The sequence below is a fragment of the Methylobacter sp. genome (genome assembly GCF_004322395.1).
In the GTDB taxonomy this organism is placed as follows: domain Bacteria; phylum Pseudomonadota; class Gammaproteobacteria; order Methylococcales; family Methylomonadaceae; genus Methylobacter_A.
The window spans coordinates 1-57,671 of sequence record NZ_SCTW01000078.1 but is presented as its reverse complement, the minus strand read 5'-3'; the positions used below and the strand labels follow the sequence as shown (position 1 = coordinate 57,671).

Annotated in this window: 41 protein-coding genes (1 of these 41 running past the window's edge); 29 read left to right on the top strand and 12 right to left on the bottom strand. The window is 48.6% G+C overall.

Annotation, left to right across the window (positions count from 1 at the left end; all coding sequences use genetic code 11):
* Both EPO18_RS11460 and EPO18_RS11455 read right to left on the bottom strand, forming a co-directional pair.
* Positions 1-340, bottom strand: partial view of a response regulator transcription factor gene (locus EPO18_RS11460; protein WP_292433504.1) — the 5' portion only. 44 nt of this gene lie to the left of the window's left edge; 340 of the gene's 384 nt are visible here — the first part of the coding sequence; the start codon lies at positions 338-340; the stop codon falls past the left edge of the window.
* A 197-nt stretch (positions 341-537) separates the two neighbouring features.
* On the bottom strand, positions 538-1,818 hold the full coding sequence (locus EPO18_RS11455) for an alginate export family protein (RefSeq protein ID WP_292433503.1): 1,281 nt from the start codon (positions 1,816-1,818) through the stop codon (positions 538-540).
* 179 nt (positions 1,819-1,997) lie between these two features.
* Between EPO18_RS11455 and EPO18_RS11450 the strand changes: the two genes are divergently transcribed.
* From EPO18_RS11450 to EPO18_RS11415, 8 genes are all read left to right on the top strand, one after another.
* Complete coding sequence (locus tag EPO18_RS11450) at positions 1,998-4,673, top strand: nitrate/nitrite transporter (protein WP_292433502.1); 2,676 nt, start codon at positions 1,998-2,000, stop codon at positions 4,671-4,673.
* A gap of 100 nt (positions 4,674-4,773) precedes the next feature.
* Complete coding sequence (locus tag EPO18_RS11445) at positions 4,774-8,568, top strand: nitrate reductase subunit alpha (protein ID WP_292433501.1); 3,795 nt, start codon at positions 4,774-4,776, stop codon at positions 8,566-8,568.
* A complete protein-coding gene (narH, locus tag EPO18_RS11440) occupies positions 8,565-10,127 on the top strand; it encodes a nitrate reductase subunit beta (RefSeq protein ID WP_292433500.1) in 1,563 nt (520 codons plus the stop codon). The genes EPO18_RS11445 and narH overlap by 4 nt, the downstream gene beginning before the upstream one ends.
* Positions 10,128-10,246: 119 nt before the next feature.
* Positions 10,247-10,951, top strand: coding sequence for a nitrate reductase molybdenum cofactor assembly chaperone (gene narJ / locus EPO18_RS11435; RefSeq protein ID WP_292433499.1), 705 nt, complete (start codon positions 10,247-10,249; stop codon positions 10,949-10,951).
* 12 nt (positions 10,952-10,963) lie between these two features.
* On the top strand, positions 10,964-11,641 hold the full coding sequence (gene narI / locus EPO18_RS11430; protein WP_292433498.1) for a respiratory nitrate reductase subunit gamma: 678 nt from the start codon (positions 10,964-10,966) through the stop codon (positions 11,639-11,641).
* Between the two features lie 99 nt (positions 11,642-11,740).
* Entirely contained in the window at positions 11,741-12,940 is a 1,200-nt protein-coding gene (nirK, locus tag EPO18_RS11425) for a copper-containing nitrite reductase (RefSeq protein WP_292433497.1), read from the top strand.
* A 148-nt stretch (positions 12,941-13,088) separates the two neighbouring features.
* Positions 13,089-13,289 carry a DUF1289 domain-containing protein gene (locus tag EPO18_RS11420; RefSeq protein ID WP_292433496.1) on the top strand — a complete coding sequence of 67 codons (201 nt, stop codon included), beginning with the start codon at positions 13,089-13,091 and terminating at the stop codon, positions 13,287-13,289.
* 210 nt (positions 13,290-13,499) lie between these two features.
* Positions 13,500-13,949, top strand: a complete 450-nt coding sequence (locus tag EPO18_RS11415; RefSeq protein ID WP_292433495.1) for a GDP-mannose mannosyl hydrolase — start codon at positions 13,500-13,502, stop codon at positions 13,947-13,949.
* A gap of 178 nt (positions 13,950-14,127) precedes the next feature.
* On the opposite strand, the gene EPO18_RS11410 is transcribed toward EPO18_RS11415, so the two are convergent.
* Together EPO18_RS11410 and EPO18_RS11405 are read right to left on the bottom strand one after the other, a co-directional pair.
* Entirely contained in the window at positions 14,128-14,682 is a 555-nt protein-coding gene (locus EPO18_RS11410) for a cytochrome b/b6 domain-containing protein (RefSeq protein WP_292433494.1), read from the bottom strand.
* A gap of 105 nt (positions 14,683-14,787) precedes the next feature.
* Positions 14,788-15,228: a hypothetical protein gene (locus EPO18_RS11405; RefSeq protein ID WP_292433493.1), complete on the bottom strand. Its 441-nt coding sequence runs from the start codon at positions 15,226-15,228 to the stop codon at positions 14,788-14,790.
* 174 nt (positions 15,229-15,402) lie between these two features.
* Here EPO18_RS11405 and EPO18_RS11400 point away from each other — a divergent pair, with 174 nt between their 5' ends.
* Positions 15,403-16,413: a helix-turn-helix domain-containing protein gene (locus tag EPO18_RS11400; RefSeq protein ID WP_292433492.1), complete on the top strand. Its 1,011-nt coding sequence runs from the start codon at positions 15,403-15,405 to the stop codon at positions 16,411-16,413.
* 368 nt (positions 16,414-16,781) lie between these two features.
* Here EPO18_RS11400 and EPO18_RS11395 read toward each other — a convergent pair whose 3' ends face one another.
* Entirely contained in the window at positions 16,782-19,178 is a 2,397-nt protein-coding gene (locus EPO18_RS11395) for an Rne/Rng family ribonuclease (RefSeq protein ID WP_292433491.1), read from the bottom strand.
* 488 nt (positions 19,179-19,666) lie between these two features.
* Between EPO18_RS11395 and rluC the strand changes: the two genes are divergently transcribed.
* The 6 genes from rluC to EPO18_RS11365 all read left to right on the top strand — a co-directional run bounded on the left by rluC (position 19,667) and on the right by EPO18_RS11365 (position 24,778).
* Positions 19,667-20,626 (top strand): 23S rRNA pseudouridine(955/2504/2580) synthase RluC, encoded by a 960-nt coding sequence (gene rluC / locus EPO18_RS11390; protein WP_292433490.1) that lies wholly within the window; start codon positions 19,667-19,669, stop codon positions 20,624-20,626.
* Positions 20,610-21,263, top strand: coding sequence for an HAD family hydrolase (locus EPO18_RS11385; RefSeq protein ID WP_292433489.1), 654 nt, complete (start codon positions 20,610-20,612; stop codon positions 21,261-21,263). The genes rluC and EPO18_RS11385 overlap by 17 nt, the downstream gene beginning before the upstream one ends.
* 6 nt (positions 21,264-21,269) lie before the next feature.
* Positions 21,270-22,235, top strand: coding sequence for a signal peptide peptidase SppA (gene sppA, locus EPO18_RS11380; protein WP_292433488.1), 966 nt, complete (start codon positions 21,270-21,272; stop codon positions 22,233-22,235).
* A gap of 230 nt (positions 22,236-22,465) precedes the next feature.
* Positions 22,466-22,720 carry a PepSY domain-containing protein gene (locus EPO18_RS11375; protein WP_292433487.1) on the top strand — a complete coding sequence of 85 codons (255 nt, stop codon included), beginning with the start codon at positions 22,466-22,468 and terminating at the stop codon, positions 22,718-22,720.
* A gap of 18 nt (positions 22,721-22,738) precedes the next feature.
* Positions 22,739-23,416, top strand: a complete 678-nt coding sequence (locus EPO18_RS11370; RefSeq protein WP_292433486.1) for a response regulator transcription factor — start codon at positions 22,739-22,741, stop codon at positions 23,414-23,416.
* A gap of 18 nt (positions 23,417-23,434) precedes the next feature.
* Positions 23,435-24,778, top strand: a complete 1,344-nt coding sequence (locus EPO18_RS11365; protein ID WP_292433485.1) for an ATP-binding protein — start codon at positions 23,435-23,437, stop codon at positions 24,776-24,778.
* 19 nt (positions 24,779-24,797) lie between these two features.
* Here the strand turns inward: EPO18_RS11365 and EPO18_RS11360 are convergent, their stop codons facing one another.
* Positions 24,798-25,046 carry a DUF1640 domain-containing protein gene (locus EPO18_RS11360; protein WP_292433484.1) on the bottom strand — a complete coding sequence of 83 codons (249 nt, stop codon included), beginning with the start codon at positions 25,044-25,046 and terminating at the stop codon, positions 24,798-24,800.
* Between the two features lie 321 nt (positions 25,047-25,367).
* Between EPO18_RS11360 and EPO18_RS11355 the strand changes: the two genes are divergently transcribed.
* Complete coding sequence (locus EPO18_RS11355; protein WP_292433483.1) at positions 25,368-26,012, top strand: hypothetical protein; 645 nt, start codon at positions 25,368-25,370, stop codon at positions 26,010-26,012.
* 91 nt (positions 26,013-26,103) lie between these two features.
* Here the strand turns inward: EPO18_RS11355 and EPO18_RS11350 are convergent, their stop codons facing one another.
* Positions 26,104-29,550 carry an AAA family ATPase gene (locus EPO18_RS11350; RefSeq protein ID WP_292433482.1) on the bottom strand — a complete coding sequence of 1,149 codons (3,447 nt, stop codon included), beginning with the start codon at positions 29,548-29,550 and terminating at the stop codon, positions 26,104-26,106.
* 208 nt (positions 29,551-29,758) lie between these two features.
* Positions 29,759-30,697, bottom strand: a complete 939-nt coding sequence (locus EPO18_RS11345) for a DMT family transporter (RefSeq protein WP_292433481.1) — start codon at positions 30,695-30,697, stop codon at positions 29,759-29,761.
* A gap of 275 nt (positions 30,698-30,972) precedes the next feature.
* Between EPO18_RS11345 and EPO18_RS11340 the strand changes: the two genes are divergently transcribed.
* The 5 genes from EPO18_RS11340 to EPO18_RS11320 all read left to right on the top strand — a co-directional run bounded on the left by EPO18_RS11340 (position 30,973) and on the right by EPO18_RS11320 (position 37,269).
* Complete coding sequence (locus EPO18_RS11340) at positions 30,973-32,133, top strand: ABC transporter permease (RefSeq protein ID WP_292433480.1); 1,161 nt, start codon at positions 30,973-30,975, stop codon at positions 32,131-32,133.
* A 3-nt stretch (positions 32,134-32,136) separates the two neighbouring features.
* Positions 32,137-32,835: an ABC transporter ATP-binding protein gene (locus EPO18_RS11335; protein WP_292433479.1), complete on the top strand. Its 699-nt coding sequence runs from the start codon at positions 32,137-32,139 to the stop codon at positions 32,833-32,835.
* A 233-nt stretch (positions 32,836-33,068) separates the two neighbouring features.
* Positions 33,069-34,028 carry an efflux RND transporter periplasmic adaptor subunit gene (locus tag EPO18_RS11330; protein ID WP_292433478.1) on the top strand — a complete coding sequence of 320 codons (960 nt, stop codon included), beginning with the start codon at positions 33,069-33,071 and terminating at the stop codon, positions 34,026-34,028.
* A complete protein-coding gene (locus EPO18_RS11325) occupies positions 34,025-35,485 on the top strand; it encodes an efflux transporter outer membrane subunit (protein WP_292433477.1) in 1,461 nt (486 codons plus the stop codon). The genes EPO18_RS11330 and EPO18_RS11325 overlap by 4 nt, the downstream gene beginning before the upstream one ends.
* A gap of 455 nt (positions 35,486-35,940) precedes the next feature.
* Entirely contained in the window at positions 35,941-37,269 is a 1,329-nt protein-coding gene (locus tag EPO18_RS11320; protein WP_292433476.1) for an alkaline phosphatase PhoX, read from the top strand.
* Positions 37,270-37,386: 117 nt separating this feature from the next.
* Here EPO18_RS11320 and EPO18_RS11315 read toward each other — a convergent pair whose 3' ends face one another.
* Both EPO18_RS11315 and dnaE read right to left on the bottom strand, forming a co-directional pair.
* Complete coding sequence (locus EPO18_RS11315; protein ID WP_292433475.1) at positions 37,387-41,772, bottom strand: EAL domain-containing protein; 4,386 nt, start codon at positions 41,770-41,772, stop codon at positions 37,387-37,389.
* A gap of 344 nt (positions 41,773-42,116) precedes the next feature.
* On the bottom strand, positions 42,117-45,611 hold the full coding sequence (gene dnaE / locus EPO18_RS11310) for a DNA polymerase III subunit alpha (RefSeq protein ID WP_292433474.1): 3,495 nt from the start codon (positions 45,609-45,611) through the stop codon (positions 42,117-42,119).
* Positions 45,612-45,904: 293 nt separating this feature from the next.
* Here dnaE and EPO18_RS11305 point away from each other — a divergent pair, with 293 nt between their 5' ends.
* From EPO18_RS11305 to EPO18_RS11270, 8 genes are all read left to right on the top strand, one after another.
* The gene (locus EPO18_RS11305) at positions 45,905-46,348 is read left to right on the top strand and encodes a host attachment protein (RefSeq protein WP_292433473.1); all 444 of its coding nucleotides are present in this window, start codon (positions 45,905-45,907) and stop codon (positions 46,346-46,348) included.
* Positions 46,349-46,438: 90 nt separating this feature from the next.
* Positions 46,439-49,120 carry a PAS domain S-box protein gene (locus EPO18_RS11300; protein ID WP_292433472.1) on the top strand — a complete coding sequence of 894 codons (2,682 nt, stop codon included), beginning with the start codon at positions 46,439-46,441 and terminating at the stop codon, positions 49,118-49,120.
* A gap of 561 nt (positions 49,121-49,681) precedes the next feature.
* Positions 49,682-51,349 (top strand): energy-dependent translational throttle protein EttA, encoded by a 1,668-nt coding sequence (ettA, locus tag EPO18_RS11295; RefSeq protein WP_292433471.1) that lies wholly within the window; start codon positions 49,682-49,684, stop codon positions 51,347-51,349.
* A 394-nt stretch (positions 51,350-51,743) separates the two neighbouring features.
* Positions 51,744-52,658: a glycine--tRNA ligase subunit alpha gene (gene glyQ, locus EPO18_RS11290; RefSeq protein ID WP_292433470.1), complete on the top strand. Its 915-nt coding sequence runs from the start codon at positions 51,744-51,746 to the stop codon at positions 52,656-52,658.
* Between the two features lies 1 nt (position 52,659).
* Complete coding sequence (gene glyS, locus EPO18_RS11285) at positions 52,660-54,744, top strand: glycine--tRNA ligase subunit beta (RefSeq protein ID WP_292433469.1); 2,085 nt, start codon at positions 52,660-52,662, stop codon at positions 54,742-54,744.
* Between the two features lie 90 nt (positions 54,745-54,834).
* On the top strand, positions 54,835-55,380 hold the full coding sequence (gmhB, locus tag EPO18_RS11280; protein WP_292433468.1) for a D-glycero-beta-D-manno-heptose 1,7-bisphosphate 7-phosphatase: 546 nt from the start codon (positions 54,835-54,837) through the stop codon (positions 55,378-55,380).
* Positions 55,346-56,134: a lysophospholipid acyltransferase family protein gene (locus EPO18_RS11275; RefSeq protein WP_292433467.1), complete on the top strand. Its 789-nt coding sequence runs from the start codon at positions 55,346-55,348 to the stop codon at positions 56,132-56,134. The genes gmhB and EPO18_RS11275 overlap by 35 nt, the downstream gene beginning before the upstream one ends.
* Positions 56,135-56,201: 67 nt before the next feature.
* Complete coding sequence (locus tag EPO18_RS11270; RefSeq protein ID WP_292433466.1) at positions 56,202-56,609, top strand: hypothetical protein; 408 nt, start codon at positions 56,202-56,204, stop codon at positions 56,607-56,609.
* Positions 56,610-56,691: 82 nt separating this feature from the next.
* Here EPO18_RS11270 and EPO18_RS11265 read toward each other — a convergent pair whose 3' ends face one another.
* Both EPO18_RS11265 and EPO18_RS11260 read right to left on the bottom strand, forming a co-directional pair.
* The gene (locus EPO18_RS11265; protein ID WP_292433465.1) at positions 56,692-57,177 is read right to left on the bottom strand and encodes a YchJ family protein; all 486 of its coding nucleotides are present in this window, start codon (positions 57,175-57,177) and stop codon (positions 56,692-56,694) included.
* A 214-nt stretch (positions 57,178-57,391) separates the two neighbouring features.
* The coding region (locus EPO18_RS11260; RefSeq protein WP_292433464.1) for a methyltransferase family protein at positions 57,392-57,671 on the bottom strand (280 nt) is incomplete at its 5' end.

Genomic DNA, 57,671 nt, shown 5'->3' with positions numbered 1-57,671 from the left:
TTTCCGTGACCGGTTTTGCAACTAATATAGTTCCCAGCGAATGGGCGCGGACTTGGTGTGTTTCTTGGATGTTTGCCGTGAAAATAACGATTTTTACTGACGGGTGTTGGGACAGTATCTGTTCCGCTGCATCGGTTCCTGAAATACCCGGCATGTTAATGTCCATGGTGCAGTAGTCGGGGAGCTCACTATCGACAAGGGCAATAGCCTCTTCGCCGCAGGCTGCTTCAGAAATTATCCATTCGGGATGTCGGGCAAGAATATGTGTGCGGATTAACATTCTCGATACTTTGCTATCATCGACGATCAAAAGCTTTTTTATTGAACTGTCTGCAAACATGATGGATTTCGACCTAGTTTAAACTCGCAATATTTTACATGAAAAGATAAAAGCCGCGAAGCTATCCGATCCTTTAGGCTATAGGATATAAGCTTTTCTATTAATTGGGCTGCTTGGTTTTGTAGAAGGTTGCAACGGACTGAAGTAACATGAATAGTTAGTTACTTCAGTCCAAGTTGTTGCCAATGCGGATTTCGTTAGAAGTTAAGATTTCCTTGTACCCATATTTTTTGAGTATCGGTGGAATATCTATCTGCATCGTAATTAGCATATTTAGCTAACAATGAGTAATGTTTGCCGAATTTTTTGACGGCCTGAAAATCCCATTCTTTGCCGTAATGCACGCGCCCGGTATCATCGGTAAAGTCATGATAAATACCTGATAATACAAGGCTGTCATTGTCCATGAATTTTGCTGTTACGGTGCCGAACACATCGCGGATACCGTCATTAGGCGTGACCAGGAATAAATCCGCCCAGCCTTGGAACGCATGGTTGGTGCCCAGCGGCGTATTAAAAGTCTTATTTAGGCCGGAGCCGTCAAGCTGCTCCATAGCGCCTTGGAAGCTGAAGTTATAGGCAGTAAAGCCGCCCATCACATTATAGCGGTTGGCTTCGTATTGAACCGGGCTATGCTGGTAGTCTTTTTGAATGCTCCATTCGGCCGTGTAAAGCAGGCTGTAGTGATCATAGAATTTTTTTGGTTTGTCGCTATTAATAAAGCGTAAGCCGTAAGTCTGGCTCGATTTTTGGTAGTTTTCCAGTTCGGTATAATCGAGCCAATAGCCGTAACCGATCAAGTTGCCGTAGCCGCCGAGATTATAGTTGGCGTTGAGTATCGGCGCATTGATGTTCTCGGTTGTGGAGGTGAAGGTTTGTACATTACCGATATAACCGACATTAACAACCAGATTTTTAAGTGATTGATTAGTGATTAACACTGAATCAAATGTTGTTTCCAACTGTCTCCAGCCCACGTTGCCGATAAAACGGTCATCGTCAAACTTGATGCGTTGCCGCCCGCCTTTAATAACCGTATCGGGAACGCCCGCATAACTGATCCACATCTGGTTGAGTTCATTGTAACCGGGGTCCGCGACAATTGAATATCCGGGTTTATTGCCTCGGCCATTATTGTAATCCGATTGCAATACATGGGTGCCTTCGTATTCCACATAGCCTTGCAAGCCGTGAAATACAGGTGAAAGCAAGCCTAAGCGGGTGCGTATGGTGTTGGCATTAGCAGTTTTTGGTTGTAATGCGGCAGGCACACCATTAAGCGTTGGAGTAGGAACGACATCCTGATTAACATTTTCATAGCGATAATTAGTGTCGATCTTGACTGCTCCGTCATTACCGAACTTAAGCGCATCTTCAATTGATTTGGTTGCATCGGCGGATACATGGCTACTGGCAGCAGCTAGTGAAAGCAGTGCTACAGATAAAGCACCTAGTGAGTTTTTTTGTTGCTGCGGCATGACGCCCCCTTTATTTTTATAATTGAAACAGCAATTCAGTATAGCACTATTTGTTATTTTTCATGCATATATGAGTATTTTAAATAAATAAGTTGAGGTTGTATTTTATGGTGTTGCCTGTCATGTGTTTTATGTTAGTGTATGGGCTTATAACAATAAAAACAAAAGGATGAAATACCGTGTCTGACATTAATTCCTCCCAACAAAAACGTGCGCTTACCTTGAGCACGGTGGCATTCACCGTTTGCTTTGCGGTATGGACTATTTTTTCTATCATCGGTCTGCAAATCCAGAAAGACTTACAGTTAAGCGAGACCGAATTCGGCCTGCTGGTCGGCACACCGATACTTTCAGGTTCATTAATCCGCTTGATGCTGGGCATTTGGAGCGACCAGTACGGCGGACGCATCGTTTATGCGTCGGTAATGGTGACGGCCGCTATTGCCACTTTGCTGCTAACCCTTGCTGAGACCTATACCATGTTCTTAGTGGCTGCGCTCGGTATCGGCGTTGCCGGCGGTTCGTTTGCTGTGGGCATTGCTTATGTCTCGCGTTGGTACCCTAAAGAGAAGCAAGGCACGGCGTTAGGTATTTTCGGACTCGGCAACGTCGGCGCTGCGGTGACCAAATTCATTGCGCCTTTTGTGATGGTCGCGTTCGGGTGGCATGCCGTAGCGCAAATATGGGCGGCGGGTTTGTTGTTGATGGCGGCAATATTCTGGTTTCTTACCGCCGATGAGCCGATGCTTAAACAGCGCCGCGAAGCAGGCGTTAAACCCGAGTCGTTTTTAAAACAACTGGAACCGCTAAAGGATATGCGGGTTTGGCGGTTTTCATTGTATTACTTCTGTGTGTTCGGAGCCTTTGTTGCCTTGGCGTTGTGGTTGCCGCGTTATCTGGTCGGAGCTTACGGTTTCGATATTAAATCGGCCGGTATGTTGGCTGCGGCGTATTCGATTTTCGCCAGCCTGTTTCGTGCACTGGGCGGCTGGTTGTCCGACCGCTACGGTGCGCGTTTATTGATGTATTGGACATTTATTGTCGCCACTATTTGTACATTCTTCCTGTCCTATCCTCCTACCGATTACATTGTGCACGGTATTAAGGGCGATATTACGTTCAGTTTAGCGATTCAACCGACAGGTTTCATCTTCTTGGTCGCCGTGCTGGGCCTGTTTATGTCATTCGGCAAGGCGGCGGTTTATAAACATATTCCGGTTTATTATCCCGATAATGTCGGTGCTGTCGGCGGCGCGGTGGGCATGATCGGCGGCTTAGGCGGCTTTTTATTGCCGTTGACCTTCGGTATGTTGAACGATTTAACCGGGATCTGGAGCAGCTGCTTTATGCTGCTGTTTGTATTGATGACAACTGCGCTGACCTGGATGCATTTTTCTATTGTGCGGATGGAACGTCGCGTGGTGCCTGAATTGGCCAAAATATCGAAAGATCTGCACGAACTGAGCCATCCGGCACCGCTGGTGCTCACAGATTGGAATCCCGAAGATAAAAGTTTTTGGGAAAAGACCGGCAAGCGTATTGCGACCCGTAACCTGTGGATCAGTATCCCCGCATTGTTGCTGGCTTTTGCGGTCTGGATGGTGTGGAGCGTCGTGGTGATTAACCTGCCCAGCATCGGCTTTAAATACACTACTAACCAATTATTCTGGCTGGCGGCATTGCCAGGCTTATCGGGGGCTACTTTACGGATTTTCTATTCTTTTATGGTGCCTATTTTCGGCGGCCGCCGCTGGACGACGATCAGTACCGCCTCGTTGTTGTTGCCATCGTTATGGATAGGTTTCGCGGTGCAAAATCCTGAAACGCCCTATGTATTAATGGTAGTATTGGCTTTATTATGTGGTTTTGGAGGTGGCAATTTTGCTTCCAGTATGGCGAATATCAGCTTTTTTTATCCTCAAGCTCAAAAAGGTACAGCTCTGGGTTTGAATGCCGGTTTAGGCAATTTGGGCGTCAGTACCGTACAGTTCGTAGTACCTTTGGTTATTGCAGCGGGCGTATTCGGTGCATTGGGCGGCGATCCGCAAGTGTGGGTTAAAGACGGGATTACCAAGTCCATTTGGTTGCAGAACGCCGGTTTTATCTGGGTGCCGTTTATCATCGCAACCAGCATCGCAGCGTGGTTCGGCATGAATGATATAGCCTCCGCCAAAGCATCGTTCAAAGAACAATCGATCATTTTCAAGCGTAGACATAACTGGCTGATGTGCTGGCTTTATACCGGAACATTCGGCTCGTTTATCGGCTACGCGGCTGGTTTCCCGATGTTGATCAAAATCCTGTTTCCCGACATCAACCCGACTGAGTACGCCTTTTTGGGGCCGCTGGTTGGCGCGTTAATCAGACCGGTCGGCGGTTGGCTGGCTGACAAGCTGGGCGGAGCGCAGGTGACGTTATGGAATTTCGTTATCATGGTTTGCGCGGTGTTCGGCGTATTGCATTTCATGCCTTCGGCGGGTAATGCCGGCGATTTCTGGGGCTTTTTTGCGATGTTCATGCTGTTGTTTATCACCACCGGCATAGGTAACGGTTCTACGTTCCGCATGATTCCGGTTATCTTTATGACCGAACGCTTATGTGCGGCAAAAGGGCAGGGCGAAGAAGCGATTGCCAAAGCAAAAAAAGATGCGGCAAAAGAAGCGGCAGCGGTGCTGGGATTTAGCTCAGCGATTGCCGCTTACGGCGCGTTTTTTATTCCCAAAAGTTACGGTACGGCGATCAGCATGACCGGTGCTCCCGATGCGGCGCTGTATTGTTTTATTGCGTTTTATCTGGCGTGTATCGGCATCACTTGGTGGTTTTATGCGCGTAAAACGGCGGCTATGCCTTGTTAAAATGACGTAGGGGCAAATCCCTTGTGGTTGCCCCAACAAAACAAACGCCAAACACTAAGGGCAACCACAAGGGATTGCCCTACATATATAGGTAAATCTTATGAGCCATTTCCTGGACCGCTTACTGTTTTTCAAGAAAAAAGTAGATACCTTCTCCGGTAATCACGGTGTGGTGACCAATGAAGATCGAAGCTGGGAGAACAGCTACCGATCGCGCTGGCAACACGACAAAATCGTGCGATCCACGCACGGCGTCAATTGCACGGGTTCTTGCAGTTGGAAAATCTACGTTAAAAACGGACTGGTGACCTGGGAAACCCAGCAAACCGATTACCCGCGCACCCGTCCCGATCTGCCCAATCATGAACCACGCGGCTGTCCTCGCGGCGCAAGTTATTCCTGGTATTTATACAGCGCCAACCGCCTTAAATATCCGCTGATACGCGGCCGCTTGGTCAGATTATGGCGAGAGGCCAGACTGACTTTAGACCCGGTTGATGCCTGGGCGTCGATAGTCGAAGATCCGGCCAAAACCGCAGAATACAAATCAGTACGCGGCTTGGGCGGTTTGGTTCGGGCCAATTGGGAGGAAGTCAACGAAATCATCGCAGCCGCCAATATTTACACGGCCAAAACCTTCGGCCCCGACCGGATTATCGGCTTTTCTCCAATCCCGGCAATGTCGATGGTGTCTTATGCGGCCGGTAGCCGTTATCTGTCGCTGATCGGCGGAGTCAGCATGAGTTTTTACGACTGGTATTGCGATTTGCCGCCTTCATCGCCGCAAACCTGGGGCGAGCAAACCGACGTGCCCGAATCGGCGGACTGGTATAACGCAGGATTCTTGATGCTGTGGGGATCGAATGTGCCGCAAACCCGCACTCCCGACGCCCATTTCATGACCGAAGCCCGCTATAAAGGCGCGAAAATCGTAGTCGTAAGCTCCGATTATTCGGAAGCGAGCAAGTTTGCCGACCTGTGGCTGCATCCGAAGCAAGGCACCGATGCCGCGTTGGCGATGGCGATAGGCCATGTGATTCTCAAGGAATTCCATGTCGAGCGGCAAAGCCCATATTTTAATCAATATGTGCGTGAAAATACCGATTTGCCGTTTCTGGTTATGCTGAAGGAACAAGACGGCTGCTATGTGCAAGACCGGTTTTTCAGGGCCTCGGACTTTTTAGGCCAGTTGGGGCAAGACAACAACCCCGACTGGAAAACCGTCGCCTATGATGAAATCAACGGCCACATAGTTCCGCCATGCGGTTCTATCGGTTTCCGCTGGGGCGAAAGCGGGCATTGGAACATCGAACAAAAAACCGTAGACAATCAGGAAGTGCGTTTGCGCTTGAGCTTGATCGATATTAAAGACGATGTCGCCAGCGTCGGCTTTCCGTATTTCGGCGGTTCCGAGCATCCACACTTCACCCATTCCGCCCATGATGCGATTCAAAAGCGAAATGTGCCGGTTAAAAAAATCACCTTGGCCGACGGTACCGAGGTATGGGCGACTACGGTATTCGATCTGCTGGTCGCCAATTACGGCATAGATCGCGGCTTGGGTGGCGGTAGTGTCGCTGCGTCTTATGATGAAGATGTGCCGTATACACCCGCGTGGCAGGAAAAAATCACCGGCGTTAAACGGCAAAATGTGATTGCAGTAGCGCGGGAATTTGCGAGAAACGCCGAAAAAACCCAAGGCCGCTCAATGGTTATTCTGGGTGCGGGCATCAATCACTGGTATCACATGGACATGAACTACCGCGGCATCATGAACATGCTGATGCTGTGCGGTTGCGTCGGGCAGTCCGGCGGCGGTTGGGCGCATTATGTCGGACAGGAAAAACTGCGCCCGCAAACCGGCTGGCTGCCGCTGGCGTTCGGCCTGGATTGGAAGCGTCCGCCACGCCAAATGAACAGCACCTCGTTTTTTTATAATCACACCAGCCAATGGCGTTACGAAAAACTCAAAGTTAACGAAATTTTATCGCCGCTGGCAAAGCCGAAAGACTGGCAGGGCAGCCTGATCGATTTTAACGTACGTTCCGAGCGCATGGGCTGGTTGCCGTCCGCGCCGCAATTGCAAACCAACCCGTTGCAGGTGGTCAGGGATGCGGAAAAAGCTAAAAAAGACCCGATTGAATATGTCGTAAAATCGCTCAAAAGCGGCAAACTGAAGATGTCCTGCGAAGATCCTGACAACCCGCAAAACTTTCCGCGTAATATGTTTGTATGGCGCTCCAATTTGCTGGGTTCCTCCGGCAAAGGCCACGAATACTTTCTGAAATATCTGCTGGGTACGCAACACGGCTTGCAGGGCAAGGATTTGGGCGATAGCGGCGACAAGCCTTCGGAAGTCGAATGGCACGATACCGCCGCAGAAGGCAAACTCGATTTACTGGTCACGCTGGATTTTCGGATGTCCACGACCTGCTTGTATTCGGACATTATTTTGCCGACCGCAACCTGGTACGAGAAAAACGACCTGAATACTTCGGATATGCACCCGTTCATCCATCCCTTGTCCAAGGCCGTTGACCCGGCTTGGGAGTCGCGTTCCGATTGGGACATTTACAAAGGCATCGCCAAAAAATTCTCGGAATTGACCGTAGGGCATTTGGGCGTGGAAAAAGATATAGTCGCCGTGCCGATCCTGCATGACACACCGGCAGAGCTGGCCCAGCCGCTGGAAGTCAAAGACTGGAAGAAAAAGCAATGCGACCCGATTCCCGGTAAAACCATGCCGACGCTGGTGGTGGTCGAGCGCGATTACCCGAACACCTACAAGATGTATACCTCGCTGGGCCCGTTGATGAGCAAAATCGGCAACGGCGGTAAAGGGATAAGCTGGAACACCGAGACCGAAGTCAAGCAACTGGGCGAGTTGAACCGGCTGGTGACCGATGAAGGCATCAGCAAAGGCCTGCCGCGTATCGAATCCGATATCGATGCGACCGAAGTCATCCTGATGCTGGCGCCGGAAACCAACGGCCATGTCGCGGTTAAAGCCTGGGATGCCCTAAGCAAAGCCACCGGGCGTGATCACACCCATCTGGCGCGGCCGCGCGAAGACGACAAAATCCGTTTCCACGATGTGCAGGCGCAGCCGCGCAAGATTATCTCGTCGCCGACCTGGAGCGGCCTGGAATCCGAGCATGTCTGCTACAACGCCTGTTACACTAATGTCCACGAGCGGATTCCGTGGCGCACGCTGACCGGACGCCAGCAGTTTTACCAGGATCATAGCTGGATGCGGGCGTTCGGCGAGACTTTGTGCGTCTATAAACCGCCTGTCGATACCCGCTCCATTGCGCCGATTCTGGGGCAAAAGCCCAACGGCAATGACGAGCTGGTATTGAACTTCATTACCCCGCACCAGAAATGGGGCATACACAGCACTTACACTGACAACTTGCTGATGCTGACTTTGTCGCGCGGCGGGCCGATTGTATGGATGGGCGAAATCGATGCGGCGAAAGTCGGCATTAAGGACAACGATTGGATCGAAGCTTATAACGTCAACGGCGCGCTGGTCGCTCGGGCGGTCGTCAGCCAGCGTGTTCCCGAAGGCATGTGCATGATGTATCACGCCCAGGAAAAGATCGTCAATGTGCCGGGTTCGGAAACGACCGGCGCGCGCGGCGGCATCCATAACTCGGTGACTCGAGCGACGCTTAAACCGACGCACATGATCGGCGGTTACGCCCAGCAAAGTTACGGCTTTAACTATTACGGCACGGTGGGATCGAATCGCGACGAGTTTGTGATTGTGCGCAAGATGAGCAAAGTGGATTGGTTGGAAGAGCAAATCCCCCCTAACCCCCCTTTTTCAAAGGGGGGTGACGAAGTTGGTGGTATTTCAACTGAGCAAGCTGCATCGGGAGACGAACAATGAAAATTCGCGCACAAATAGGCATGGTGCTAAACCTGGACAAGTGCATCGGCTGTCACACTTGCTCCATTACTTGCAAAAACGTCTGGACTTCGCGTAAAGGGGTTGAATATGCGTGGTTTAATAATGTCGAAACCAAGCCGGGCGTAGGTTTTCCGCAGCAGTGGGAAAACCAGGATAAATGGAACGGCGGCTGGGTGCGTAAAATCAACGGCAAGATAGAACCGCGCCAAGGCGGCAAGCGCCAGATATTACGCAACATTTTCGGCAACCCCGATTTGCCTGCAATCGACGATTATTACGAACCGTTCGATTTCGATTACCAGCATTTACATACTGCCAAGGAATCCAAAACGCCGCCGACTGCGCGTCCTTATTCGGTCATTACCGGCGAGCGCATCGAAAAAATCGAAGGCGGCCCGAACTGGGAGGAAATCCTCGGCACCGAGTTTTCATCACGTTCGCGCGATACCAACTTCGACAACATCCAAAAAGACATGTACGGTGAATTTGAAAACACCTTCATGATGTATTTGCCGAGGTTGTGCGAGCACTGTCTTAACCCGACCTGCGTTGCGGCCTGCCCCAGCGGCTCGATCTACAAGCGCGAAGAAGACGGCATTGTGCTGATCGATCAGGACAAATGCCGCGGCTGGCGGATGTGCGTTTCCGCCTGTCCATACAAAAAAATCTATTACAACTGGGAAACCGGGAAATCGGAAAAGTGCACGTTCTGCTACCCGCGTATCGAAGCCGGGGAGCCTACGGTGTGTTCTGAAACCTGCGTCGGGCGGATTCGTTATCTAGGCGTATTGCTGTACGACGCCGACCGTATCGAAGAGGCGGCCAGTTGCGAGAACGAACAGGATTTGTATCAACAACAGCTAGGTGTTTTCCTAGATCCTTTCGATGAAGAAGTCATAGCCGATGCACGAGCAGCTGGTATCCCCGAATCCTGGTTAACAGCAGCAAAAGAGTCGCCGGTTTATAAAATGGCGATAGACTGGAAAGTCGCGTTTCCATTGCATCCCGAGTTCCGCACCTTGCCGATGGTTTGGTATGTGCCGCCGCTATCGCCGATTCAATCGGCGGCGGAAAGCGACCAAATCGGTATGGATGGCGATATTCCCGATGTGCGTTCATTGCGTATTCCGGTGCAGTATTTGGCCAACTTACTGACAGCAGGTAAAGAGGAGCCCGTCGTGTTGGGACTGGAACGGATGCTGGCGATGCGGGCTTATATGCGCAGCCTTACCGTCGATGGCACGGCCAATACCGAGGTATTGGAGAGAGTCGGTTTGACCCAGTTACAGGTTGAAGAAATGTACCGCTACATGGCGATTGCCAATTACGAAGATCGCTTTGTGATTCCAAGCAGTCATCGCGAATACGCAAGCTCAACTTTCGATGCTTACGGCGAGCAAGGCGGCTGCGGATTCAGTTTTGGCAGCGGATGTTCGACGGGCAACAATGATACCAATTTGTTTGGCGGCAACAAGAAGCCGCAACGAACCGGCGGCATTCCGATCAAGATTCCGATTAAAGTCGAACCGGCAAAATAAAGGTATATGTGTCAACTAAAGACAGTTCAGCACGAAGACACGAAGGGCACGAAGAAAGACCAAGTAAAAACTTCGTGTCTTCGTGGTGAGTAAATTAATCTGTTTAGACTTTAAATATTATGCTTACACTAAAAGTTCTATCGCTACTGCTAAGCTATCCCGAAGCCGAGATGCTCGAAGCATTAGACGAAATGGCCTCGGTCGTCGAACAGGAAAACCTGCTACAGGAAAACCATAAAAAATCCGTACTGGCGTTGATCGATTCATATCGCGGCGTAGACCTGCTGAATATTCAAGAGCAGTATGTAGCGCTATTCGACCGGGGACGGTTTTTGTCGCTGCATATATTCGAGCATGTCCACGGCGAATCCCGCGACCGCGGGCAGGCCATGGTTAACCTGCTGCAAATGTACGAAGCGCACGGCTTTGAAATGTCCACCCATGAATTGCCGGACTACATCCCGTTATTTCTGGAGTTCTTATCGCAGCAAGAACAGGCCGAAGCGGTGCAGTTACTGCACGACGCGATGCCGGTGTTAAGTTTGCTGGGCGCACGGCTTACCGAACGCGGCAGCGATTTTCACGTAGTTTTCGATGCTCTGGCAGGTTTCGCAGGTGAACCCGAAGCGTTTAATGAAATCCGCCAACAAGCCTCGACCGAAGGCGAGGATGAAACCCTGGTCAACATGGATGAAATCTGGGAAGAAGAAGCCGTCAGTTTTATGGGAGCAGGGGATGCATGCAAAAGCCAATCCGACGCTGTCAGTCCAATCACAATCACGCCGCGCGATGAATATTTAAAAGCGCAAAACCGTTCTTTTTAGAAGGAGTCAATCGTGGATTATCTCAATACCTTACTATTCGGCTACTACCCTTATATTGCCATCAGCGTATTCTTCATCGGCAGCCTGGCGCGTTACGACCGCGATCAATACACTTGGCGCACAGGTTCCAGCCAATTCCTGCGCGCCGACGAATTAAGACTGGGCAGCAATTTATTTCATATCGGCATCCTGTTGCTGTTTATCGGGCATTTCGTCGGCCTGTTGACGCCGCCTGCGGTTTACCATGCTTTAGGCCTGTCGACCTCGGCCAAACAAATCCTGGCCGTTGTTGCGGGCGGTGTTTTCGGTGGTGTGTGTTTAAAAGGCATCATCATCCTGATACGCCGCCGCCTGACCGATCCCCGGATTCGCGCGACCAGCAGCCGCATGGATATTTTTATTCTGCTTTTGATAGGCGTACAGCTGGCGCTGGGCCTGCTGACCTTGCCCATTTCGCTTTACCATTATGACGGCGCCAATATGTTGCTGCTGGGGGAATGGGCGCAACGCATCGTGACTTTCCGCAGCGGCGCAGCGGATCAAGTCAGCGAGATGGGCATTATCTTCAAATTGCATTTGTTTTTAGGGCAGACCTTGTTTTTGGTTTTTCCTTTCTCCCGGCTGGTGCATGTTTGGAGCGTTCCGCTGGGCTACGTCACGCGCCCTTATCAAGTTGTTCGCAGACGATAAAGGTAGGGCGCGCCGTGCGCGCCTTCTCTGCGACTCTTTGGCGCGCATGGCACGTTCGTTTTAAGTACCGAGCAGTTCCATCACTCAAAAGGCAAAATCATGAACAGATCATCCCGATTGCTATTACTGACAGTAACACTGGGCAGCTTGATTGCCGCCTGCTCCGACGAAGCGCAAAACAAAGCGGAACTTGAAAAATACGCCGCTGCTCAAGCCGAGAAAGCCAGATATAAATCGATACCGGCAGAAGAAAAGGCTGAGCACCTAGGTGGCGGGATGCACCACTCGATGCCGATGCCCTCCGAATCAGCAAATGCTCATCAAAGCGAAATGGACGACATCGGCCGCCGTGCCGATGATTTACCGGCGCCGTTGAACAGAACACAATCTCAGCTGGTCAGCGTCGATCTTTATAGCGATGAAGTGGTTGCCGAAATGATGCCGGGCGTTAGCTATGAATACTGGACTTATAACGGCAAGGTGCCGGGGCCGTTTATCCGCGTCAGGGCGGGCGATCAGGTGGAAATACATCTGAATCACGGCAAACCGGGTGCTGCGTCTGAAGCCCATAGCGAACACACCTCGACTGAACATGCCGCAGCCGGCCATTCTGCGCACTCCATCGATTTGCACGCAGTAGTCGGCCCCGGTGGCGGCGCACCGTTAACGCAAGTCAAACAGGGCGAAGAAAAAAGTTTCCGCTTTAAAGCCACGCATCCGGGCATTTATGTTTATCACTGCGCCAGCCCGCATACGCCGACCCATATCGCCAACGGCATGTACGGCATGATCCTGGTAGAACCCGAACAGGGCCTGTCCAAAGTCGACCGCGAGTTTTACGTGATGCAGGGCGATTTTTACACCAGCGGCAAGTACGGCGATAAAGGCCTACAAGCGTTTAGCAAGGACAAGATGCTGGCAGAGAAGCCGGAGTATTTCCTGTTCAACGGCAGGGTCAACTCGCTCAGCGGCGAGCGGGCTTTAAAAGCCAAAGTGGGGGAGAAAATCCGCCTGTTTGTCGGCGTCGGGTCGCATGTAGCAGCCAACTTTCATATTATTGGAGCCATTTTTGACAGTCTGTATCCGGAAGGGGCGATCATGAATCCGCCGCTGAAAAACGTCCAGACCACCGTCATAGCTCCAGGTTCCGCGGTGATGATTGAATTTACCGCCGAAGTGCCCGGCAAATACCTGCTGGTCGATCACAGCCTGACACGCGCGATTGATAAGGGCGCGCTGGCCGAACTGGTCATAGAAGGAGCGGCTCAGCCGGAGCTTTATCAACAGGTTGAACATTAATATAGGCCGAGTACATCCATAACCATGTGTTGCTTTACGCGGGACGGAGTGTTCAACTCCGTCCCAAATGTTTTTGTAATACCTATGCTTAATCAACGCCTTACGTTTCGAACGGCGACATGCCCCGTCCAGCTTTGGAGATTCTTCATTGGTAAATATTATCTCGCCATGTGTAAGGAACTGCTGCCTAAATGAGGAAAATGTTTGCCTTGGTTGCTTTCGCAGTATTGATGAAATTCTTCAGTGGAGAGATGCAACAGAACAGCAAAAACAGGAAATAATAAATTTGGCAAATGCACGAAAAATTGATCATCGACTTAAATATGAATCATATATTTATAGATTCTGACGATAACAGCAATAAAGATCGGCACAAACGTGGCCTTCTACGCGGGGCGAGGCTTGCAACTCCGCCTCAAACATTTTTACAATGATTGAGCTTAATGGCTATTTTAACCAACGAAAAACCTTTCGAACGGACAACGCCCCCATCTAGCTCTGGAATTGACATCATATACATCAAATTGGCCGTCGGCCTAACAAACCTTGGACTGAGAAAATGCTTGAACATGACGAATTTATTAGAGTGGTGAAGAATACGCCGCTAGTAGCGTTGGACCTTATTATTCGATCCGAAGATAACGAGTTGCTTGTGGGAATGCGGGTAAACGAACCGGCTGCCGGTTCGTGGTTCGTACCGGGCGGACGAATCCTCAAAAACGAATCAATAGAGGATGCGTTTTTGAGGATAACGAAAGCGGAGTTAGGGAAGTCTTACTCAATTGATCATGCCCGGTTATTGGGCGCATTTACTCATAAATACCAGACAAATTTTGCTCATATACCGGGCATCAGTACTCATTACGTTGTTCTTGCTTATGAACTACAGGCCGATGCCGATCAGGAACAATTTCCGGTGGAGCAGCATAGCGAATATCGCTGGGTGGGAAAAAACGGCGATCTGACTATGGTTCATCCGAATACTAAGGCGTATTTCTCCTATGCGTAGCGCTCATCTTTTTATGTACAGCTGCTGCCCCAGAGTTGTCATATCGGCATGGATGCAGGTATCTCCAAAGCCCGGATGAAGCTTGCAAAATCCGGGATAATAAGTGAATGAGGAGTATGGAATCTCTGAATTCCGCAAGCTTCATGCGGACTTAACGTAATGAATTTGCGTACTGGGTTTATTTCTTCTTAAACCCATGTACCATCGCTCTAGCCAGATTCTCGCGGTGGATGTAGCTTTCAACGGCCACGCCTACAACATGCACAATCACCAACACCAGCGTGAAGTTGGCGAAAAACTCATGCACTTCTTCCCACATTTTTTCATTTGCGGAACCTATCGCAGCTAGCGGTCCGGCTGCCTGATCTGCGCCGTACACTGCAAACCCTGTAATAACCGTCGCTAACAAACTGATCAGCAATAACACAATCATCGCCGCTCCCGCCGGGTTATGGCCGATGTAACGCTGGGTTTTTAACGCAATCAGATCTTTAACATAAGCAATCGACTTGGCAGGGCCGCATAAAAAATTCGAGAACCGTGCGTAGTCGTTGCCGACAAATCCCCAGATCAATCTGAACACTAATAAGCCGGTCACCAAATAACCCGCCCAGACATGAATGGTTAATAAGTCGTCTTCAGTCAGGTAAGCGATAAAAAATCCGGCAACCAGCAGCCAGTGAAAAATTCTAAGCGGCAGATCCCATACTTTAATTAACTCTTGAGATTCCATATTTGTACTCCTGTTTCTGTTGTGTTGGCATGATGTTGGAAGAAATAAAAAGTGCAGCTGAGCTTAACATGGCACTAGAACCCGTTCTAGTTATTGGTGAGCTATTTAACCCCATATACGCAAAAAGAACCCCAACAGCAACACAAAAAATCCGCCGATCTCAGCCGCCGCCAGAATATTCAGGATAAAATAATCTTTCGTTCGGTCGGCGGAATCACGGATGCTGTTATTGCTTTTAGTGGTCAAGCCGAGAATGATATAGTGGAATATAGCGATACCGAAAAACAGCAGCGGAAAGATCACGGCGACGGTATTTACTGTATCGGAAAATGCGCTGGTCGCAGCGAAAACGGCAAGCAATTGCGCAGCAAACGCATACATCAGCGCTGCACGGTGAGCGGTGTTCACATAATGCGGCGCTTCAGCGTTTGGGTGCTGTCTGATGCAGATGTATTTCCATACGCCTGTCAGTAAGCCAACCATAAAGAAAATGCCGGAGGCGGCAAGCGCAATGCGAGGCGCCGTGAGATTGAGTAGTTCTTCCATTTTATTGTCCTTATAAAGTATAAATATTGATAGAGCGGTCAGCCGGATTGGTTTTAGTATGAGGTTTTTTACGGTTTCCCGCTGGTGTGAAACAGAACTAAAACTTGACTGAAACGGCTGTTTTGATTTTTATGCGAAACAAAAGGTGGATATTTCTTTTGCAAGGTCTGGACCATGAATATAACAGTGTCGTCCGACAAACTGTCGGTTAGTTCCGGCAGCGTGGGACTCAAGTTTTCGACCAGCGCGATTGCGCCTAGTGAGAGGTACGACTGGTTGCGTGAGGTGATATGCCGTGAGTACGCCAACGTTGAGATAATTTCGCCTGCGCATGCTGACTTGTCTCAAGACCTGATCATTTACCCTTGGAGTGATCTTCAGTTATCGACAATCGAATCCAGCGCGATCTCGTTACAGCGATTGCCCACAGAGCCGCACTTGACCAGCCAGGACGCCTACTTCGCGGTTATGCTTCTTTCCGGCGACTATCGGTTGGAGCAAAATGGACGAGAAGTTTTGCTCCAACCTGGGGATATGACAATCTATGACGCGACCCGTCCACATAATATCCATTGCTCCGGCAAATTCGCCAAGTTGATTCTTTCAATTCCCCGAGCTGTGTTTAGGGACAGAATTGCAGGCATAGACCGTTGCACTGCGTTGTGCATTCCCGGCAATCAAGGAATCGGATCCGTTGCGTCGAATTTCCTTCGTTCGTCGGCCAGTCATGCCGATCAGCTACAAGTCCACGAATTCTCCAGCCTTTCCGACCATGCGCTGGACTTGCTGACATTAGCCGTCGCATCAGTACGTCCGGTTGATTTTAATCTGTCCAGAAGCAGGTCAGTTTCGCTTAACGGTATCAAGACGTTTATAGAGCAAAACCTTCGGGATACCGATCTCGATACCGGTGCAATTGCTCGCTATGCAGGCTTGTCGTCGCGATATATTAACGGCTTGTTTGAAGATGAAGGGACTTCACTGATGCGCTATGTTTGGAAGCGCAGGCTGGAGAATTGCCGGAAAGATCTGCAAAATCCGGTTTATGCAGGGCATCAACTATCCGATATTGCGTTTCGTTGGGGATTTAACGATGCGGCGCATTTTAGCCGGGCATTCAAGCAACAGTTTGGTTGTTCTCCACGTGAATTTCGGCAGCGAAATACAGCGGTGTTTAACAAGTAGCTTGAGACTATATTTATATTCCTCATACCCGAGCTCAGGAGGATAAAGCAAAGAAAAAGCCCTAACCCCGGCTTTCAAACCGAAACGGTGGGTTGGGAAGTTTGCCGCGCCTGGTTCAATCGGTTCCGAAAAATCTTGGTTCGCTATGAAAAATGGCCCGACTATAAACGCCAAAACCAATCCAATAGTATTTACGGATAAGTTCTAAGTTCCGAATGCCCGTAAAAAGCTATTGCAAGCGCCAAGTTTGATTGAGGCCGCGAAAGAACACGAAGTTTTGCTTTGGCTTCTCTTCGTGAACTTCGTGTTCTTTGTGGCGCTGCTATGCTCTAAGTTGATAAGGCAGCTTATCCCTAATCCCCGTTTCGTTATTCCGTTTCTTGTCTTACCACTTCAGCCTGTTTTGGGGCTTCAGACTGCTTACTACCACTGCTAGCCTGACTGAAGGCATTAGTCTGAGGCTCTGGACGCTCGGTTTTTTCCGTTTTTTCTGCAAAGTCATTGTCATAAGGACGAGGACCTGTAGGACGCGATTCACCGTTGTTTACGCTGGATGTTTCATGCGTAGTATTTGAATCGCCATTTGTTTCGGGTCTTTTGTAATTGGGGTTACGCGGTCTTCTACGATTAGGCCCTCTTCTGGCATTGTTTCTTTTGGGTTGTTCCCGCTCTCCGGCAACAGAAGAAGCAACTTCAGGCGCATTTGACATAACCTCGGTAATATCAATTTCAGCAGCTTCGCTTTTAATCTGTTCTGTTTTTGTTACAGGTATATTAGCCGGATCGAGGTTGCGTTTTACATTTCTTCCTTGACCGCGTGGAGGGCGGTTTGGGCGAGGTGACGCCTGATTTTGCTCCGGTTTTTGTTTGTGGGCTTGTCCTTGTTCAGACGCTTGAGCTTGTTCCTGTTTCGGGGTTTGATCACGGCCTTGTCCACGGCCACGGTTACGGCCACGCCCTCTTTCCTGACTTTGCCCCTGACCTGGTCTGTTGTCCTTATTTTTATACGTCCGGCTTTCACCAATGGTCGGCTTGGTTCTTTCAGTTGTCTGTACGACTGATGGTTTTGCTTTCGGCGCTGCCGGGGAACCTACAAGTTTATGCCAGAAACGTTGGATCAAGCTGGCTGACTCGCTTTTGCTTTGCACCGGCGCGGGCGATTCATGCAAGAATTCTTTGACTGCCGCTTTTACAGCAATCGGTTTTACTTGCTGGGCAAATTCGGGAATAGAAATGTCTTCCGCTTTGATCTGTAAGTAGCTGGCTTTGCCATTATCGCCGGACTCTTTTTCCTTAATGCGCTCAATGTCATAAGCGGGCGTTTCCAAATGTTTGCTGGGCAGGATGACAATGCCGACTTTTAGTCTGTTTTCAATTTGCTCAATAGCGCTACGTTTTTCGTTTAATAGAAAAGTCGCGCATTCAATGGGCAAGTGGGCAATGACTTTTTCCGTGCCTTTCTTCATGGCTTCTTCTTCAAGAATACGCAACACGGACAGCGCAACCGATTCTACATTGCGAATCGTACCTTGGCCTTTGCAGCGCGGACATGGCAACTGGGTAGAATCACCCAACGACGGGCGCATTCTTTGCCGGGACATTTCCAGTAGGCCGAAACGCGAAATGCGGCTGGTCTGAATACGGGCGCGATCGATTTTAAGTGCATCGCGGAGATGATTTTCAACGGTTTTTTGATTCTTATTGGACATCATGTCGATGAAGTCGATAACAAATAGGCCTCCCAAATCTCGCAGTCTCAGTTGGCGGGCAATTTCATCGGCCGCTTCCAGGTTGGTATTCAGCGCAGTTTCTTCAATGTCGCTGCCTTTGGTGGCGCGTGCAGAGTTGATGTCGATAGAAGTCAGTGCTTCAGTATGATCGATAACTATCGATCCCCCTGACGGCAGTGAAACTTCACGGCCGTAAGCCACTTCAATTTGGGATTCAATTTGGTAACGGTTAAACAGCGGAACAGCATCTTGGTAAAGTTTTGCCTTGGGCAAAAAGTGCGGCATGACTTGTTTTAAGAAATTTTGCACCAGCTTGAAGGATTCTTCGTTATCGATCAAAATTTCGTCGATATTGCCGCGTAAATGATCGCGCAGAGCCCTGATGATGACATTACTTTCCTGAAAGACCAAAAACGGCGCTGAATGCTCTTCGGCGGAGCGTTCAATGGCTTCCCATAGTTGCAGCAAATAATTTAAGTCCCATTGCAGTTCTTCGGCATTTTTGCCGCATCCGGCCGTTCTAACAATGAGCCCCATGCTTTCAGGTATCTCAAGCGCTTCCATCACCTCACGCAGGTCACTGCGGGTTTCGCCTTCTATGCGCCGCGAAATACCGCCGGCTTTAGGATTGTTGGGCATCAACACCAGATAAGTGCCGGCCAAGCTGATATAGGTGGTTAAAGCAGCGCCTTTATTGCCGCGTTCTTCTTTTTCAATTTGAACAACGATTTCCTGACCTTCTTTAATCAGGTCTTTTATGGCTGGACGACGGCCGTCACTTTCGACGCCATCTTGTGGTTGACGGTAGAGCGGAGAGATTTCTTTGAAAGGTAAAAAGCCGTGTTTTTCAGCGCCATAGTTTACAAAGGCCGCCTCTAAGCTGGGTTCTACGTGGGTTACTATACCTTTGTAAATATTTGACTTTTTTTGTTCTTTCGAAGGTACTTCTATGTCAAAATCATACAGTTTTTGACCGTCTACCAAAGCGACTCGCAGTTCTTCCGGCTGCGTAGCGTTGATAAGCATTCTTTTCATTCAATATTCCTTGTTGTGTCCTGCTCCATGGTCAGATTTTACTGAACAGACTGGTTTTATTCATCGTGTGCGTAGAAAGGGTATTGGTCCGCTTCTACATAACTTAATTATGTTCCGTTTCTGCGTGTTGTCATTGATATCCCTATCTTCACTTTAGTGAAGACCGTGGATTGGTTGCACGGACAGATTCTAAGCAAATAAATATTCTTTATGTCAGTCTTGGTTGTAAATTCCGTCTTAAACAGGAGTTATAAGTCGTTCGTCTAGGGTCGAACGATGAACCCGAAAATCTTACAATGATGAGTCAACGTGGTAATCAAACGCTGTTTTAATCATCATCGATGAGCGCTCCAAGGCAGTTTTATTAGTGAAAAACCGCAGAGCAAAAGTATGTTTTTTATATAAAAAACTAGCTTAATATAGCAATCTTATTGTCATACATCAATTTAAAGAATCAATCATAACCAGATGCTGGTATTATTTGCATCATGAATAGTGAAGAAAAAACCGTAACACCCCAAGTCCAACTGGTCGAGATTACAGAAGAACATAGCGATCAACGATTGGATAACTTTTTAATTGCCCGCTTGAAAGGCGTACCTAAAAGCCGGATTTACCGGATTGTTCGTAAAGGTGAAGTAAGGGTTAATAAAGGACGCGTCGACGTTAAATACCGGCTAATTACAGGCGATATAGTCAGAATTCCTCCGGTCCGGGTGGCCGAACGCAGCGAAGAATCGTATGTTCCACAGGGATTGCAAGCCGCTTTGCAACAAGGCATTTTGTTTGAAGATGAAGGTTTCCTGATTGTTAACAAACCGGCCGGTTACGCTGTACATGGCGGTAGCGGCGTTAGTTCCGGCATTATCGAAGGACTGCGTCTGTTAAGACCGGATGCACATTTTTTAGAACTCGTGCATCGACTCGATAAAGATACTTCCGGCTGCCTGATCATTGCCAAAAAGCGTAGCGCGCTGAAACTGTTGCATGAACTGTTTCGCGACAATCACATCCATAAAACTTATTTGGCCCTGTTGGCAGGGCAATGGGCCAGGAAAAAACTGGTTGTCACAGCCCCTTTGCTGAAAAACATCAGCAAAGGCGGCGAGCGCGTGGTTGTGATCAGCCAAGCCGGCAAGGAGGCCGAGACGCTGTTTCGGCGCTTGAAAATATTTGGCGATTCGACGCTGGTTGAAGCGTCGCCAAAAACCGGCCGTACCCATCAAATACGCGTTCACGCCGCGAGTCTCGGGCATCCTATCGTCGGTGACGAGCGTTATGGACGCGATGAAATTAACCGCGGATTTAAAGACCGAGGCTATAAGCGCATGTTCCTGCACGCGGAAAAATTAAAATTTCAGCATCCGGTTACCGGCGCACCGCTAACCATTTTGGCGCCTCTGCCACAGCAATTGGAAGATTTGTTAAAACATGAAGAACAGGTTTGATTTAATCATATTCGATTGGGACGGCACCCTGATCGATTCGATAGACTGGATTGTATACTGCCTGCAAACGGCCGGAAAGCAGTGCGGCTACGAGATTCCCGAACCACAGGCGGCAAAAGACGTGATCGGCCTGAGCATTACCAACGCCTGTGCCACGCTATTTCCGGGCGCCGGTGATGCAACGCTGCCAAAATTGACAGCCTGTTACCAGCAAACTTATTTATCCAGGCAGTTAAGCCGGGACGATTTGTTTCCCGGCGTTTACGAAATGTTGGTGGAATTGAAACAGACGGGTTATCAACTGGCCGTCGCTACCGGTAAAACCCGGACAGGATTGCAGCAAGCACTAGAGGCGACGGATACCGAAGACTTATTTTGCATTACCCGTTGCTCCGACGAGACCGCCTCTAAACCGGATCCATTAATGCTGCATCAGATTATGCAGCATGCCAATGCAGCAAATGAACGAAGTTTAATGGTGGGCGATTCCACCCATGACTTGCAAATGGCGATGAATGCCCAAATATCATCTATAGCGGTGTCATGCGGAGCGCATCCGAAAGACATATTGCAACAATACAGCCCGTTGATGTGCTTACAGCAACCGGCGGAATTACTGAATATCATTAGAGGTTAACAAAGCATGGACAATCAGAGCAAACCAGAAGTTATACACGAATCCGGTTGGGAGCGAGAGGTCATTGAAAAGTTGGCGCTAGCTGCTGTCACCGAGCAAACCAGGGCAAGACGTTGGGGCATTTTCTTTAAAAGCTTAATGTTTATGTATTTGATCGCCTTGTTCATCGCTGTTATGTATCCCAAAATCAGCCGGGATTTTGGCGCAGACAATAAAGATCATACCGCCGTTATCGATGTGGTCGGCATGATTGCCGAAGGCAAAGAGGCTAATGCCGACAGCATTATCGAAAGCTTGCAAAATGCAGTCAAAGACGAGCACACCAAAGGTATTATTCTAAATGCCAACTCTCCGGGCGGCAGTCCTGTGCAATCTTCTTACGTCTATGAAGAAATCAGGAAAATCAAAAAAGAACATCCCAACTTGCCGATTTATGCAGTGGTCAGCGATATTTGCGCATCAGGCTGTTATTTTATCGTCTCGGCCAGCGACAAGATTTTTGTGAATCCCTCCAGCCTGGTCGGCTCTATAGGCGTATTGATGGATGGCTTCGGTTTTGTCGACGTCATGCAAAAGCTGGGCGTAGAACGCCGGCTGTTCACAGCAGGCGCGCATAAAGCTATGCTCGATCCTTTCTTGCCGCCTAAAGAAGACGAGTCCCGCTATGTGCAAACCCTGTTAAACCAAGTACACCAGCAATTTATCAGCGCGGTTAAAGCCGGCCGCGGCGACCGGCTTAAAGAAGATCCCGACATGTTTTCAGGCCTGGTTTGGACCGGTGAACAAGGCGTAAAGCTGGGTATAGTCGATGCCGTGGGCAATCAGGCTTATGTTGCCAAGGAATTGATCGGCGCGGAAACATTAGTTGATTTTAGCCAACAAGAACATTTGCTGGATAAAATTGCGGGCAAATTGGGCGCATCGTTCGGACAAGCAATCGGCAGTCTGGCACAGGGCGTGTCGTTACATTAAATGTTCAGTATCGATTCAGTGTGATGGGTTAAAATGCTCTTTGCTCAGTAATAGGACGCAGATGAAGCTGATACTTATGATTGAATAAGATTTTTTGGATTATCCTGGAAAAATCAGTTGATTGCCATTTCTAGGTTATCCGCGTTTATCATAATCATCTGTGTCATCCGCGTTCTATTTTTGTAGTTACGTTGAACAGACATATTATGCCCAGATAGCTTGGATTGCCCATGAGAAATTTGCTTAAAGCCGTTATAGCCGCCTTGTTGTTTTCCAATAGCTGTTTTGCAGAAACCAAGCTATTGGCAAATGTCAGTTTGGACGAGGCTACCAAGCAAATTATCGAAGGCACCTACAACAAGGTGCTGGGCGCGCAAATAGAAATAATTGATGGCAAGGAAGTCTATATCATCAAAGTGCTGACGCCCGATGGCCGCATCCAATATTACAAAATCGATGCCGAAACCGGCCAATTAGTGAGTTAACCTCAACAGACGAAAAACATGCGTATCCTAGTTGTTGAAGATGAAGTAAAACTCTGCGAACAAATCCAGCAGTTCTTTGCCGATAAAGGTTTTGCCGTTGATACTGCAAATACCGGCCGCGACGGTTATTACATGGGCAAGGAATATCCGATTGATGCGGCCGTGGTCGACATCGGCCTGCCCGATTTTTCCGGCATCGAACTGATCAAGCGCTTGCGTAAAGACAAAATCGCAGTCCCTATCCTAATTTTAACCGCGCGTAGCCGTTGGCAGGAAAAAGTAGAGGGATTGGAAGCGGGAGCCGATGATTACCTGGTTAAACCTTTTCATTATGAAGAGTTACTGGCCAGGATTAACGCCTTGATAAGGCGGTCGGCCGGAGTCGCCCATCCGGTATTAACCCATGACAATATCGAACTGGACACCGTGGCCCAGGAAGTGACCGTGTCCGGCGTCAGGCAGGAATTAACCGCTTACGAATACAAGGTGCTGGAATACCTGATGTTTCGCAAAGGCGAAGTGGTTTCAAAATCCGTTTTGACTGCGCATATTTACGATGAAGACTTTGAGCGCGACAGCAATGTTCTCGAAGTTTTTATCGGTCGATTGAGAAAAAAGCTCGATCCGGACGGCACGCGCAAACCCATTGAAACCTTGCGTGGCCGGGGTTATACGATTCATGCCGAGCGCGATTGATTCGATCCTCAAATCCGAATGCAAGTTAGATCGTTAAGCTTTCGACTGCTGCTTTCGGCCGGCCTTGTGCTTGCTGCATTCTTCGCCTTGGCTTCTGTGGTGCTTGAACGAGGCTTTCTTGAGAGCGCCGAACAGGCATTACAGGAAAAATTGCAGGTTCATGTGTACTCGCTGTTGTCTGCCGCCGAACTTAAAAACTCCGGAGACTTAAGCATGCCGCCTAATTTACCGGAGCCGCGGTTTGCAACCCCTGGTTCCGGTCTTTATGGCTTTATACATTTGGCAAAAAAAAATCTGGTCTGGCGCTCGCCATCTGCCATCGGTCTCAATATAAAGCCTCCACCAGAATTAAGCGCAGGCCACTTTGAATTTTTATTAACCGAACAGGGTCGTTACGCGCTGCATTACGCGGTTATCTGGAAAAACGTCGTCGGCATAGAGCGCGAATACATCTTTACCGTGACCGAAGATGCGCAGTTTGTCAGCAGTCAGATGGAGCGTTTTAGAGAAACCTTAAGAACATGGCTGCTGGCGTTAGGCCTGGTTTTGATATTTATCCAGCTGACCTTGTTGCGCTGGGGCTTGAAGCCTTTACGGATTGTCGTAAAAGATCTTGAAGCTATCGAAAAGGGGCGCAAAACCCATTTGGACGGAGATTATGCAACCGAACTGGAAGGGCTTGCCGGAAACCTTAACGCTTTCATCAACAGTGAGCGGGCGCATCTGGAACGCTATCGCAATGCCCTGGCCGATTTGGCGCACAGCCTGAAAACGCCGCTATCGATACTGCGCGGCTGCGCCGAATCTTTCAATGTTAACAAGGAGACGGTAAAAGAACAGATTTTCCGTATGAATGAAATCGTCGAGTATCAATTACAGCGGGCGGCGGCAAAAGGCGAGCATAAAACCGCTGGGACCGTGGATTTATCAACAATAATAAAAAAAATAAACGCATCTCTGGGTAAAGTTTATGTCGATAAAAATATAACTTTCGATATGACTGTGCCGGAACAAAGCCCGATTTATTACGAAGAAGGCGATCTTTATGAAATTGCCGGAAACCTGATGGATAACGCCTGCAAGTGGTGTAAGCGTACAGTAAAAGCCAGCGTTTCCGTTAATCAACGCAAAGGCAGGCGGAATTTTTCAGTGTTACTGGAAATTGAAGACGACGGGCCAGGAATCCCTCCGGAAAAGCTGGCCGAGATTTTAAAAAGGGGCGTCAGGGCCGATGAGAATATCCACGGGCACGGAATCGGTATGGCTGTTGTCCATGAATTAGTTCGACTGCTTGGCGGACAACTGGAAGGCAAGAAGAGCGAGACGCTCGGAGGAATGAAATGGAGTGTTTATTTGCCTTAAAGGCTTAGTATTCTCAAACCTATAAAATTTTCAAGCCCCCTATTGCGACAACCATTAACCCGCCTAATTTGATAATCATACGTTGTTCAAGTTGAAGCAATCGTTCTTCCATGTGTTTTAAGTCTTCACGAGTAGCCACTTCGATCAAATTCAGCTTAAAAACTTCGGCTAACGCTTCTGCTTCAGCCTCTGCTATACGTGACTCGGCTCCAGCCGCTTTTAGCCTATTTGCATATTTCAAGATATCAAACGTAATTGCCGCCATCATTCGAGTCTCTTTTTGTCAAATCCAGCGAAAGTTATAACACAACAAAATACAACGCCTCTCAGTAACAGGACTTTTTAATAGCCATTTAAAAAATGGACCATTATCGATTCGGCATATTACTGCGCCAATATGTTGGATTGCAAAAAGAAGCCACCCAAGCTACACGGCTAAGTTTGCACCGGATCTGCCGTGGATGACAACATGATTTTTATTTAATTTATCAACGAATTGGAAAATAAAAGCTAGTCAGTGTTGAAAAAAGGGGTTAAATTCCGATTGCTGTAAAATTTTCAAAAAACAATAATTTTAAGGAAATTAATAATGAACAATAATAAAGTATTATTTTCGGCCGGAGTAACAACCTTAGCGTGCACTGTTCTTTTGGTGGGCTGTAACTCCGCTAATGTAGGGCAGGGACTTCTTAATCAATCGCTTAGCCCCGCTTCATCCTCAGTTCAGCCGCAGGCTGCGGCGGGTGGTGCGACGGGATCCACTGAAGCGGTAACTTACAAAAATAAAGACCGCAACTTCTCTTTTGTTATACCGGCCGGTTGGTCGAAGCAAAGCGGGGATGTTAATTCCGATACGGTTGTGTTCATGCAGGAGCCGCTGGCTAAAACATGTAGTTTTCAGTTTAATATGACGCGCATGCAAATGGATTTTCCTGCGGAAGCTTCGGTTAAGGCTTCTTTAGACAGCGCCAAGAAAGATATCAAAATTGATAAAAACCTTTCCGCCAAGCGCAGGGATGAATCAGGCATGGAAAAAGGCAAAAAAGTGCGGTTTACAAGAGGTTGGGAGTTGACTGAAAAAGGTCAGGCCGGAGGCCATCAACGCATTATTTATCAATCCTATGATCGGCAGAACTATTACATCAATATGATGGCTGCTGCGGAAACCGAACACTTTGAAGAATGCCGTCCGGCTTTGCAGCAAATTATTGCTTCGATTAAATTCGGCGACTAATGCGTTATGGCAGCACTTGGAGACAAGCTACGCTAAAAGTGTTGCATATATAACTATCAAGAGCAGGGCGGGGTTAGAGTACTCCGTCCTGCTATGAAGCTTGTTTCAACATACCCATGCCGTTAGGTTTTTTAACCACTTGCAGTTGGGCTTTAAAACGTTTTTGAACGCCTTCGATATGGGAAATAACGCCGACGGTTTTGCCGTGAGTATGCAAGCTTTCCAGGGTACTGATGACCGAATAAAGCGTTTCCGCATCCAAATTACCGAAGCCTTCATCGAGAAACAACGAATCCACGGCCTTGCCGTTATTGGCTAATTCCGAAAGCCCCAGCGCCAACGACAGGCTCACGACAAAACTCTCGCCGCCGGACAAGGTTTTGGGCAGCCGGTGCACATTTCCTTGGTAAGTGTCTTCAACTTCCAGCGCTAGCCCCTGCTCACTGGGCATCTGCCGTAAGTAATAGCGGCCGCTGACTTTTTCCAGCACCGCATTGGTTTGGGACAATAGCCGCTCGGCGACCCGTTTTTGTACCCGACGGCGAAAAGCCATGCCGCTTTCCTCGGCTATTTGAGCGGCCTCGGCGTTGCACAGCCGGGTAACTTCTTCTTGATCCTGCAACTGAGCCAAAATCGCATCGGCTTTTTGCTGGAATTGTTTTTGCTCATCCAACAGCAGTTCCAGGCGCTGTACTTCAAGATAGGCTATATCCAGTTTTTCGGTAACGCTCCGCAGTTGGGCGTCCAATTCTTCCGGGCTTAACTCATCTGCAACCGGCGCAGTTTCAGCTTCCAACTCCAATCGGCTTTGTTCCAACTCAATAGTTCTGGCGTCTATTTCCTGCTCCAGCTCCGCGACATGCCGCTCCAGTTCAGGCTGGTGTTGCAACAGTTCCAGCATTTCAGTCAGCTCATGCAGGCTGGTAAACGAAGTGCCCTGGATTTTGTCTTGTAGTACCCGCTTCAACATACCCAGCTCAGCTTCTTGGCTGGCAATAAGCTGTTCCTTGTTGGCAATCAGCTTTTGCTTTTCAATCAAGGCCAAATGCAGGCCGATGATTTCCTCGCTTTGCAACTCAAGGTTATATCGCTCCAGTTTCTCATTGCATGCGGCAATTTCAACTTGGCACTGCTCCGCTTTTGCTTTCAACCCTTCCAGCTCTTCGCTTAAGTTTTTTCGACGGATAAGATAGCTTTGATAGTCTTGTCGACGCGCATTCAACCGGTCGAACAATGCATCTTCCTTGCCTTTGGAAGGCATTTTTTCGCCCAGCGAAGCTAATTGACCAAGCACCTTGTCGGCCAGTTGTTGTTCTTCCTGTTGCCGTGCCGCCAATACGGCTTCGTAATCGATCTCTTCCTTGGGACGCTGTAGCCGTTCGGCATCCAGCTCTCGAGTGGTTAACTTCAGGCGTTCAACCGTGGCTTTGCCTCTGGCGATTAAAGCCTCTAATTGCTCAATGCCGGCCTGCTTGCCGCGATAAGCGGCAACCACACTGGTTATGGTTTTTAATTCCTTAATTTCAGCGCTTAACAAGCTTCTCATCAAGCGTACTTTATTGATATTTAAGTTTTCACTAGCTATATAAAGCCGGTTACTTAAAGTTTGCCATTGGGACCTGATCCTTAGCAGCTCTGTGTGGTTAGCCTGATTCTTTTCCGCCAGTTTTCGCGCCGTTTTAATTTGCTGCGCCAGTTTGCCGCCGGTCACTTTTAACGTCCTTATTTTTGTTTTCTGATCAGCCAAGGCCTGTTGGGAATTGGCCTCTTTCGGTGGATGTTCGGCATAAGGATGTTTTAAAGAACCGCATAAAAAGCAAGGCTCGCCATCGACCAGATGCGACCGGTCTGCCGCCATTTTTTTTAACAGCGTTTCACGGAAAACAGCCGTTTCCAGCGTGAGCCTAATATTTTCTTCCCGGATTATTTCCTGTTTTAACGCTTCAAGTTCAGACTCTAGTTGCTCAATATCATGATCCGGTTGCTCTTTACGGCCAAAGATGCCGAAAAAGCTAAAGCGACTCTTACTTAGCTTTTGATTCGCCACGGTCAGGTTATAAAGTTCCCGAAAATCTTTAACCCGTTCTTGCTGTTCTTGCCGAAATTCCTCAAGTTCAGCCAGATTTTTGCCTTGCGCCAACTCATCCAGCGCCTTTTTCGATAGTGGCAGTTGGCGGTTTAATTCGGTAATTCTTTTATTTTCCTGCGCAATGGCGGATTGGTTATTTTTCAGCGATGAGGCGGAATTTTTCGACCATCGGGCGAATGCTTTTTGCTTTTCTTTTAACTCAAGCAAATCGGCCCGGAGATTTTTTAATTTGACTGTTTCAGGAAAGCTGGCCAATAAAGATTCATCCACCGCATGATCTTCCAGCCATTTTGACACCGAGGCAAGAACGGATGTTTTCTCATCAATCTGCGTGCCCAAAGATTGCCATAAGTCGGATTCCGACAGCCGCTGCGAAGTAAGCAGACCTATTTGAGTTCTAAGATCGGTTATCGCTCGCCCTTGTTCCGTAACCGATTTTTGCGGTAAGCCGTCCGGAGTAGCGGCTTTGTTTGCGCCGATTCGGTCTTGTATCTGCCTGAGTTCGCCCTTAAAGTCCGCCAGTATGGCTTTACCCTGATGAATCTCGTGATTTTTATCCTTAATCACCTGTACATCGTCTTTAAACAGCAGGGCGTCCTGAGCCATAGCCAGCCGATGCAGCTTTTGCTGTTCGCTTGCTGCCAGTGCTTTAGCTTGTTGCAGGTTTTTTTCCTGGTCGGCAATCCGGTTTTGCAAAACCAATACATTTTGCAATGAGGCTTGTTGTTGCTTTAGATGGCTTTGCCGCTCCCACAACTCGGCGGCTTGATCGTTAAAATCGATCAAATCATGTTCCCAGGCTTCCAGTTGCTCCGGCCCCATGGCCGGTATCACCGACAAATCCTGTTTTAAATAATCCAAACGTTGCTGCGCATCGGCGGCTTTTTGAAGGACTTCATTTTTATAGTCCGTATAAATATCGGCGCTGATGATTTTTTCCAGGATATCCATGCGCTCATTGTCCAGCGCGTTCAGGAATGCGGCAAAATCGCCCTGCGCCAGCATTATTGAGCGGGTGAAATTACGGAAATTCATCCCGGTAATTTCGGTAATACGCGAGCAGACCTGTTGAGCTGTGGTTGCCAGCACTTCGTTATCGCTTAAACGGATCAACTTCATTTCAGGCGGCGTTAACTCGCCCTCGGGATTTGCATCTACCCGTTGCGCATGCCAGCTGGATCGGTATTTCACCTGATCCAGAACAAATTCAATTTCCGAAAAACACTCGGCCGTGTGCTGGGTCATCACATGTTTGGCAGGGCGATCGAACCGGAAAGTCTCGCCATACAAGCCCAGTGTAATCGCATCTAAAATACTGGACTTTCCCGATCCGTTAGGACCGGTAATGGCAAAAACCCCGGTATCCGAAAAAGGAGCCAGCTCAAAATCGATCCGGCTCTCTCCTTCCAATGAATTGATGTTTTTAAAATGAATATTTAGTATTTTCATAACTATTTGATTCTATCATATAGCCTCATCGAGGGCACCTGTAGTAGAGCCCATAAATAATAGCCTTACATGATACAGGATGAAGTTATTTTATAGCCGGGGTTTTCTATAAACATTTTCTGCAATATGCCAGCTATTCCCAGGGCTCACATTGGTTTGTTAAAAAAAGGCATATATAACTTCACTGTTTTTGCTTTTTTTGAATCAGTTACTTAGCCCGGCTGATCACATAAACGCCGATCAACACCAGAACAGTCCCGCCAAGTTGTGCCAATGTCAACGTCTCGCCTAACAATAAAAAAGCCAGTACCAACGTACCTATCGGCCCTATAGAACTAATAATAGATGCCGAACCGGCGCCGATGCGCCTGATCCCTGCATTCATAAAAAATGCCGGGAGCACGGTCGAAAAAACCGCCATGATCAGCGCCACCAAATAAACCTTGTCCGGCAAATTCAAGAATTCAACGCCATGCTGAATCACGAAATGCAGACAGGTTGCCAGACAGGCTACCGTCATCGAATAGGCGGTAAATCGCGTCGAACCTATCCGCTTGACCATCATGCCGCTGCCCATTAAGAAGAAAGCAAACGCGATCGCGCTAGCCAAAACCAATGCCGAACCTAACAACAGGCCCGACGATGCCATTGCGGCTGCGTTGTCGACAAACACCAACACCATCCCGGCATAACTTAAAACTAACGCAAGCGCCTGATGACGATTGATGGCTTTGCGTTGCCCTGCCGCCGTAAACAAAACGACAAAAGTCGGGTAGAGGAAGATTATCAAGCGCTCAAGGCCTGCCGAAATATATTGCAGCCCTGTAAAGTCAAGGAAGCTGGCTATGTAATAACCCAACAGGCCTAAGCCGAAAATCATCAGCCAGTCTTGCCTGTTTAAGCGCTGCGCATCGTTTGCTTTTGCCGAACCGTTAGCCGACCATAACGCAACTGCCAGGAAAAACGGCAACGAAATCGCCATGCGCAGCACCATCAAGGTGATCGCATCCAGTTGATGACTGTAACTGTAAGCCAATTTGACCAGTACCGCTTTGGCTGAAAAGCCAAATGCGCCGAGTAACACAAACAGGTAACCGAAAATAGCCTGACGATTGTTTTGCGGTATAACGGATTCGGGTTGATGCACAAGCTTCTTCTTAAGATGGAAAAACTGCGAATCTTGCCGGAAAGACTACCAAAGCAACGGGGACAAGACCCGCAGTTGCTTTGCTAAAATGGAATTAATGAACCAAAAAAACAGCACTGCGGTGAAAGCAAATAATCTTTCGCAGCCATCGTGCGCTGATTTTCAGGGATAAGTTCATGTGGTTCATGGCTTGTATTCTATGAATACGGCTATACGTTGTCAATTTGCATTGCGTGATAGAATTTTCTAAATCCAGCCACGAAGAGCTCAACATCATGAACCACATCGCCATAAAAATGCTGATGGGAGATAGAGGCAAATACCTCGGTATTGTCATGGGGCTGACGTTTGCCTCGTTGATCATGACTCAGCAACCGGCTATTTTTTTGGGGCTGATGGCGCGTTCTTACAGTTTTATATCGGATGTGGGCTTACCGGACATATGGGTAATGGACTCGAAAGTGCAGTTCGTCGATGACATTAAGCCTTTGCAGGACACCGAGCTTTACCGGGTGCGCGGCATTTCCGGTGTGGAGTGGGCCATGCCGATGTACAAGGGGCTCTTAAAAGCCCGGCTGATGGACGGCACGTTCCAGACCTGCAATGTCATCGGCTTAGACGACGCCACCTTAATCGGCGGCCCGCCGGTCATGCTCGAAGGAACGGTTGAAGATTTGCGTCGAAGCGACAGTGTTATCGTCGATATAGACGGCGCCAGGGACAAACTGGGCAAGCCTTCGCCGGCGCCCGGCGGCAAACCTATCCCGCTTAAAGTCGGTGACAGTCTGGAGTTAAACGATCACCGCGCCATCGTTGTGGGCATCGCCAAAGTTACCCGCACTTTTCAGTCCCAGCCCGTGGTCTATACCACTTATTCCCGTGCCAAAAGCTACGCACCGAGGGAGCGGAAGCTGTTGTCTTTTGTTTTGGTTAAAGCCAAGCAAGGGCAGGACCTCGCCGAATTGACCCGCCGTATCCGCGCAACTACCGGTTTAGCTGCTTATACGCGGGAAGAGTTTATGTCCCTCACGTACGAATATTTCATGCACAACACCGGCATTCCGATTAATTTCGGCATTTCGGTGTTGTTGGGATTTATAGTCGGCGCAGCCATTGCAGGGCAGACTTTCTACAACAGCACGCTGGAGAATCTGCGTCAATTCGGCGTGTTGAAAGCGATGGGCACCAGCAACTGGATATTGCTGCGGATGATTTTGCTACAGGCGGTATTAGTGGGTACCATCGGTTACGGTTTAGGCGTGGGCTTGACTGCATTGTTCGGCTATTCGATGCGCCATTCGATATTGGCATTCAAGTTTCCCTGGCAGCTATTATTATTCAGCGGCGGCGGAGTCGGCCTGATTTGTATTTTTGCTGCGCTGATCAGCATCATTAAAGTGATCCGCCTGGAACCTGCTATCGTGTTTAAAGGCTAAAACATGGATCCGTCATCATTGGCAGTGCGCTGTCAGAATGTGGTCAAGATTTACGCTACCGGCGAGCAAAAAGTAACCGCACTCAACGGAGTTAACCTGGATATTGCAAGGGGTGAGCTGATGATGCTGGTAGGTCCCTCCGGCTGCGGCAAAACCACCCTGATTTCAGTCATTGCCGGCATCCTCGATCAGGACAGCGGCTATTGCGAAGTGTTCGGCGAAGATTTACTGAACATGAGCAGCCGGAGCAAACTGGATTTCAGAGCGCGTAACATCGGTTTTGTTTTTCAGGCCTTTAACCTGTTGCCTTCGCTTAGTGCGGCAGAAAATGTGTCGGTACCGCTTCTAATCAATGGTGTGAAACGCGCCGAGGCCGAGCGCAAAGCCGCCGCTGTGCTGGAGCAAGTAGGCTTGGGCGGCCGGGTGAACGCTTTATCTTCGGAACTTTCCGGCGGACAACAGCAACGTGTGGCCATTGCCCGGGCGTTGGTTCATAACCCGAAACTGATTGTTTGCGACGAACCCACCAGTTCGCTGGATCATGAAACAGGACGTAACGTGATGGCCTTGCTCAAGGACGTAGCTTTGCACAAAGACCGGACGCTGGTCATCGTTACCCATGACGCGAGGATTTTTGAGTTCGCCGACCGCATTGCCGAAATGGATGACGGGCATATTATTGAGGTGAAAGATGAAAGATGAAAGGTGCAAAAATAGGGATTACATCACTACTACGAGCATTGCCGTTAAGTTGAACCATGTCAGATTATCTGGAGTGCAGGCTTCGCCTGCAAACGCAAGCAAAGCTTGCACTCCAGCTGATTACTTTCTAAATAAAATGCAGCTTACGTTATTTTCAATATTTGACGATAACGTAATCGAATCGGTCTTTATAAAAACCATGTCTTGATTTAAAACTATCTACAGAAGGTGGTATGCAAATTAAATACACATTACCGATACTAGCGGCTGTCGGCTTCCTTTTTGCGGCCTATACGGTCATCAGCAGCAATAAACCGGTACCGGTTGCTCCCGCTGTTGCGCCGCCCGCCTCCGCGCCGTTTAAATCGTTTATTGCCGGAGCGGGTATTGTCGAGGCAAAAAGCCAGAACATTGCCATCGGTACACCGTTGTCCGGCATCGTGAAGACCGTAGCCGTCAAAGTCGGCGATAAAGTCAAGGCCGGTACGCCGCTGTTTTACCTGGACGACCGCGATACCCGTGCCGAACTGGCCGTTAAACTTGCCGATCTTGCAAAAGCCCGGGCAGGCGTTAACGAAGCCAAAGCATCGGTCAAAGATGCCAAATCGCTGAGTGATTTGGCCGAAGCAGTAACCGACCGCCGCGCCATCAGTTCCGAGGAGCTTCTTAAACGCCGTAATGCCCTGCTTATCAATACAGCCAAACTGGACAGCGCTGAAGCTCTGGTGCAACAAGCCGAAGCTGCGCTGGTAACTACGCAAACCACACTGGACAGACTCACCGTTCAGGCTTCGGTAAATGGCGAAGTATTGCAAGTCAATATCCGTCCGGGCGAGTTCGCCCAGGCCGGAGCACTGAACACGCCGCTGCTGGTGCTGGGTAATATGGATCAGCTGCATGTACGGGTAGACATCGACGAGAATGATGCCTGGCGGTTCGACAAAAACAGCAAGGCCGTTGCTTATCTGCGCGGCAATCGAAACTTCAAAACCGATCTGGTTCCTGCTTATGTGGAACCCTATGTGGTGCCCAAAAAATCGTTGACCGGCGACAGCACCGAACAGGTTGATACCCGCGTATTGCAAGCGCTGTACAGTTTTGACCGGAATCAGCTGCCCGTCTATGTGGGCCAGCAAATGGACGTTTTCATTGAAGCCAAGGATTATGCAAGTGAAGGCGGTTCGCCGTTATGATCAGACGCCCGCTTGCGCTTTTTGCCGCATTGCTGTTATCCGGCTGCCCTGCTGTCGGCCCCGACTATGAACCGCCCCAAATACCTGTTCCCCGTCAATGGACCGAAACAACTGCGGCTACAGGGCCCCATGCAGAACAACTGGACCAATGGTGGAAGGCCTTTAATGATCCGGTGCTCGACAAGCTGATCAGCGACGCGATCGCCTCCAACCTGGATTTAAAGCTCACATTGGAACGGGTTAAAGATGCCCGCGCCCTGCGCTCCGCAACCATTGCCGCAGGTTTGCCCAGCCTGGATGCCAGAAGCAACGTCAGCAGGCGTTTTAACAATACATCCTCGCCGGCCTCGCAAACCGGCGGCACATCTGCTGTAGGCGGCGGTTTTGGTATCGGCAATCAGTTCATCAACATTTTCCAAATGGGCTTTGATGCACAATGGGAGCTGGATTTTTTTGGAGGCGTCAGGCGTGCGGTAGAAGTCGCCGATGCGACAATTGATGTCGAAGTGGAAAACAGCCGGGATGTGCTGGTGACTCTACTAGGGGACGTCGCCCGCAACTACATTGAGCTGCGCACCAATCAACGCTTGATCGCAATAACCCGTGAAAATTTGCAGGCACAACAGGAAACCCAGGAGCTGACGCAAATCCGGCAACAAACAGGACTTACAAGCATGCTGGAAGTAGCCCAGGCAGAGGCCCAGACTGCTACGACAGAAGCGCAATTGCCGAACTATGAAACATTAGTTAAGCAATCGATACATGCACTGAGCGTATTGCTCGGTAAAGAGCCCGGTGCGCTAGCTGGTCTTCTTGAACAACAAGGTATTATCCCAATCATTGCCGATAAGGCGATAACCAACCTCCCGTCCGAGTTGTTGCAGCGCAGACCGGATATACGCCGCGCCGAACGGCAACTGGCCGTCGCCAACGCATCCGTCGGCGTTGCGACCGCCGAGCTTTACCCGAAAATCAATCTGGCCGCATTCATCGGCTTACAAAACACGACTATCACCGACTTTACTCCAATCGGAAAATCATGGTCGGCAGCATCGTCATTAACCATGCCGATTTTCAACTGGGGAAAACTGAATGCCAATATCGAAAGCAAAAAAGCGCAATTTGAGCAAACCTTTCTGACTTATCAGTCCACGGTTTTATCGGCTTTTAAGGAAGTGGAAGATGCACTGATTGCTTATAGCAAAGAACAGGAACGGCACAAAGCCCTGACAAAAGCCGTTACAGCAAACCGGCTGGCAATTCAATTAGCCAACGAGCGCTATCAGAAGGGCCTGACTTCGTTTCTCGATGTGCTGATAAGCCAAGCGGCGCTTTATCAAGCCCAGAGCAATCTGGTTAGCAGTGAAGGCGCACTCTCTAATAATTTAGTCGTTTTATATAAAGCGCTAGGCGGCGGCTGGAAAACCGAAGCTATCGTAGTTGAGGTTAAAAAATAACTTAGGAATACACATAAATTAATTTAAGCAATTACCATGAAGAGCATGAAGGGCATGAAGAGTTAAATCCTTCATGCCCTTCATGCTCTTCATAGTTAAAAAAATAAAACTAGCTCAAGTTATTTCATGCGCATTCCTTAACGACCACTCTCCATTATTAGTATTAAAAGCCCTCATCCTTCTACAGATCCTTGATTTAACTTGCCGACAAGCTTGAGTAGCGGGTAATCACGCTAGTGTTAAGGGCATCCCGGTAGTTTTGCTGGTAAGCAGCCGGGTGCATTACAGAATTATCGCTTGAACATTCAATGCGCTTCTTTCAAAGAAACGATGCATTAATTTTGTAACACTAACTTAACTAACTTGTAACGATACCTACTCTGCTTTGTCACATGAGCTAGTTACTATTGGCGTTGGCTGTCAGCCAAACAACCCTATACTAATCGGAGTACATAATGAAAGTTACGAAAACACTATTAGCGCTTGCTATTAGCGCGATTATTCCTTCGCTTGCAATTGCTGATTCGGAAGTTCAAGGGCCTATGGCGTTTGATCCTATTTCCGGTTCCGCCTACGGCCAGCAAAACGCTGCCGATCTTAACACTACACCTTGGGTCATCCCTGAAGGCTATAGCCAATCGATTGTTTCTGACGAAAGCGACCTGAACATCTATGTCGGCACTGACTGGCACGACATGAATACAGTAAACGAAACTCAAAAACACGCTGGCCGTTATCTGTACCGCACCCACGAGGTTCGCGGCGGCGCTATCGGCAACGATGGCAATTCTCTACGTGTTGATGGTAACAGCGGCGGCGCGGTTTCCGTTGTTGACCTGCAAACCGGGGAAGCCAAGGAAGTGGTCGGACGTGAGGATTGGGAAGCGCTCGACGGCCTAGTCTGGACACCATGGCATACTGTGCTGTTTGCAGAAGAAGTTATCGATTCTCTGCGTCCTGACCCTGAAGCTCCACAAGCTAAGAGCGGCCTGGTCTATGAACTGAAACTGAAAGCCGGCGATCCGACCGCCATGGAAAGCGTAGCCGTGTTGCCTAAACTGGGCGCTCTGTCGCATGAAGGTTTGGAAATCGATGACGAAGGCAACGTCTATGTTATCGACGAACACACATCCGGCTCGATCTACAAGTTCGTACCGACTAACTATGGCGATTTGAGCGACGGTCAACTCTACGCATTGAAAGTCGATGCGGCCAATAAACAAGGTCCGGCTCAATGGGTTGCCCTGGATATGGCGCAAGCACAAATCAGTGCGCGTGTAGCGGCGGCTAACGTTGGCGCTACTAAATTCTGCCGTCCGGAAGACTTGGAAAAAATCGCTTCGACCTTGTATGTTGCGTTGACTTGCGAAAACGTTGACAGCCCAACAGCCACCAATGGCCGTAGCGCGGTTCTGGCCGTTAATTTGGGCGAACAGCCTTCTGCCAAATATGTCGTTGCTGCCGGCAAGAATGCACCGATTGAAAACCAGTCAACCGGTGTGACCGGCTTCGCGAAAGTGGACAATCTGGCCAGCGGTCCTGACGGCAAGTTGTGGATGGTGGAAGACAACGACTTCAGCGATATTTGGGTGTTCGATCCAGCTTCTGAAGACGCTGACAACAACGGCTATCAAGACGGCGTACATTTGTTCGCTTCTTTGAAAGACAAACCGGCGGAAGGCACCGGCATTTACTTCGGTAAAGACCCTCACACACTGTTCGTGAACGTCCAGCATTCTAGCACAGGTAATGACAAAACCATGGCAATCACTAATCGTAAATAATTCAATTATTCAGCTCAATAAAACGGCGCCTTAAGGCGCCGTTTTTACTCTGTTTTTAACAGCCTTACGTTATCATTAAATCCCCTAACGACGTAAATGACGCTTGTCAGGCAATGTTTATCGATGTTTTTCAGCCCACTCCCCGCCATTGCGCAACATGTCCGCAAACACATCTGCCGGCACCGGTTTACTGAAATAATAGCCCTGAATTTCATCGCATTGTTTCTCAAGCAGGTATTCGAGCTGCTCCCGCGTTTCCACGCCTTCCGCGATGGTTTTGAAGCCCAGGCTTTTAGCCAGGCTAATGATTGCGAGCACGATAGCCTCATCTTCGGGAGCATGGCCCAGGCTGTGTACAAAGGACTGGTCGATTTTTAGTTTGTCGATTTTGAAGCGTTTCAGGTAGCTCAGCGATGAATAGCCGGTGCCGAAATCGTCTACCGAGAGCGAGACGCCTAATGCATGCAGTTTATCCAGCAGGCTGATTGTTTTCTCTGAATTTTCCATTGCGATGCCTTCGGTCATTTCCAGTTCAAGCATAGCCGGGTCAAGCTTGGATTCACGCAGCAATTGCGCAACTTTACCGTAAAGTGTGTCCTGACGGAACTGCACGACCGATAAATTGACTGCAACCGGCACGATAGTAAGCCCGGCAGCCTGCCAATCTGTAAGCTGGATAATGGCGGTTTTCAACACCCAGTCGCCTACATCGATAATTAGGCCGCTTTCTTCCGCAATTGGAATAAACTGCGCAGGCGACATTATGCCTTTCTGCGGATGCTGCCAGCGTATCAACGCCTCGGCTCCTATGATTTTCGAGGTTTTCGCATCCACTTGCGGCTGATAATGTAACAGCAGCTGGCCTTGCTCCAGAGCCAGCCGCAATTCATTTTCGATCTGCAGCATCAGTTTGACTTGTTCATGCAACTGCCGGGTGAAAAATTGGAAATTGTTGCGGCCGCTTTGTTTGACCCGGAACAGGGCGGCATCTGCCGACTGGATGAGCTGTTCGAAGTTGGCGCCATCCTGTGGAAATAAGGCAATGCCGATACTCGCAGTCAGGGCGACACGCTGGTCCCCGATGACAAAAGGCTGGGCAATGATTTCGAGTATTTTTTTTGCCACATGAGCGGTTCCTTCCGCATCCGTGTTGGGTATTAACAGAATAAATTCGTCACCACCCTGACGGCACAGGGTGTCGTCAGGGTGGAACTGATCGGTCAGACGAACCGATAATTCCTTGATCAGCAGATCGCCGTTTTCGGAGCCTAGCGAGTCGTTGATGATGTTGAACCGATCAAGGTCAATATACATCAGCGCAAGGCTGCTATCGGTTCTCACTGAGCTGGATATTGCCAGTTCAGTGCGGTCGCGCAGCAGGGCGCGGTTTGGCAGCTTGGTCAACGGATCGAAATTGCTGAGAAACTGGATAAGCTCCTCCGCCGCCTTATAATCCGTGAGATCGCTCATGATGCAGATATGGTGGGCGATCCGGCCGTTCTGCTCGCGAATGGTGCTGATGGCGAGCCACTGTGTATAAAAGTCGCCGTTCTTGCGGCAATTGGTGACTTCGCCCTGCCAGTGTCCGTTATTCAAAATATCACGCCACATTGCATCGTAAAAAGTCTTGTTGTGTTTTCCAGAGGAAATAAGACTAGGGTTCTTGCCAATTACTTCTTCCGCTTTATAACCGGTCATTTCGCAATAAGCTGAATTTACGGCAACAATTTTGTTGTCGGCATCGGTGATTAAAATACCTTCGCGGCTGCACTCGAACACCTGTGCGTTGAGCCGTAATTGTTGTTCCGAAGCGATGCGCGACGAGACATCGAATGCAAGTACAATCTGTGCATCCAGCCCTTCAAAATTCAAGGTATGCTCGCTAATCTCGACCCAGATCAAACTGCCGTTTTTCTTACGATGCCTATACATACCAGCCTGCCTGTAAATGCCGATATTGCCGGAAGACTGCTGAGTTTTAGCCTGTAAGTCAGGCACATCCGCCATCGGCCAAAGCTCGGCGATCGTCATGTCAAGAAACTCTTCGCGTGTATAACCGTAATGCGTGATTGCGGCGTTGTTCACGGCAATGAAAGCCAGCGTGTTAAGGTCATACACCCACATCGGCACCGGATTGGCAGTGAACAGCAGGCGGTAGCGTTCCTCGCCTTCGCGTAGCGCTATTTCTGCTTGTTTGCGTTCGGTGATGTCGGTCGAAATGCCGCAAAGGGCGTAAATACCGCCATCCGGGCGATGCAGAGGCAGTTTGACTGTCCAATAGGTTGCGGCCTTGCCGGTCTTTGAGACGGTATTGGTTTCTTCATTCCGGACAGTTTCGCCATCCGCCAATACGCGCCGGTCAGTCTCGCGTATGTGGGCGACGGTTTGCTCATCGAAGAATTTATCATCCCCGAAGCCGATCACTTCTTCCGGCATTGCTCCCCATAAATCGAGCACTTGCCGATTGGCGAACAGGTAGCGCCCTTCGCTATCTTTAAGATAGATAAAAGCGCCGACGTTCCCCAGTATCAGAGCCATCCTGGCTTCATTTTCAGCAAGTGCTTTTTCTGCTGCCAAACGCCGGACTTCGCGATCCCAGTTGTCCAGCGCGAAACTAACATCGCCTGCCATCTCGGTGAGTAAACATATCGCTTCCGTATCGAAGGCGTCCGCTTCGGTATGATAAACATTCAATACCGCAAAGGGCTTGTCATTACGCTGAATGGGAAAAGCTGCCGCTGAATCCCAACCGAATTGCTTAGCCAGCGCATGCCAGGGACGGGACGATGGGGCAGCAAGATAGTCGTTGATAATGACTGCACGGTTTTCGCGTAATGCCGTCCCTGTCGGCCCACATCCTTCCAAAACATCATCGTTTGAGGAGATAGTGAGATCATCGAGATACTCCAATCCGGCGCCGTAAGCGCTTACCGGTACTATCGATGAGCCGGATTCTTCCAGTTGGCCTATCCAAGCCATAGTCATGCCGCCATACTGCACCGCATACTGGCAGACCAGAGAAAACAAATCGGTGTCCTTTTCCATGCGCACGATGGCCTGGTTGGTTTCGCTAAGCGCTTGATAGAGTTGCGTTAGCCGTTGGATACGTTGTTCGGCTTTTTTTTGTTCCGTCAAATCGCGAAAAACAGCAATGAAACACTTGTCGTCCATCTTGTGCGCTCTTACCTCTACAAGAAACTCGCTACCGTCCTTGCGCACTGGCAGCCATTCTTCCCGATGTAATGAACCGGCCATCAGTCGATTAATAGCTGGTTCCAGCCGCTGATGTTCTTTCTTTGCCAATATATCGGGCAGATGCAGTTCAAGTAGTTCGTTAGAGGTATAGCCCAGCATATTTAGTGCAGCGGGATTCGCTTTAACTATATTGAAATTGGGGGTCAGTATCAGGACACCGTCACCGTCCAGATCAAACAGTTGCCGAAAATAAGCATGGGCGCGATTTCGTCGGCTAGTCTGGAACCAGATCAATGCGCTCAATAGCAGTGTTATTGCAACACCTGTTACTGCTACCTGAACAGGTTGATTCTTAGATGACATGCGGGCTTCGAAAGCCGGTGTCGTGGACATTAACAGCGTCCATTGGTGATCGCCGACATTGACTTGACGGCGAGTCTGCGGATTACCGGAGGTTAGTATGTCCTGATCAAGCTTGCCGTCTGAGCGATATAATCGGGTTTGCCCGGATTTTGGCTCTCCGTCATGGATTTCCAACAGTAAGTCCGGGTCGAATTCGCCGCGCAACCCAGCCATCAAATCATTTATGCGGAAAGGCACATCCACCCAGCCGATAATCGCGGTGCTCAGATCGGCTTGCTTATCGGGTTTTACGCCATCCCGATAAATAGGCAGGTACATCACGAAACCCAACAAATCCGGTTTTCCGGAATCCTGGATTAAGGTGATGTGACTAGTGACCGCCACTTCGCCGGTTTCGGCAGACCGCTCCAAGGCAATCCGGATTTCCGGGACAGTTAGGATATCAAAGCCTAACGCCTTGGCGTTGTCTTCCGAAGGTTCCATAAAAACGATAGGAGCATAACGGTCGCGGTTGCCTTCCGGCTTGATGCGGTAATCAGGAAAGTCCTGCTTGTGAATTGCGCTTTCATGTCTGGTTTTGTCGTCCTTATTCACTATCAACACCAAGCCGATTCCCTGAACGCCGGGAGTTTTTTCCTGTATTTGCAGGTCTTGGACGTAAGTCCGAAACTCATCGCGAGTAATGAACTTAGAACCTTCGAAATAACCTTTAACTCCTCGCATGACCACTTCATAGGCTATGATACGTTTGAGGAAGTTATGTGCTATTTGATCCGCAGCAACATCGAACTCGGCTTGCAGGCCACCCGTCATCATCTGCTGTGCATCACGCCACAAACCGGCAGTGATGCCAAAGCCGCCAAATATGATTAACGCCGAGATCAGCCAGGGCCTAAGCAGTGAGTCGGCAAGACCGGTGAAGAATTTTTTGACTGGAAAAATCATATTACTGTCACATCCCTTCTGAAATTCGTACTACGATGACCTAGACCGGCTTTAACTATGCGGTGATGAGGTGCAACATTGTTTAAAACAAAAAACTCTAGATTTAAAAGAAAGCTGACACTTCAGTGGGATTGTATCAGCCTTTCCTAGAAATTTGTCGGTAGAACAGCGCAATGCATAAAGAAACATTCAAGCACCGCAGGTTTGTAACTTTGCTATTACACAGTGCAAATGTTCGCTGTTTTTATGAACCTATTGCCAGTCAATGTTATTCGCCCAAATGGTGTGGCCATTGTAAGATGTCCGGCCGGTCGCCCTTTATGCTAAAGTTCGAATATCCCTTTTCATCTGTACTTAACCTCTACAGCCCTTTTCCCCAACAACGCCCTCAATCGCGCAACCAATTCATCAGTGGGGTGGACGCGCCAGTCATCGCCCAGTTGCAAATTTGCTTTTGCAATCTTTGATGAATAACTGATTCCCACAGGGCAGTTCCCGCCTTTAAAGGGCTCCAGAGCTGCAATCAATTTTGGCATGAAGGCATGGCTTTCGTGCTCATTGTCCGTCGCTTTCCATGTCAGCTGTATGCTTCTGGCATAAGCCTCTCTGGCCTGCTCCATGCTGTACAATTTTTCCACCGTTAAACGCAGCGTTCCCAAATAATCATCAATCCCCAATGCGCCTTCCGCAATTAAGAGGCTGTCGCGGGAAAAAATGCTCCGGTATTTTTCGTAGACATCGCCAAAGGCCGCAATTTCCAGCCTACCGGTTCGGTCATCAATGGTTGCAAAACCCATGATTTTACCGTTTTTGGTTTGACGAGTGCGCACTTCGACGACTAAACCGGCTGTTCGGGCTTCCATTTTCCTACTTTTGGATCGCTCCACAGTGGCTAGCAGCGACTCTATGGTTCCGTTAGTAAATTGTCGTAATTCAGCCTCGTATTGGTTTATCGGGTGCCCGGTCAAAAACAAACCCAGAACCAGTTTTTCGGCAGCCAACCGTTCATTTTCAGACCAAGGCTCAACCACGGTGGAATAAGCATGTGCATCATCGATATTTTCGGCATTAACAGCCAAGCCGAACAAATCGTTCTGCCCTGTTTGCGCATTTTTTCCGTGCTGCTCGGCAACTTTTAAAACCGTGGATAGCTCGGCCAAATGCCCGGCCCGGTTATCATCGAACTCATCGAAAGCCCCGGCGCGTATTAAGGCTTCCAAAACCCGCCGGTTGAATTTGCGCAAATCCACCCGCTTGCATAAATCGTACAGTCCGGAAAATAAGCCATTTTCTTCCCGCTCTATCAGCATTTCTTCAATGGCCGCTTCACCCACCCCTTTTAAGGCGCCCAAACCGTAGACGATCTGGCCAGTATCGTTTACGGTAAATTTGTATTTTGAAACATTGATGGTGGGCGGAAGAATTTCCAGTTTCATCTGCCTGCATTCTTCAATCAAGATCACCACTTTATCGGTGTTGTCCATATCGGCCGACAACACCGCAGCCATGAACTCGGGGCGATAATGGGCTTTTAGCCAAGCGGTTTGATAAGCGACTAAGGCGTAAGCGGCGGAATGCGATTTATTGAAACCGTAACCGGCAAATTTTTCCATCAAATCGAACACGTAAGTGGCTATTTTTTCATCGACTTGGTTTTCTATCGCACCGGCGGTAAATTTATCCCGCTCCTTGGCCATTTCTTCCGGTTTTTTCTTACCCATCGCCCGGCGCAGCATGTCCGCTCCTCCCAGCGTGTACAGCGCCATTTCACGGGCGATTTGCATCACCTGTTCCTGGTACAAAATAACGCCGTTGGTGGGCTTTAAAATCGGCTCCAGCAACGGATGCGCGTACTCCGCTTTGGCGCCGTGCTTGACATTGATGTAATCGTCGACCATGCCCGATTCCAAAGGCCCCGGACGGAACAGCGCCACCAGCGCGATAATGTCGTCGAAACAGTCGGGTTTCAGTTTTTTAATCAACTCCTTCATGCCGCGCGATTCCAGCTGGAACACCGCAGTGGTCTGGGCGTTTTTTAACAATTCGTATGATGCGGCATCATCTCGGGGGATGGTCGTTATATCGACTGGCGGCTTGCCTAACTGCTTTTGCTTGGCGTTAATGTCCTGTAATGCCCAATCGATAATGGTCAGCGTGCGCAAGCCCAAAAAGTCGAACTTGACCAGGCCGACCGCTTCCACGTCATCCTTGTCGAACTGAGTGACCAGATTATTGCCTTCCTGGTCGCAATACAGCGGCGTAAAATCGGTCAGCTTGGTCGGCGAAATGACCACGCCACCGGCATGTTTGCCGGCATTTCGGGACGTGCCTTCCAGCGACAAAGCCATATCGATTAGCGTCTTGACTTCCTCTTCGGTGTCATAAAGCTGTTTGAGTTCCGGGCTGTCGCTCAGCGCTTTCGTTAGCGTCATGCCGATTTCAAAGGGAATCAGTTTGGCCAGTCTATCGACAAAACCGTAGCCGAAACCCAGCACGCGGCCGACATCGCGAATAACCGCTTTTGCCGCCATAGAACCATAGGTGATGATTTGCGCGACATGATCCCGCCCGTAATGCCGGGCGACATAGTCAATGACCTCATCGCGGCGATCCATGCAGAAATCCACGTCAAAGTCAGGCATTGAAATTCGCTCGGGATTTAAGAACCGCTCAAACAGCAGATCGAATTCGATAGGATCGAGGTCGGTAATTTTAAGCGCGTAAGCCACCAGCGAGCCCGCACCCGAACCCCGTCCCGGTCCGACCGGGATAAAATTGTTTTTTGCCCACTGGATAAAGTCGGCAACAATCATAAAGTAACCGGGAAAACCCATCTGGGTGATCATTTTCAATTCGAAATCCAGCCGTTCATAGTAAACGCGCCGGTTTTCCTCATCGGTACCTTTACCCACCGCCGGGTGATGCAACAAGCGCTCTTCCAGGCCTTTCATGGACTCCTCGGCCATAAATTCACCCAGATTCATGCCTTCAGGCACCGGGAAATCCGGCAGAAAGTTTTCGCCCAGTGTCAGTTTTAAGTTGCAGCGCTTGGCGATTTCCACGGTGTTTTCCAACGCCTCGGGTATATCGGCAAACAACGCCTGCATTTCTTCGCTGCTACGTAAATATTGCTGTTCGGTATAATTCTTGGGCCGGCGCGTATCATCCAGCACCCGCCCCTGATTGATGCAAACCCGCACTTCATGGGCGGCAAAATCCTGTTGATCGATAAAGCGCACATCATTGGTCGCCACTACCGGCAAACCGGTTGCTAACGCCAGTTCGACCGCTGCGGCGATATAGCGTTCTTCTTCAGGTTTACCGATCCTTTGCAATTCCAGGTAAAAGCTTTGCTCGAATAATCCGCCCCAAAACTCCGCCAGCCGCTTGGCCGCATCATGGTTTTCGGCTAACAACGCCTTGCCGATATCGCCGCTCATCGCGCCGGACAATGCAATCAAGCCGTTATGGTTGGCTTCTATCCATTCCTGCCGAAGCATCGGCACGCCTTGATGCTGGCCTTCCTGATAGGCTTTTGAGATCAGCTCGGTCAGTGTAATGTAACCGGTGGGGTTTTTGACCAGCAAGGTCAGACAATACGGTGTAGCGGGGTCTTCGGGATTAAAAACCAACACATCGGAACCGGCTATCGCTTTGATGCCTTGTCCTAGCGCCGCTTTATAGAATTTGACCAGCGAAAACAGATTAGCGTGCTCGGTGACCGCAATCGCCGGCATATTTAGCTCTGCCAAACGCTTGACCAAGGGCTTTATTTTGACGATCCCGTCTACCAGGGAAAATTCAGTGTGGAGTCTTAAATGGACAAATGCCGGCTGCATGAGATTAGAAAGCTGATTCACGTTATTATTTATACGGATGAGTTATTTTACCTTTTCTAGTAAAAATTCGTGTGATCAAGATAATAACTATTAATAAAACCTTCTAAATGCTTCATTTTCTCAGTAATACTACTTATTGATTAGGGGCTATAATTTCTTTACTCTAAAATTAAATAAATAATATCAAAGTAATACAAAAGCCTGCGTCAGTAATGCAAAACCGGATGTTTTTTAGATTTAACGGTTTTTGTAAATAATATATATCAAACAAAACCGCTACAGAGGGAGCAATCATGAAGTTAACCTGGATAGTTGTTGCCGATAATACGCGAGCACGTATTTTTACTGCTGACACCCCTTCTTCCACTTTAGAGGAAATCGAAGATTTATCCCATACGGGAGGTCGTTTACATGACCGGGAAATAACGTCCGATCTGCCGGGAAAGATCAAAAGCGCCGATGGAGGCGGACACGCTTTTGAGCAACCTACCGATCCGAAAAAACACGAAGCCGACAATTTTGCGCATCGCATTGCCCAATATCTGGAAGACGCGCACAATAAAAACCGGTTTGAACAATTAATCATTGTTGCTGCTCCCTCTTTTCTTGGTATGCTGCGCAATCATCTGCAAGAGCAGCTTAAAAAGCTGGTTCGTCTTGAAATCGACAAAGAAATCACGACGTTGAGTGCCGCTGACATTCGCCAATATCTCCCTCAATATTTGCCGAATCTTTAACAAGAATTTTATTAATTCAATGTTAAAAATTCTTTATGTGATTTTTAACGATTTTTAACAACGTGCGTTAGAGCACGTTATGGAAAAGCGATGAGAGGTTTCCTTAAATATTTTTTCAGCAACATCTATATCTCCGCAATATTGGGAACTGCGGCTATTTTATTTATTTTAGAAGATATCCGGTTTGTTTTCGGAGACTCTCCGCCGTTATTGCTCTTTTTAGTCGTTATCGCTTTTGCCGCTTGGTATGGAGGATTAAAAGCAGGGCTTTTTATTACGATGTTAAGTGCGGTAGCAAGCAGTTATTTTTTGGTCGAGCCTTACAACTCGTTTTATATCGTTCAGCCTAGTGAAAGGCTACGCATCGTGTTCTTAGTTACTGTGGGCGCAATATGCAGTCTGGTCATTGCACGCTTGCATGACCAGGAAAAGCGGGCATTGCATATGGTTATGAAACGAGAGGAACAGCTTAAACAGCAAATTGCCGAGCTCAATCGAACGCAAGCAGAGCGGGATTTATATATTTCACTTGCCAAAAGCAGCACTGAGTTTATCGGCATGTGCGATACAGAAGGCATACCTTTTTTTATCAATGATGCGGGACTGCGTCTGGTAGGCCTGGATAATCTTGAACAGGGCCTTAAAACCCCTGTCAAAGAATTCTTCTTTCCGGAAGATCAGGTATTTATTATGGATCGGTTCTTTCCGATGATATTACGTGATGGTGGCGGTGCTACTGAAATCCGCTTCCGGCATTTCAAAACTGGAAAGGCTTTGTGGATGATCTATAGCGTTGTCGCTCTGAAGGACTCAAATAATAAAATAGTTAGCTTGGGCACGGTGGGTACCAATATCACGGAACGCAAGCGAATCGAAAAAGCTTTGCGTGAGAGCCAGATGGATCTGAACCGCGCCCAAGCAGTCGCTCATGTCGGCAGTTGGCGCGTGAATGTACGCAATAATACACTGGAATGGTCTGACGAAACTTTTCGAATTTTCGGCATACCCAAAGACACGCCTTTAACAAATCAATTGTTCTTTGATTTTATCCATCCGGCAGACCGGGAGGCAGTCGATAATGAATGGAAAGATGCTCTTGCCGGGAAGTCCTACAATATTGAACACCGGATTATAGTAAACCGGAAGGTTAAATGGGTGCGCGAATTGGCTGAGCTCGAATTTGACGAGAATGGATTGTTCGGCGCTTTCGGAACTACTGAAGACATTACCGACATCAAAAATACTCAAGAAACATTGCAATATGAACGCGCCTTCCTTAGACAAGTCATCGATACGGTACCCAGCATTATCTTTGTCAAAGATCAGGAGGGGCGATTCCTTTTAGGTAATAAAGCGTTAGCCGAAAGCTATGGCACTAGCCTTGAAAATTTGATCGGCGTAAGCAACGAAAATCTCAATCCTGACAAAGCGGCTCACTTTTATCAAAATGATCTCGATGTTATAAGCAGCCGTAAACCGAAACGCATCCAGGAGGAAAAAGTCACGCTTGCCGATGGTTCTGTACATTGGTATAGCACAGTCAAGGTTCCGCTATTCGACGATGATAATTGTAACAAAATGCTGGGCGTTGCGACCGACATTACCGAGCGTAAGCGCGCCGAAGAAGCGCTACGTTTGGCTGATCGCCGTAAAGACGAATTTCTGGCAATACTGGCTCACGAACTCCGCAATCCTCTGGCCCCCATACGCAATGCCGTGCAGTTATTGAAAAGACAGGAAGGAAAGGAAGCTACCGATCCGACGCGGACATGGAGTTGCAACGTCATCGACCGTCAAGTCACTCATATGTCGCGATTGCTTGATGACTTGCTGGATGTGGCTCGCATCATACAGGGCAAAGTCAGGCTTGAGGTCGAGCGTTTCGAGCTTAACGATATTGTGAATAATGCGGTTGAAACCAGCCGTCCACTGATCGAGTCGCGAGGACAGGAGTTGGTCATTTCGCGGACTAACACTCCGCTGTGGATCGAAGGCGATCGTATACGGCTGGCGCAAGTTATATCTAATTTGCTGAACAATGCCGCCAAGTATACCGCTAAGGGCGGTAAAATCACTTTAAGCGTGATGCAGGAAGATTCTGATGCCTTTATCGAGGTTCGGGACAACGGCATTGGCATCGCCCCCGATATCCTGCCGCAAATCTTCGATCTTTTTATTCAAGCCGACCGTTCCCAGACTCACTCCCAGAGCGGACTGGGTATTGGACTAACTCTGGTGCGTCAGTTAGTCGAAATACATGGAGGCACGGTCACCGCAGCAAGCGACGGTATAGGTCAAGGCAGCTCATTTACAGTGAGATTGCCGACATTGTCGATGGATTTATCGGCTACAGAATCCACATTAACCAAATCCGCATCATCGACGCACAAATTCCGCATTTTGGTCGTGGATGACTATGCCGATGCAGTCGAAAGCTTGACGATGCTGTTGCAAGGAGAAGGACATGAGGTCGAAACAGCCAATTGCGGTTTGAAAGCGATCGAACAGGCGCAGATTTTTCATCCGCAGATCGTGCTGCTCGATATTGGCCTTCCCGATTTGGATGGTTATGAGGTTGCCAAACGGCTGCGCACATTGCCGGAGACCCGGGATGCGATCTTGATTGCTTTAACCGGCTACGGGCAGACTAAAGATTGGGAGCGTTCGCAATCGACCGGTTTTAACTATCACTTGCTTAAGCCGCTGGATTTTGAAAAGTTATCGGCTTTAATTGACTCTCTTATATTGCCATCTTACATTGCTGATAACTGATTGATAATATGAGTCAAATAGTTATTCACAAAACCTGTGGATAACTCTGTGTGTTGTTTGTTTTATTTATTGCTTACTTACGGTTTTTATTAGTGTTTTGTTAAATTGTACAAAAACCCGCCTAATCAATAATTGTGTTGTATTATCAATACCTTGAGATTATTTATCGGGCTTTATGCAGCTCATTTGAAGACTACGCTAAGTTACTGATTATTGCTGTGTATAAATGTAATGAATGAACATGAGAGCTTTGTTCTGCCGTGCTGAATATTTTGGATAATTATTTGTTGGCTTGCCGGATATGGCTAACATCTGACGCTTGCTAAGCGGGAAAATGCATATACAGTTTGATGAAAGAGGAGGGCAGGTGAGAAATCTACTTTCAGCCCTGCCTGTTTTTGCGTAGACACTTTTATCGGCATTTATATAAAACAGCACGGCTCTTAAAAATTATTAAATAACATGGAATAATAGCCGACATCGCGTTGTCTACAGGAATGTAGGCGCTTACGCTTACTTCTGGTACCCTCTTACTAATTTTAAACAGATAAAATAAACACTATGGCGCAATACATATACTCAATGAACCGGGTTGGCAAAATTGTCCCGCCCAAAAAATATATCCTCAAGGATATCTCGCTGTCTTTTTTTCCGGGCGCAAAAATCGGCGTATTGGGCTTAAACGGCTCGGGTAAATCGACGCTGCTGCGCATCATGGCCGGCATCGATAAAGAAATTGAAGGCGAGGCTATTCCTCTAAAAGGCATTAATATCGGTTACCTGCCGCAAGAGCCGCAGCTCGATCCCAATAAAACCGTGCGCGGCAATGTCGAAGAGGCGGTTGCGGAAATCAAAGCGGTTCTAGAACAACTGGATGCGGTCTATGCAGCTTACGCGTTGCCCGATGCCGATTTTGACAAATTAGCCGCCGATCAAGCGCGTCTGGAAGACATCGTCAATGCCTGCGACGGCCATAATCTGGAGCGCAAGCTCGAAGTCGCCGCCGATGCGTTGCGCTTGCCCGATTGGGATGCCGATGTCACCAAGCTGTCAGGCGGGGAAAAACGCCGCGTAGCGCTATGCCGCTTGTTGCTGTCCAACCCCGACATGCTGTTGCTGGACGAGCCGACTAACCATTTGGATGCGGAATCGGTCGCTTGGCTGGAAAGGTTCCTGCACGATTATCCCGGCACCGTAGTAGCGGTCACCCATGACCGCTACTTTCTTGATAATGTAGCCGGTTGGATTCTGGAGCTGGACAGAGGCTCCGGCATTCCGTGGGAAGGCAATTATTCCAGCTGGCTAGATCAAAAGAGCGCCCGTCTGTTGCAGGAAGAGAAACAGGAAACTTCCCGCCAAAAAGCCATGAAAGCCGAGTTGGAATGGGTGCGTTCCAACCCTAAAGGCCGTCATGCCAAAAGCAAAGCCCGTCTGGCCCGTTTTGAAGAACTGTCGTCATCCGATGTGCAAAAACGCAACGAGACCCAGGAAATTTATATTCCACCCGGACCACGCTTGGGCGATATAGTTATTGAAGCCGACAACATCAGCAAAGCATTCGGCGACAAGCTGTTAATCAATGGTTTGAGCTTTAAATTGCCGCCCGGCGGTATCGTAGGCATTATCGGCCCGAACGGCGCGGGTAAAACCACGTTGTTCCGGATGATGGCCGGTGTTGATAAGTCTGATTCCGGCACTTTAACGCTGGGACAAACGGTTGAACTGGCCTACGTTGACCAAATGCGCGATGACCTGGATCCGAAAAAGACGGTATTTGATGAAATTTCCGACGGGCTGGACATGATTACGGTCGGCAAGTATGAAACACCGTCCCGCGCTTATGTCGGCCGTTTTAACTTTAAAGGCGCGGACCAGCAAAAGTTCATCGGGAACTTATCAGGCGGTGAACGCAACCGTGTGCATTTAGCCAAGCTGCTTAAGACCGGCGGCAATGTGCTGCTGCTTGACGAGCCGACCAACGACTTGGACGTTGAAACCCTGCGTGCGTTGGAAGAAGCGCTGCTGGCTTTTCCCGGTTGCGCGGTGGTCATTTCGCATGATCGCTGGTTTCTGGACAGAATCGCCACGCACATGTTGGCTTTCGAGGGCGACAGTCATGTGGTCTGGTTTGAGGGTAATTATGAGGATTATGAAGCCGACCGTCATCGCCGCTTAGGCAGCGATGCGGATAATCCTCATCGGTTGAAGTATAAGAAGCTGTCTGGCTAATCAGCGTAAGGTAAAAGCCACGAAGAAAAACCAAGATGCAAGTTTTGTATCTCCTGAAGCTTTGTGGCTTATTAACCTAAAGATCAGTTAACTTTGAAACTTTCGCTTATTTTTAAAAGCGATCGGGTATAAATCGGACGGTGTGAGATATGTGTAAAGATCAGCGCCGGGAAGTGCGAACAATTCAGCTGCAAAAATAATAGAAATTTCTGCATAAGCTGTAGATGATCGTTTGTTGTCATTAGATTGGAGTCAGAATGTTTTTACAGCATTTTGGTCCATAAATGTTTGCCGGATTCGCTGCTATAAATTTGCGCAGACCCAATCTAACGATAGGCTTCATACCGGTTTTTCAGTTATAATTTCATATTTTTATTGCCTAAGAGCATTAACCGTGTCCAGCATAAACAACGACTTATCTACTTTCCAGGGACTTATCCTGGCCCTACAGGAATACTGGTCAGAGCAGGGCTGTATTTTATTGCAGCCGCTGGATCAGGAAGTAGGCGCGGGAACGTTTCATCCTGCCACATTCTTACGCGCCATAGGCCCCGAGCCTTGGAACACGGCCTATGTGCAGCCTTCACGAAGGCCGACTGATGGACGCTTTGGCGAAAATCCCAACCGCTTGCAACATTATTACCAGTATCAAGTGGTTTTAAAGCCGTCGCCGGACAATATTCAGGACCTGTATCTGGGGTCGTTGCGCCATTTAGGTTTTGATTTGCTTGAGCACGATGTGCGTTTTGTTGAAGACAATTGGGAATCGCCGACTCTGGGCGCATGGGGCTTGGGCTGGGAAGTCTGGTTAAACGGCATGGAAGTGACCCAGTTTACCTACTTCCAACAAGTCGGCGGTCTTGAATGCAGGCCGATCACCGGTGAAATCACTTACGGCCTGGAACGCATCGCTATGTATTTGCAGGGCGTTAAAAGCGTTTACGATCTGGTCTGGACGAAAGGCCCATTCGGCACAGTCACTTACGGCGACGTGTTTCATCAAAATGAAGTGGAAATGTCCGCTTATAACTTCGAACACGCCAACGTCGAGTTTATGTTCCAGTGTTTCAATACTTACGAGCAGGAATGCACCAAACTGATCGCATTGAATTTACCGTTACCGGCCTATGAAATGGTGCTGAAAGCCTCGCATGCCTTTAACTTGCTGGATGCTCGCCATGCCATTTCAGTTACCGAGCGCCAACGTTATCTTTTAAGAGTCAGGAATTTGGCCAAATCCGTTGCCGAAGCCTATTACCAACGCAGGGAATCGCTAGGATTTCCGATGTTAACCGGGCTGGGAGCATAACATGAGCGCAACTAAACATTTATTGTTCGAATTGGGTTCCGAAGAACTGCCACCCAAGACATTGCTGAAACTGAGCAACGCCTTATTGAATAATATCATTCAAGGGCTGAATGCCGCAGAATTAACGTTTACCGGCAGCAAGGCTTATGCTACACCCAGACGTTTGGCTGTTTTCATTGAAAACCTGTCCACCGCGCAACCCGATAAAACTGTAGAAAAACGCGGCCCTGCCCTGCAAGCGGCATTTGCGCCCGATGGAACGCCCAGTAAAGCGGCTTTAGGTTTTGCGGTCAGCTGCGATACCACTTTCGACCAGTTGGAACGCTTGAAAACCGATAAAGGAGAGTGGCTCAGCTTCACCCAAGCCGTCAAAGGCCAAGCGACTGAAAACCTGATCCCGGACATTATTCGCCAAAGCATTGCCGGATTACCGATTGCCAAGCGTATGCGCTGGGGTAATTTCACTACAGAGTTTGTCAGACCCGTGCACTGGGCCGTCTTACTTTTTGGCGATAATGTCATTGATACTGAAATTTTGGGATTGCAAACAGGCGCGACTACGCAAGGACACCGTTTCCACGCACCGCAAAAAATCACCCTAATGAAGCCGGAAGACTATGCGGATGTGTTGTATCAGCAAGGCCGAGTCATTGCCGATTTTGAGCAAAGAAAAACCATTATCCGTGACGCGGCGCAAAAAGCCGCCGCCGCAGTGGGCGGTAAGGCGCATATCGAGGACGATTTGCTGGAAGAGATTGCCGCCTTAAACGAATGGCCGGTACCGATTACCGGGACTTTCGACCCGAGATTTCTGGATCTGCCGCCGGAAGTATTGATTACTACGATGCAAACCAATCAGAAATATTTTCCGGTTAAAAATGCCGATAGTGGTTTACTGGCGAATTTTATTACGTTCAGCAACATTGAAAGCAGCAACCCCAAGTCCATACAACAGGGCAACGAGCGTGTGGTAACCCCACGTCTTTCCGATGCGGAATTTTTTTGGAACCAGGATCGTAAGAAAAATCTGGAAGATCGTGTAGAAAGTTTGTCCAGCGTTATTTTTCAGGAGAATTTGGGCACGGTTTACGACAAAACAATACGGGTAAAAAATCTCGCAAAATTTATTGCCGGACACTTGGGGGCAGATGTTGAGTTGGCCGAACGCGCCGCATTATTAGCAAAAACCGATCTGATGACCGAAATGGTCGGCGAATTCGGTAACCTGCAAGGCATTATGGGGCGCTACTATGCGCTGGCAGAGCACGAACCGAAATCGGTCGCTCAGGCGCTTGAGGAACAGTATTTCCCCAAACAGTCCGGCAGCCCGACTGCAAGCAGTACAACAGGGCAAATTCTTGCCATTGCGGAAAAAATAGACACGCTGGTCGGTATTTTTGCCGTCGGTTTAATCCCTACCGGCGACAAAGACCCTTATGCATTGCGCCGCGCCGCATTAGGCATCCTTAGAACCATCATAGAGAATAAACTCAATATCAATATCATTGAGTTGGCCGAATTCGCCAGCGCTCAGATCAAAACTGGGGCTACCCATGTTGATGTTACTCCGCCGGCAACATCCGACCGAGTCATCGATTTCATTTTCGATCGTTTGAAAGGGTATTGCCTTGATCAAGGTTACACAACCGATGAATTCGATTCAGTTATTGCTGTAAATCCGGCCGAACCACTGGACTTTATGCAACGTTTGCAAGCGGTTAAAGCTTTCAGGCAACTGCCCGAGGCCGAAAGTTTAGCTGCGGCCAATAAACGCATCCGCAATATCCTGAAAAAATCGGATACCCAATCGGCAGACAACGTCGGCGTATTGCTTGAGCCTCAAGAAAAACAGTTATTACAAACCGCTCTGCAATCCGCCGATGATATTAAACCGTTACTGGCACAGCGCAATTACCAAGCAACGCTTAACCGTCTGGCGGCTTTGCGCAATGATGTCGATGCGTTTTTCGATCATGTGATGGTGATGACCGATGATCTTGAACTGCGCGCCAACCGGCTGGCATTGCTTAATTTATTATCCGAGCAATTTTTGACTTGTGCCGATATTTCTAAGTTGCAATCGTAAATGAATATATTACATAGTTTACCGTTCCCACGCTCCAGCGTGAGAACGCAGTCAGCGCTGCTCCAGCGGCGCGGGAATGCTATATAATTCATGCCCGAAAACCGCTACGTGTTGTTGGATCGCGATGGTGTTATTAATTGCGATTCGGATGACTTCATAAAATCCCCGGAAGAATGGCTACCGATTGAAGGCAGCCTGGAAGCCATTGCTCTGCTCAATAATAATGGCTACAAAGTCGTGGTAATTACCAATCAGTCAGGTCTGGCCCGCGGCTTATTTGATGCCGCGATGCTGGAAAAAATTCACACAAAAATGCAGCGCATGACAGCAGAAAAAGGAGGGAAAATCGATGCTATCTATTTTTGCCCGCACGGCCCGGACGATGATTGCGACTGCCGCAAGCCCAAACCGGGGCTGCTTAAAGCATTTGCAGACGATAACAATGTCAACCTGAACGGCGTGACTGTTATAGGCGATTCGCTTCGCGATCTCCAGTCAGCGGAAGCAGTCGGTGCAAGCCCGATACTGGTCAAAACAGGTAAAGGCGAACAAACCTTACACAAAAATCCTAATCTCAACATTCCTGTTTTTAAGAACTTATATGACGCAGCAAAGTACATCACATCAAGACAATAGACCTAAAAACTATATAGGCTCAGCCCTGTTATTTGTGGGCATCTTCTCTACCGCTACCATAGTTGGATTGTTACTTATTCTAGGCATGCTGACGACCTTTAGAATACGTTGGAAAATCGGTCATGCCTGGTGCGCTATTATCGGTTGGATAACCAGAGTCACTTGCGGTCTCACCTATGAAATAGAAGGAATGGAACACATCAATCCGCAACAGCCTGCGATTATCTTGAGCAATCATCAGTCTGCATGGGAAACTCTGGCATTAAGATATCTTCTCCCACCTCATTCAGTGGTCATAAAACGAGAATTGCTTTACCTCCCAATTTGGGGTTGGGCGTTGCTCACCCTGAAATCCATCGTCATAAACCGGAAAAACCAGCGAGCTTCATTACGTGCGTTGCTCGAACAAGGTACTAAATATTTAAATCAAGGCTTATGGGTGCTGATTTTTCCGGAAGGCACTCGCGCCGGAGCCAGGGAAGTTTTGAAGTTTAATATCGGCGGCGCAATGCTGGCGCAAAAAACCGGTGTTCCAGTTGTTCCCGTCGCGCATAATGCCGGTGACTTTTGGCCGCGCTATAGTTTTTTAAAATACCCCGGCGTGATCAAACTGAAAATCGGCCCGGTTATAGAAAGCAAAGGGCGTAAAGCCGCCGACATCAATGCCGAAGCCGAAGCCTGGATAACGCAGACCATGAAAGAGATGGATTGCCCAGGCCTAAAGGAAAAGAGCGAAAAGAAGAGCGCTCTTTAGCCTTTTGTTCATCATATATGCGTATAATGCCCTACATCGCATTCTCACTAACAACGGTTACACTGACATGAAAAAACTACTGCTCATTTTCCTATCTACATTATTACTTCCTGCCTGCGCAGATAAAAATCAATACGAAGAGACTGTGTTGGAACAAATGCAACTGGAAAAAGATCTTAAGGACTATAAATTATCTCCAGAGCGCATGGCGAAATGCGTCGTTGATACGACCTCAAACAGAATGCCCGGCATTTTTGCCCTCGATCCTAAACGCTTGATGGCTTACCGTAATTATACAAAAATGCTGACTCTGTCCTCGTCTAAAGATCCAAAAAAGACTCTTGAAGAACTTCGCACTGACTTTGGTTCGCCACAAGAGCTCGCAGAAGCTCATGCTAACTATACCGAAAGCCAGATGGACTGTTTATCCGCCCTTATAGGGGAATCAGAAGGAGAGGCAAAAGAGGAAAAATAACTCTGCTGTGTGTACCCGATCGCACAGCATATAAAGCAAAGGGGCGGCTGGCTGTCGCCCTTGACTCCACGTATAATCCCCATCATTCAGCCCCGCAACACCGCTTAAACTTCTTGCCGCTGCCGCAGGAACACGGCGCATTTTTGCCCAAATTAGTCTGTAGACCTACCTTGCCAATGGACTTAACCAGTCCATCCAGATAAAACCAACCGCCTGCACGTTTGATAAACCGACTGATCTCGTTCATAACATACTCTTCGCCATCCTGTGAATAATACGCCTTAAACTCCACTACGCCTTTAACATCCTTAAGCCCGCCTTTTTTAGTATTGCAAATTTCCAAACGCTGCCAATCGACTTTTTCCTTGGAGAAATCGATCAACTCAGGCCGCGCATTGGTATCCCATGTATCCAGCAAATAACCGGCATTGTGCATCGCATAAGCGGTAAAACGTGAGCGCATTAAAGCTTCGGCAGTTAAAGGCTTTTTTTCGCCGGAATGAAATGGACCGCAGCATTGAGCATATTCGATGTTTGAGCCGCAACGGCAGAAGGTAAGTGTATTCAAAAAAGTTCCTGATTAGATTTTGGCTTATTTTTATCGATTCGCATTTGATAATTATTGAGGGAGCTCATAAAGTAGGGTTTTCCGACTGGATGGAGTTACCGAGACAATACAAGAAATAGCGTAGTGGTGTGTGAGCATGGCGAATCCGCCTATTACAGCTTTATCAGATTATCATGCGCGATGCATATGAGAAGAAAACGTTACTCTCATAAACTCAAAAAAAACCTGGAAAGAGCCGCCAACGCACCACTCGGCAATATGAATCATAAGCATCAACCGTCGACAAATGCCGCTCCTCCGTCCAAACCCGTAGACCGTACACCACAGTAAATGCCAGCAAAATTCCCACGGTAAATTCACCAAAGATAACGCCTTGAATCCACCATACACCCAGTTTGGACGCATAAGCCGGATGACGTATCCACCGATAAGGGCCGCGACAGACAATACCTCGTGCCGTCAGATTGGACGCCTTAAAACCAGATCGGAAGAGC

Coding starts and splice junctions, on each gene's coding strand:
- sppA (WP_292433488.1), top strand. CDS start 21,270: ATGGACAATCAGAGCAAACCAGAAGTTATACACGAATCCGGTTGGGAG.
- rluC (WP_292433490.1), top strand. CDS start 19,667: ATGAATAGTGAAGAAAAAACCGTAACACCCCAAGTCCAACTGGTCGAG.
- EPO18_RS11325 (WP_292433477.1), top strand. CDS start 34,025: ATGATCAGACGCCCGCTTGCGCTTTTTGCCGCATTGCTGTTATCCGGC.
- EPO18_RS11355 (WP_292433483.1), top strand. CDS start 25,368: ATGAACAATAATAAAGTATTATTTTCGGCCGGAGTAACAACCTTAGCG.
- EPO18_RS11400 (WP_292433492.1), top strand. CDS start 15,403: ATGAATATAACAGTGTCGTCCGACAAACTGTCGGTTAGTTCCGGCAGC.
- nirK (WP_292433497.1), top strand. CDS start 11,741: ATGAACAGATCATCCCGATTGCTATTACTGACAGTAACACTGGGCAGC.
- EPO18_RS11350 (WP_292433482.1), bottom strand. CDS start 29,550: ATGAAAATACTAAATATTCATTTTAAAAACATCAATTCATTGGAAGGA.
- EPO18_RS11370 (WP_292433486.1), top strand. CDS start 22,739: ATGCGTATCCTAGTTGTTGAAGATGAAGTAAAACTCTGCGAACAAATC.
- EPO18_RS11320 (WP_292433476.1), top strand. CDS start 35,941: ATGAAAGTTACGAAAACACTATTAGCGCTTGCTATTAGCGCGATTATT.
- EPO18_RS11445 (WP_292433501.1), top strand. CDS start 4,774: ATGAGCCATTTCCTGGACCGCTTACTGTTTTTCAAGAAAAAAGTAGAT.
- EPO18_RS11275 (WP_292433467.1), top strand. CDS start 55,346: ATGACGCAGCAAAGTACATCACATCAAGACAATAGACCTAAAAACTAT.
- gmhB (WP_292433468.1), top strand. CDS start 54,835: ATGCCCGAAAACCGCTACGTGTTGTTGGATCGCGATGGTGTTATTAAT.
- EPO18_RS11375 (WP_292433487.1), top strand. CDS start 22,466: ATGAGAAATTTGCTTAAAGCCGTTATAGCCGCCTTGTTGTTTTCCAAT.
- EPO18_RS11405 (WP_292433493.1), bottom strand. CDS start 15,228: ATGGAAGAACTACTCAATCTCACGGCGCCTCGCATTGCGCTTGCCGCC.
- glyS (WP_292433469.1), top strand. CDS start 52,660: ATGAGCGCAACTAAACATTTATTGTTCGAATTGGGTTCCGAAGAACTG.
- EPO18_RS11335 (WP_292433479.1), top strand. CDS start 32,137: ATGGATCCGTCATCATTGGCAGTGCGCTGTCAGAATGTGGTCAAGATT.
- narH (WP_292433500.1), top strand. CDS start 8,565: ATGAAAATTCGCGCACAAATAGGCATGGTGCTAAACCTGGACAAGTGC.
- EPO18_RS11340 (WP_292433480.1), top strand. CDS start 30,973: ATGAACCACATCGCCATAAAAATGCTGATGGGAGATAGAGGCAAATAC.
- EPO18_RS11300 (WP_292433472.1), top strand. CDS start 46,439: ATGAGAGGTTTCCTTAAATATTTTTTCAGCAACATCTATATCTCCGCA.
- EPO18_RS11305 (WP_292433473.1), top strand. CDS start 45,905: ATGAAGTTAACCTGGATAGTTGTTGCCGATAATACGCGAGCACGTATT.
- EPO18_RS11415 (WP_292433495.1), top strand. CDS start 13,500: ATGCTTGAACATGACGAATTTATTAGAGTGGTGAAGAATACGCCGCTA.
- EPO18_RS11270 (WP_292433466.1), top strand. CDS start 56,202: ATGAAAAAACTACTGCTCATTTTCCTATCTACATTATTACTTCCTGCC.
- EPO18_RS11365 (WP_292433485.1), top strand. CDS start 23,435: ATGCAAGTTAGATCGTTAAGCTTTCGACTGCTGCTTTCGGCCGGCCTT.
- EPO18_RS11385 (WP_292433489.1), top strand. CDS start 20,610: ATGAAGAACAGGTTTGATTTAATCATATTCGATTGGGACGGCACCCTG.
- narJ (WP_292433499.1), top strand. CDS start 10,247: ATGCTTACACTAAAAGTTCTATCGCTACTGCTAAGCTATCCCGAAGCC.
- ettA (WP_292433471.1), top strand. CDS start 49,682: ATGGCGCAATACATATACTCAATGAACCGGGTTGGCAAAATTGTCCCG.
- EPO18_RS11360 (WP_292433484.1), bottom strand. CDS start 25,046: ATGATGGCGGCAATTACGTTTGATATCTTGAAATATGCAAATAGGCTA.
- EPO18_RS11330 (WP_292433478.1), top strand. CDS start 33,069: ATGCAAATTAAATACACATTACCGATACTAGCGGCTGTCGGCTTCCTT.
- EPO18_RS11395 (WP_292433491.1), bottom strand. CDS start 19,178: ATGAAAAGAATGCTTATCAACGCTACGCAGCCGGAAGAACTGCGAGTC.
- EPO18_RS11455 (WP_292433503.1), bottom strand. CDS start 1,818: ATGCCGCAGCAACAAAAAAACTCACTAGGTGCTTTATCTGTAGCACTG.
- EPO18_RS11410 (WP_292433494.1), bottom strand. CDS start 14,682: ATGGAATCTCAAGAGTTAATTAAAGTATGGGATCTGCCGCTTAGAATT.
- EPO18_RS11315 (WP_292433475.1), bottom strand. CDS start 41,772: ATGATTTTTCCAGTCAAAAAATTCTTCACCGGTCTTGCCGACTCACTG.
- dnaE (WP_292433474.1), bottom strand. CDS start 45,611: ATGCAGCCGGCATTTGTCCATTTAAGACTCCACACTGAATTTTCCCTG.